Below are 57,671 nucleotides of genomic sequence, written 5' to 3'. Positions count from 1 at the left end.
ACCTATCTCAAGGTCGAGGTGCACGCCGACACCCAAGTGATCCTGTGGTGGCTGCTCGCCGCGCACGCCGTGCACTTCGTGACGATCCCCCTGGTGGGCAACCTGTCCGACCGCTTCGGCAGGCGACCGGTCTACCTGGTCGGCTCGCTGACCGCCGGCACCTGGGGCTTCTTCGCATTCCCGATGATGGACAGCGGCCACAACGCGGTCATCATGTCCGCCATCATCATCGGCCTGATCTTCCACGCCTTCATGTACGCCGGGCAGCCCGCGATCATGGCCGAGATGTTCCCCACCCGGATGCGCTATTCCGGCGTGTCCCTGGGCTATCAGGTGACCTCGATCGTGGCCGGTTCGCTCGCGCCGATCATCGCCGTGCGGCTGCTGAACACCTACCACTCCGCGGTGCCGATCGCCTGGTACCTGGCGGGCGCCGCGGCGGTGAGCGCGGTCGCCGTGCTCGCGGCACGAGAGACGAAGGGGCTGACCTTGGAAAGCATCGACCACGCCGACGCCGAGACCCTCGGCGCGCGGACCGAAGTGACCGTGCGATGAGCGATCTGGCGGGGCGCAGCGCCCTGGTCACCGGCGGCGCGAGCGGCATCGGCGCGGCCTGCGCCCGCGCGCTCGCAGCGCGCGGCGCGACGGTGACGGTGGCCGATGTCGACGACGTCGGCGCGAAGGCGGTGGCCGGGGAACTGGGCGGCAAGGCATGGGCGGTGGATCTGCTCGATGTCGCGGTGCTGGAGAAGTTGGCACTCGACGTCGACATCCTGGTGAACAACGCCGGGGTGCAGCACGTCAGCCCGATCGAGGACTTCGCGCCGCAGCGTTTCCGCGACTTGCTCACGCTGATGGTCGAGGCGCCGTTCCTGCTGGTGCGCGCGGTGCTGCCGCACATGTACCGGCAGGGCTGGGGACGGATCGTCAACATCTCCTCGGTGCACGGCCTGCGCGCCTCCGAATACAAGGTCGCCTATGTGACGGCCAAACACGGGCTGGAGGGGCTGTCGAAGGTCACCGCCCTGGAGGGCGGCCCGCACGGCGTGACCAGCAACTGCGTCAACCCGGGCTATGTGCGGACACCGCTGGTGGACAAGCAGATCGCCGACCAGGCCAGGGCGCACGGCGTGCCCGAGCAGGAGGTGGTGGAGAAGATCCTGCTCACCGAGAGCGCGATCAAACGCCTCGTCGAGCCGGAGGAGGTCGCGTCATTGGTGGGCTGGCTGGCCTCGCCGGAGGCGAGCATGGTCACCGGCGCGGCCTACACGATGGACGGCGGGTGGAGCGCGCGATGAGGGCGCGCTCAGCCCAGCGCGGTCAGCGCCATCCCGCGCAGCACCGGCCGGGCCCGGGCGGCGGTCGCCTCGCCCGCGCTGTGCGGGGTGGAGTTGATCAGGCCGAAGACGGCGTGGGCCTGCACCCGCGCCGTCTCCTCGGGTAGCTCCGGATGCAATTCGCGCAGCACGCCCACCCAGATCTCCACGTACTGGCGCTGGGTGCGGCGGATCTCCCTGCGGGCCGGGGCGGGCACGTTGTCCAGGTCTCGATCCTGGATGCGGATCAGCTCCGGTTCGCCGAGCGCGAAGTCCAGGTGGTGATCGACCAGTCCGGCGAGCGCCAGCTCGGCGGAGTTCGTGCCCGCCACCACCGCCTTGCCGCCGTCGAGCAGGCGCTGGCTCACCCCGACCAGCAGCTCCACCAGCAGCGCCTCCTTGTTCGGGAAGTGCCGGTAGACCGCGGGACCGCTGATGCCCACGGCGGCGCCCAGGTCGTCCAAGCGCATGCCGAGGAAGCCGCGATCGGCGATCAACCGCGCTCCGGCTTCCAGCAGTTGCGCCCTGCGTTGCGCTTTCAGTTGCTCGCGACGGGTGGGCGCGACGGGTTCGGCACTGGTCACACGCGTTCCTCTCCACCGACCTGGACATCTCGGTTAATCAACACTAACCTGAATTCCAGTTATCGTCGACTAACTGGACGACAGGATGGCGTGATGACCGTTACCGAAGAGGCCGTCGGAAACCGGGCCGCGCACGCGGCGCTGGTCGACGACCTGCGCGCCCGGCTGGACGCCGCGGCGCTGGGCGGGCCCGCGAAGGCGCGCGAGCGCCATATCGCGCGGGGCAAATTGCTGCCCCGGCAGCGGGTGGACCAACTGCTGGACCCGGGAAGCCCATTCCTCGAACTCTCCCCGCTGGCCGCGACCGGGATGTACGGCGACGACTCCCCCGGCGCCGGGATCATCACCGGGATCGGACGGGTGTCCGGCCGGGAATGCGTGATCGTGGCCAACGACGCGACGGTCAAGGGCGGCACCTACTACCCGATGACGGTGAAGAAGCATCTGCGCGCGCAAGAGATCGCGTTGCAGAACCACTTGCCGTGTGTGTACCTGGTCGATTCCGGCGGCGCGTACCTGCCGCACCAGGACGAAGTGTTCCCCGACCGGGAGCATTTCGGGCGCATCTTCTACAACCAGGCGACCATGAGCGCCAAGGGAATTCCGCAGATCGCCGCGGTGCTCGGCTCGTGCACCGCCGGTGGCGCCTATGTGCCCGCGATGAGCGACGAGGCCGTGATCGTGCGCAACCAGGGCACCATCTTCCTCGGCGGGCCGCCGCTGGTGAAGGCCGCGACCGGCGAGGTGGTCACGGCCGAGGAACTCGGCGGCGGTGAGCTGCACTCGCGCACCTCCGGCGTCACCGACCACTTGGCCGAGGACGACCAGGACGCGCTGCGCATCGTGCGCCGCATCGTGGCCACCCTCGGACCGCGCACGCCGGTCCCGTGGGACGTCCGTCCCGTCATCGCGCCCGCCGCGCCGGAATCCGAGCTCTACGACGTGGTGCCGGTCGATCTGCGCACCCCCTACGACGTGCGTGAGGTGATCCACCGACTGGTCGACGGGACTCCGGATGGCCAGAGCGGCTTCCACGAGTTCAAGGCGGGATACGGCAAGACCCTGGTCACCGGGTTCGCGCACATCCACGGGCATCCGGTGGGCATCGTCGCCAACAACGGCGTGCTGTTCAGCGAATCCGCCATGAAGGGCGCGCATTTCATCGAGCTGTGCGACAAGCGCAGCATCCCGCTGTTGTTCTTGCAGAACATCACCGGCTTCATGGTCGGCCGCGACTACGAGGCGGGCGGCATCGCCAAGCACGGCGCGAAGATGGTGACCGCGGTGGCCTGCGCGCGGGTGCCGAAGCTCACCGTCGTCATCGGCGGCTCCTACGGCGCGGGCAACTACTCGATGTGCGGGCGCGCGTATTCGCCACGGTTCCTGTGGATGTGGCCGAACGCCCGCATCTCCGTGATGGGCGGCGAGCAGGCGGCGTCGGTGCTGTCGACGGTGCGCGGTGACCAACTCGACAGCAGCGGGCAGCCTCGGTCACGCCCGGGCGGGAGTAGGGAGGGATCAGACGCAGCCGAGGAGGCGTTCAAGGCCTCGATCCGGGAGCAGTACGAAAGCCAGGGCAACCCCTACTACTCGACCGCCCGGTTGTGGGACGACGGCGTCATCGATCCCGCCGACACCAGAACCGTGCTCGGACTCGCTCTCTCGGTGTGCGCGCAAGCCCCGCTCGAACCCGTTTCCTACGGCGTATTCCGGATGTGATGGCGATGCTGAACAAATCCGTTCCCGTCGGATTCGACACCGTGCTCGTCGCCAATCGCGGCGAGATCGCGGTGCGGGTGATCCGCACGTTGCGCGCGCTGGGCATCCGCTCGGTGGCCGTCTACAGCGACGCCGACGCCGACGCCCGCCACGTCCGCGAAGCGGATACGGCGGTGCGCCTCGGCCCGGCCCCCGCCCGGGAGAGCTACCTCGCCATCGACCGGGTGGTCGCCGCCGCCGTGCGCGCCGGCGCGCAAGCGGTTCACCCCGGCTACGGGTTCCTCTCGGAGAACGCCGCTTTCGCCGCGGCGCTGGCCGAGGCAGGCATCGTCTTCCTCGGCCCGCCAGCCCGCGCCATCGAGGTGATGGGCGACAAGATCACCGCGAAGAACACCGTGGCCGCGTTCGGCGTCCCGGTGGTGCCCGGCATCGCCACGCCCGGCCTGACCGACGACGACCTGATCGCCGCGGCCGCCGAAGTCGGCTATCCGGTCCTGGTCAAGCCGTCGGCGGGCGGTGGAGGCAAGGGCATGCGCCGGGTGGACGATCCGGCCCGGCTGCCGGAGGCGCTGCGCAGCGCCCGGCGCGAGGCCGCCGCCGCGTTCGGTGACGACACGCTGTTCCTGGAGCGCTTCGTCACCCGGCCGCGGCACATCGAGGTGCAAATCCTCGCCGATCAGTTCGGCAACGTGCTGCACCTGGGCGAGCGCGAATGCAGCTTGCAGCGCCGCCACCAGAAGGTGATCGAGGAGGCGCCCTCGCCGCTGCTGGACGCGGCCACCAGGGCCAGGATCGGCGCCGCCGCCTGCAACACCGCGCGCAGCGTGGACTACGTGGGCGCGGGCACCGTGGAGTTCATCGTCTCCGCCGACCGCCCCGACGAGTTCTTCTTCATGGAGATGAACACCCGCCTCCAGGTGGAGCATCCGGTCACTGAACTGGTCACCGGCGTCGACCTGGTGGAATGCCAGGTCCGGGTGGCGGCCGGGCAGAAGCTGGCGGTGGCGCAGGACGACATCCGCATGGTCGGGCACGCGATCGAGGCCAGGGTGTACGCCGAGGATCCCGGACGCGGGTTTCTGCCGACCGGCGGCACGGTGCTCGACCTCGACGAACCGGAGGGCCCCGGTGTCCGGGTCGATTCGGGTCTGCGGATCGGCACGCGCGTCGGCAGCGACTACGACCCGATGCTGTCGAAGGTCATCGCACATGCCGGTGATCGCACCGCCGCGCTCGCGAAACTCGATCGGGCGCTGGCCGACACCGTGCTGCTCGGGGTGACCAGCAATATCGAGTTCCTGCGCTTCCTGCTGGCCGATCCGGGCGTGGCCGAGGGACGACTGGACACCGACCTGCTGGACCGGCGGGTCGCCGACTTCCGTCCCGCTTCCGTCGGCGACGACGAGTTCGCCGCCGCCGCTGCCCGGCATTGGCTGCGTCGCTGGCCCGCCACCCCGCGCGATCCCTGGGAGATCCCGTCCGGCTGGCGAATCGGAGCCGACGCGCCCACACCGATCCGGCTCGCGGGCGGGGAGCGGGTCGAGCACGTCTATCTCTCCGGTACGCCCGGCGACGGCGCGGTTCGAGTCGGTGACAATGGTGAGACACGGTCGCTGACAGCCGAATTCACCGGTGACCGATCCGCGGGCGTGCTCACCCTCACGCTGGACGGCCTGCGCCGCACCTACCGGGTCGCCGAGCAGGACGGCCTGCTGTGGGTGGCCGGACCATCCGGTATCGCGGCACTGCGCGAGGTGGCCGAGGTCAACGTGCGCGGCGGCGACGAACAGGTGGGTGACGCCGAGATCCGCTCCCCCATGCCGGGTTCGGTGATCGCGGTACCGGTCGCTTCGGGCGCCGCGGTCGCCGCGGGCGATCCGGTGGTCATCGTGGAGGCGATGAAGATGGAGCACTCGCTCACCGCGCCGGTTGCCGGAACCGTCGAACTACTGGTCGAGCCGGGCGCGCAGGTGCGCCTGGAGCAGGTGCTGGCGCGCGTCGTCGCGCAGGCCGAAACGAATCACGCCGAACGAGAAGGAATCCCCACATGACCGACTTCCTGTCCACCGGCACGCTGCCGGAGGAGTACCGGGATCTCGCGCTGACCGTGCGAGACTTCGCGCGGTCGGTGGTCGCTCCGGTGGCGGCCGAGCACGACGCGAACCACACCTTTCCGTACGAGGTGGTCGCGGGGATGGCCGAGATGGGCCTGTTCGGCCTGCCGTTCCCCGAGGAGTACGGCGGCATGGGCGGTGACTACTTCGCGCTGTGCCTGGCGCTCGAGGAGCTGGGCAAGGTCGACCAGAGCGTCGCGATCACGCTGGAGGCGGGGGTCTCGCTGGGCGCGATGCCGATCTACCGGTTCGGCAACGACAAGCAGAAGCTGGAATGGCTGCCGCAGCTGACCAGCGGCCGCAACCTCGCCGCGTTCGGACTCACCGAACCGGGCGCGGGCAGCGACGCGGGCGGCACCAGGACCACCGCGGTCGCCGACGGCGGCGAATGGATCATCAACGGCAGCAAGCAGTTCATCACCAACTCCGGCACCGACATCACCAAGCTCGTCACGGTGACCGCGGTGACCGGGCAGACCGGCGGCAAGAAGGAGATCTCCACCATCCTGGTGCCCACCGACACGCCTGGTTTCGTCGCCGAGCCGGCTTACAACAAGGTCGGCTGGAACGCCTCCGACACCCATCCACTGAGCTTCACCGACGTGCGCGTGCCCGAGGAGAACCTGCTCGGCGAGCGCGGGCGCGGCTACGCGAACTTCCTGCGCATCCTCGACGAGGGGCGCATCGCCATCGCCGCGCTCTCGGTCGGGGTCGCGCAGGGTTGTGTGGACGAGAGTGTGCGCTACGCCAAGGAGCGCGAGGCGTTCGGCCAAGTGATCGGGCGCAACCAGGCCATCGCGTTCAAGATCGCCAGGATGGAAGCGCGGGCGCACGCCGCCCGGGCCGCCTATTACGACGCGGCGGCGCTGATGCTGGCGAACAAGCCGTTCAAGAAGCAGGCGTCCATCGCGAAGCTGGTGGCCAGCGAGGCCGCCATGGACAACGCCCGCGACGCGACGCAGATCTTCGGCGGCTACGGGTTCATGAACGAATACGCGGTGGCCCGGCACTATCGCGACAGCAAGATCCTGGAAATCGGCGAAGGGACGACGGAGGTGCAGCTGATGCTGATCGGACGGGAGCTGGGCCTGTGACCCGGCGCGCGGTCGTGCAGCGCGGCCTGTGGTTCGAGGAGTTCGACACCGAGGTGGTCTACGAGCACCGCCCCGGCCGCACCATCACCGAGGCGGACAACGTCCTGTTCACCACGCTGACCATGAATACCCAGGCGTTGCACCTGGACGCGGCGTTCAGCGACCGGCTGCCGCCGTTCAACCAGCGGTTGGTGAACTCGATGTTCACGCTGTCCACCTTGATCGGGCTGTCGGTGGCGCAGCTGACCCAGGGCACCATCGTGGCCAATCTCGGCTTCTCCGAGGTCGCGTTCCCCAAGCCGGTGTTCCACGGCGACACCATGTACGCCGAGACCGTGGTCACCGACAAGCGCGAGTCCAAGAGCCGTCCGGGCGAGGGCATCGTGACCTTCGCGCACACCGGACGCAACCAGCACGGCGACGTCATCGCCACGGCCGTCCGCAAGACGCTGGTCCGCAAAGCCCCGGAGGGCTCGGCGTGAGCTGTCAGGGCCGGAGGCGGCAGCGCAGCGTGACCACGCGGGCCCCGCTCACGCCGACAGCAGACACAGCGTGAAAGGACACGGTATGAGCTGGCAGATGGCGGGCCCGGCCTGGTTGTTCTGCCCGGCCGATCGCCCGGAACGCTTCGCGAAGGCGGCGGATGTGGCGGATGTGGTGATCCTCGACCTCGAGGACGGCGTCGCCGCGCACGACAAGGTGGCGGCGCGCAAGGCGCTGCGGGACACCCCGCTGGATCCGGAAACCACGGTGGTGCGGGTGAACGCGGCGGGCACCGAGGACCACGCGCTCGATCTCGCGGCCCTCGCAGGCACCGCCTATCGGCGGCTGATGCTGCCGAAATGCGAGTCGGCCGAGCAGGTCGCGGCGCTGCCGGACCACGAGGTGCTCGCGCTGATCGAGTCGCCGCTCGGCGCCCTCGCGGTGGGTCAGGTGATGACCGCGCGCAACGCGATCGGCGTCATGTGGGGCGCGGAGGATCTGGTCGCCGGGCTCGGCGGCACCGCGAGCAGGCACGCCGACGGCAGCTACCGCGACGTGGCCCGCCACGTGCGCTCCAGCACGCTGCTGGCGGCCAAGGCGTACGGCAAGTTCGCGCTGGATTCGGTGTATCTGAATATTCGCGATCTGGACGGGCTGCGCGCGGAGGCCGAGGACGCGGTCGCGGTCGGCTTCGACGCCAAGGTCGCGATCCATCCGAGCCAGGTGGCGGTGCTGCGGGCCGCCTACGCGCCCTCCGAACAAGAGGTCGCCTGGGCCCGGCGGGTGCTGGAGGAAGCACCGAAGCACCGTGGGGTCTTCGCCCTCGAGGGCAGGATGGTCGATGGCCCCGTGTTCCGGCACGCCGAGCAGATCGTGCGGCGCGCCGCCCGCGACTGAACACCGAGTTCCACAGCAGGAGGAGAGCGATGCAACCCCAGTGGGTGCCGACCGAGCAGGATATCGCCGACGCCAGGATCACCGACTTCGCGCGATTCGTCGCCGAGCGCACCGGCGTGCGCACGGCCGACTATCACGCGCTGTGGCAGTGGTCGGTTCGGGATCTCGCCGGGTTCTGGCACGCGCTGTGGGACTACTTCCAACTCGGCGACATCGCGGGCGAGGTATTGGCGAACGCCGAGATGCCCGGGGCGCAATGGTTTCCCGGCACCCGGCTGAACTACGTGGACCAGGTGATCCGGCAGCTGCGCACCGACCGGCCCGCGATCAAGGCGGTCAGCGAGGACGCGCCGATCCGGGAGGTGTCCTGGGCCGAATTGATCGATCACACCGCCGCTTTCGCGCAAACGCTGCGTTCGCTGGGTGTGCGGCCCGGTGACCGGGTGGCGGGGTATCTGCCGAACATCCCGGAGGCGGTGATCGCGTTCCTGGCCACCGCGAGCATCGGCGCGGTCTGGAGCGCCTGCGGGCAGGACTACTCCCCGAAAGCCGCGCTGGACCGGCTCGGGCAGCTCGAACCCACCGTGCTGGTCACCGCCGACGGCTACCGTTTCGGCGGCAAGGCGCACGACAAGCGCGAGGACGTCGCCGCCTTGCGCGCGGGCCTGGACAGCCTGAAGGGCACGGTCGTGGTCCCCCGGCTCGGGCTAGAGGTACCGGACGCAACCTCGTGGGACGACGCGATCACCAGCACCGAGTCGCTGCCGCCGGTGATCACCACGGAATCGGTGGATTTCGACCATCCGCTGTGGATCGTGTTCTCTTCCGGCACCACCGGCCTGCCCAAGGGCATCGTGCACGGCCACGGCGGCGTGTTGCTCGAACATCTCAAAGCCGTTGCTCTGCAATCAGATATCGGTCCCGAGGACACTTTCTTCTGGTACACCAGCCCGAGCTGGATGATGTGGAACTTCCAGATCGCGGGCCTGCTGGCCGGGGCGACCATCGTCACCTACGACGGCAGCCCGACCGCTCCCGCCCCCGACGCGCTGTGGCGCATCGCCGCCGAGGTCGGGGCCACCGTGCTCGGCGCCAGCCCCGGCTATGTGCTGGCGTGCATCAAAGCGGGTTCGGTACCGCGTACCGATCACGACCTGTCGGCGCTGCGCGCCGTCGGCATCACGGGTTCCTCGCTGCCCACCTCCTCGGCGCTGTGGCTGGGCGAGAACGTCGGCGAGCACGTCCAGGTCTCCTCGATCAGCGGCGGCACCGACGTGGTGTCCGCGTTCATCGGCGGCGTGCGCACCGTGCCCGTGTGGCCGGGCGAGCTGTCGGCGCCCTATCTCGGCGTCGCGCTGGACGCCTTCGACCCGGCGGGGCAGCCGGTGCGCGGCGAGGTGGGCGAACTGGTCGTCACCGCGCCGATGCCGTCCATGCCGGTCGCCTTCTGGCGCGACGAGGACGGAAAGCGCTACCACGACGCGTATTTCGACATGTTCCCCGGGGTGTGGCGGCACGGCGACTGGATCACCATCACAGACCGCCACAGCGTGATCGTGCACGGGCGGTCGGACTCCACGCTCAACCGGCACGGCATCCGGATGGGCAGCGCCGACATCTACCAGTCCGTCGAACGGCTCCCGGAGATCGCCGAGGCACTGGTGATCGGCGCCGAGCAGCCCGACGGCGGCTACTGGATGCCCCTGTTCGTGACGCTGGCCCCCGGCGCCGAACTCACCGACGAGCTGAAAGCCCGCATCAACAGCACCATCCGCACGGAGGTCTCCCCCCGCCACGTCCCCGACGAGATCATCCTCGCCCCCGGCATCCCCCACACCCGCACCGGCAAGAAACTGGAAGTGCCGATCAAGAAACTGTTCCAAGGCGCCGACACGGCCCGCGTCGTCGAACGCAGCGCGGTGGACAACCCGGACCTGCTCGACTGGTACGGCGCCATCCGGCGCGGCTGAGGGTCCCGAGTTCGACCGGGGCGCGGCGGGTTCCTATCTGCGGTAGGCGCGGCCGCCGATCGACGCCGTGAAGACCGCCGGCCGTGCGCCGCGGGCGGCGGCCAGGTTGCGCTTCTCCTGCGGGGTGAGTCGATAGCGCGCCGCGATCCGCCGTGCCACGGCGATCACGGCGCCCAGCACCGGTACGGGGTCCACCGGGCGCAAAGCCAAGGCCATGCCGAACTCCTTACCAGAAAGACGCACCGGTACAGGCGAATTCGGCCGAACGTGGTCGCGACGCATGCGGTTCCTCGGAGGTCCGCGCTTCCGGGTGAACGCGGGCTCCGGGCAGCGACTCCGCCCGGACGGTGGCCATCGGGCATGGACCGGCGTCCGGGTTTCTCCTAGCGTGGAAGCGACAGCCAGTCCGATACCCGCGTGGAGGTGGCATCGTGGCCGCACAGGACGTCCGAGAGCGGACCGAGCACGAGGGGTTCCCGCCCGGGCCGCCGTTGCCGCCGCTCGTACAGAGCGTGTTGTTCCAGCGGGACCGGGCCCGCTTCCTCACCGCGATGGCGCGCCGCTACGGCGACGTCTTCGCCCTGCGGGTTCCGCCGTTCGCCGACCGCGTGGTGGTGTACTCCCGCCCCGAACACATCAAGGAGATCTTCGCGGGCGACCCGCACGATCTGCACGCGGGCGAGGGCAATCAGATCTTGGGCGCGATCATGGGTCCGCATTCGCTGCTGCTGACCGACGAGGCCGAGCACGCGCGAGCGCGCAGGTTGCTCATGCCCGCCTTCAACGGTTCGGCACTGCGCGGCTACCGGGCACTCATCACCGAGATCGCGGCGGCGGAAGCGGGGAGCTGGGCGGCCGGGTCCACGGTGCGCATGCTGGACCGGATGAACGCGCTCACCCTCGAGGTGATCACGCGGGTGGTCTTCGGCGTCACCGACGAGCGGACCGAAGCCGAACTGAGCCCGCGACTGAACCGGATCGTCCACCTGAACCCGCTGATCTTCCTGGGGTTCAGAAGCGACCGATTGCGCCGGATCGGGCCGTGGAGGAAGTTCGCCGAGAACCTGACGGCGGTGGACGCTCTGCTCTACGCGGAGATCGCCGAACGGCGGCGCGCGACCGATCTGGCCGAGCGCACCGATGTGCTGTCGCGCCTGCTCCAGGTCGGCGCGGGCGACGACGACGCGCCGCTCTCCGATGCCGAGCTGCGCGACCAGCTCATCACCCTGCTGCTGGCCGGGCACGAGACCACCGCCTCGGCGCTGTCCTGGGCGCTCTACGAACTCGCCGCCGACCCCGAGATCCAGCGGTCGGCGGCGCAGGCCGCGCGCACGGGCGACGACAAGTACCTCGACGCGGTGCTCAAAGAGGCCATGCGATTGCACACCATCATCTCCGGCACCAATCGAAAACTGACCAGGGACATGACGATCGGAGGACGGTGGCTCCCCGCGGGCACCGTGGTCGCCACCTCGATCGTCCTCGCACACCGGCGTGCCGATGCCTACCCCGACGCCGCACAGTTCCGTCCGGCCCGCTTCCTCGACGGCGAGGTGGCGCCGAACACCTGGCTGCCGTTCGGCGGGGGCGTGCGGCGGTGCATCGGCGCGGGATTCTCGCTACTGGAAGGCGTCACCGTGCTGCGGGAAATCCTCTTGCGCCACGCTCTTTCACTGCCGGCGGGCGGCAAGCCGGAGCGCGGCGAGGTCCGCAACATCACCACCGTGCCGGGCGGCCGGGCGCGGGTGGTGATCGGTCCGCGCCACTGATCGATATGTGAACACATATTCTTCATCAGATCTTCTGTTGTACTGGCCATACAATGGTGTAAGTTTATGGATGTTCGACAATCTCTTCAGCCTGGCGCGCATGGTGCCCCGGCGCTCGGCCGATTCCGGTTGTCGACTTCCGGACGCGCCGGCGCGCACACATCCCGCCTTGTCGCATGTCGGCGCGCACCGGAGAACAGGTACGGCTCCCGGGGGCCGCTCATCCCCGGGAGCCGTATCCCGTGACGCGGCGAGCCCGGCCATACGGCCAGGTCGTTACGATGTTCGTCATGAGTGTCGACAATCGCCGTACGGCGCGGAAGGCGAGCAGCGGCGACTCGGCACCTCGGGAGATCCGGCGCAGGCCGAAGAATCGCCGTGCCCAGATCGCCGCGGCGTCGGCGGCCGCGTTCGGCGCGCTCGGCTACCACGGCGTGAGCATGGACGACATCGCCTCCGGGCTCGGCATCAGCTCCGCGGCGCTGTACCGCCACTATCCGAGCAAGTATGCGCTGTTCCGGGAAGAACTGCTGCGCGTCGGCCGGGCGATGACCGAATCGGTCGAGCTGCCCGAGGAGGCGGCGCACTGGCCCGCCGAGCAGCGGCTCAGGCACGTGCTCGACGCGCTGATCGCGGTCACCATCGACAATCGCCCCACCGTCACCCTGGTGCGCTGGGAGGTCAGGTACCTCGAGCCCGATGACCAGACCACACTCAACGACCAGCAGGCCACGGTGCTCGGCGCGCTGGGCAGCCAACTTGCCGCGCTGCGCCCCGAACTCGCCGAGCAGGACGTGCGCGTGCTGCGCGCCGCCCTGCTCAGCACGATCACCAGCATCGCCGACCACCACGCCGCCCTCCCGGTGAAACCCCTTGCCCGCCTCTTACATTCGGCCTGCTGGTCGGTCGCGCACGCGAAGCTGCCCGCCACGCGGCCGGTCGAGCCGGTCGCGGTGGTGGAGATTCCGGACTCCTTCAAACACGAGCTGCTGCTGCGCAAGGCGGTCGAGCTGTTCCACGAGCGCGGCTACCCCAACGTCAGTGTCGAGGACATCGCCACGGCCGCAGGGCTCTCGGCCGCCTCGGCGGTATACCGGTTCTACCGCGGCAAGAGCGACATCCTGGCCGCGGCGTTCCGGCGGGCCGCCGAACGTGTTTCCGGCGCCGTCGGCCCCGCCGTGGCGGCGGCCACCGGCTCCGAGGACGCGCTCACGGCGCTGATCACGCAGTATGTGGCCGGATCGTTCGCCGAACGCGCGCTCACCTTCGTGTATTACACGGAGTTCCAGCACGTTCCGGCCGAGGAGCGCACCGTGCTGCGCAATATCCAGCGGCTCAGCGTCGAGGAGTGGGCCCGGTTGCTGCGCGAGGTGCGCCCGGAACTCGCTGCGGCGGAGGCGCGCATCCTGGTGCACGCCGCCTTCGCGGTGGTAGTCGATCTGGGCCGCGCCTTCGGCGACGAGCCGCTGGCCGCCCAGGACAGGGTGCGGCTGCTGATGCAGCTGGTGCTGTTCGGCCGGCCCGCCGGCTAGCCCTTTATGTTATCGGGAATTCTCGATCAATCGGCCTCATAGTGCGACATGAAAGTCGGATCACAGCTTCTTTGTGATCTATCATTCACTTGTTCCCCCGCCAGGGCAGCGTCGGTGTACCAAACGTTGGCTTGGGCTACCATCGCGGCATGGGTGCCCAGGACCGCCACACTGCGGACAAGGCGGCGGACGGGACACCGGCGCGGGTGATCCGGCGCCGCCCACGCGACCGCCGCGCGCAGATCGCGGCCGCGTCGGCCGAGGCGTTCGGCGCGCTGGGCTACCACGGCGTCAGCATGGACGACATCGCCTCCCGGCTCGACATCAGCTCCGCGGCGCTGTATCGCCACTATCCGAGCAAGTACGCGCTGTTCCGCGAGGAAGTGCTGCGGTTGGGCGCGGTCAGCCAGGAAGCGGCCCGGCTGCCGGATGCCACCGGCCTGCCCCCCGCGCGACGACTCGAACGCGTGCTCGACGCTCTGATCGAGGCGGCGATCGCCAACCGGCGCAGCGCCGCGCTGCTGCGCTGGCAGCGGCGCTACCTGGAGGACGCCGACGCGGCCACCCTGGCCGATCAACTCGCGGGGGTGAACGCGGCGCTCACCTCGCTGCTCGCGGAGACCAGGCCCGCACTGCCCAAAGCCGACCGCTCCGTGCTGGCCGCCGCGGAGCTGAGCGTGCTCAGCAGCATCGGCGACCACCACGTGTCGATCCCGGTGCGGGCGCTCACCGCGCGGCTGACGGCGGCCTGCCGCGGACTCGCCGCGTGCGAGCTGCCGCCTGCCGGTAGCGCCGAAGCCGAGAGCTTCGCCGCCACCGAGATCCCGCTGACCTTCAAACACGAATTGCTGCTGATGCGCGCGGTCGAGCTGTTCCACCAGCGCGGATACCCGAACGTCAGTGTGGAGGACATCGCGACCGCCGCCGGGCTGCCCGCCTCCTCGGCGGTGTACCGGTTCTACCGCGGCAAGGGCGACATCCTCACGGCGGCGTTCCGCCGGGCGGCGGATCGGGTGTCGGCCGCCATCGGACCCGCCGTCGCCGCCGCCGAGACGCCGGAGCAAGCGCTCGACGCCCTGATCGAGCTGTATGTGGCGGGCTCGTTCGCCGAGCGCGAGCTCACGTTCGTCTACTACGCCGAGATCAGCAACGTGCCGCCGGAGGAGCGCACCGTGCTGCGCAACATCCAGCGCCTCAATGTCGAGGAGTGGGCCAAACTGCTGGTCGGCGTGCGGCCCGAGCTGTCCGCCGCCGAGGCGCGCCTGCTGGTACACGCCGCGTTCGCACTGGTGGTCGATCTTGGTGAGCGTTTCGGCTCCGCCGACCCGGCGTGCTCGCCGCGACGCGTGATCCACCTGATGCAGGCGATCCTCTTCGACCGGCCGGCGGGCCCCACGGCGTAGCCCGCCGATTCGCGGACGAAACAAGCCGCGTCGCCGATCGTGTCCCGGTTATCCCGCCCACGAGTGGCGCATGGCCGCGCTATGTCGCATGTAGGTCCCTCGGTGGTGTGCCACTCGCTGCGTGTGAGCCGAGTACGGTGGGCTCGTGCCATCCACCGTGGCCATGCCGATGCGCAGGACGTCGAACGCAGGTGTCGATATCGGCCCGGCCGGGCACCCTGGTGGGGTGTTTACGCCACCGGCGAACACCGCGGTGGGAATCGACCTCGCGACAGCGCTGTTGCGGCAGGAGAGCGTGCGCCCGGCCCGGCGCGACGCCCGTAGAGCATTCGCGCAGTTTCCGACTTCGGAAGGAACATCCACATGAGCACAGATCTCGACGCGCAAACCGCGGCGGCGTCCGGCACCTTCGCCATCGGCGGCGATCTTCCCGTGCATCGGCTCGGGTACGGCGCGATGCAGTTGACCGGCCCCGGGGTGTGGGGCGATCCCAAAGACCCGGACGAGGCGGTACGCGTTCTGCGCCGCGCGGTCGAGCTCGGGGTCAACTTCATCGACACCGCCGACTCCTATGGCCCCTTCGTCAGCGAGAAGCTGATCCGTGAGGCCCTGCGGCCGTATCCGGAGGACTTGGTGATCGCCACCAAGGCCGGTCTCACGCGCCAGGGGCCCAACGAATGGCGTCCGGTCGCCCGGCCCGAATACCTTCGCCAGCAAGCCGAACTCAGCCTGCGCCACTTGGGCGTCGACCGCATCGACCTGTACCAACTGCATCGCATCGACCCCCAGGTGCCGCTGGCAGACCAGCTGGGTGAACTCGTGGCGCTCCAGCAGGAGGGCAAGATCCGGCACATCGGCCTCTCCCAGGTGACCGTCGAACAGCTGCGCCAGGCACGCGAACTCGCCACCATCGTCTCGGTGCAGAACCTGTACAACTTGGCCAACCGCGCCGACGAGGACGTGCTGAACTACGCCGAGCAGGAGAACATCGGCTTCATCCCGTGGTTCCCGATCGCCACGGGCCAACTCGCCGCCCCCGGCGGTCCGCTCGCGGCCATCTCCGCCGACCACGGCTCGTCCCCCGCCCAGCTCGCCCTGGCCTGGCTGCTGCGCCGCTCCCCCGTGATACTGCCGATCCCCGGCACCTCCAGCGTCGCGCACGTCGAGGAGAACATCGCCGCCGCGCGAATCACGCTGACGGACGACGAGTTCGAGGCACTGTCGGCCGCCGCCTGATCGAGTGGCCGATCGCCGGCCCGGCTACCGGACGCGACGAATCCGGTCAGCCGGGCGGCGACGAATCACCGTCCTGGACGTTCGGATTCCCGCGCAACCGCGCGAGCGTACTGGGACCGATCCCTTTCACCGCCAGGATGTCGGCGTCCGATGCCCGGAGCACCTTGTCCCATGATCCGAACTTCGCGGTCAGAATATCTCGCTGCCGCTGCGGTAACCCGGTATGAACAGGGCCGGCGTCGCTCCTGGCGAGCGCTCGAATGCGTTTCACCACCGACGGACTGATATCCGGCACCGCACGCAACTCTCGCACGCCGGCATTCCGTATCGCCTGTAGATCGCCGATGTAGATGAACAGGTCCCGCGCCAGGGCCGGGTCTCGATGATTCGTCACTTCCTCGACGAAATCGATCAGTGGTTCCGGCGCGGCACTCACGACCATCGAGCGAATCGCTATCCTGTTGTCGGCGATCTCCAGCTGGAGATCGTTCAGGCAGTCGACCACCTTCGTCTGATAATCGGGGCAATTCTCCGCCAGCCAACGCGCCGCCGCCTCGTCGTCTCCCGAACCGTATTCCGCCGTATTGATCAGCGCTTCGAACTCCTCGAGTTGCGCGTCCGTCAAGCCGGCGGAGAGCACGCTTCCCACACGGTACTCGAGTTGCTCGTACATCGTTTCCAGGATGGTCCGGCGGATTTCCGACGGCAGATCCGCCAGCCCAAGCTTCTCCAACGTGGCGTCACTCAGCTCGATCATCACCGGTCCCACTCTCGCTATGAGCCCTGTTCAGTTTGGCCCGCAGCGCGTCGATGAACGATCCGGCCGCGGGATGCGTCCATGTGGTTCCTATCGCCTCCGCGGCGACCGCGGGCTCGGATTCGGTGATGCTCTCGGCCGCGGGTGCCGGATTCGCGTCCACCTCGGGCTTCGGTGACTTGATCGCGGTCCGCAGCGAGCTCTTGAAGAAGGACTGACTCGACCTCTTGATCGATGCGACCTGCCGTTCCATGGATTTCGCCGACCGACCTCGCAGCCGCGAGATGTGGTCGCCCTCCAGACTGAAGGCGGGCTGCACCATACCGTTGAGCAACAGCGAGCACGCGGCGTAGTGGTTGGGGAGGCGGCGCAGGGCCTCGGTGGCGAATTCCGGTCCGAAACGTCCGGCGAACTGCTCCGCGTCGCGGTCCCCCATCCGGAAACCCAGCACCGTGCCGACATTCCCGAGCAGCGCGTGTTGAATAGGCTCGGAGAGTTGCTCCAGGTACTGGTTGGCTATGACTGCGTACAGCCCGAACTTCCGTCCCTCCGCCAGGATGTCCGGGAGCGCTCCTTTCGAAAAGGACTGTGCTTCGTCGACGAAGAGGGCAAACGGTTTTCCGGTACTTCGCCGCAGTGCCGCCGTCCAATACCGGGTGAGATACAGGTAGCCGAGCAGCTGCGCGATCGGAGCACCGATCTCGCCTTTCTGCAGAGAAACGACGATGATCTTGCCGCTGTCCATAACCTCGGTCGGGTCGAGCATGTCGTGCCCACTGCCGAGCACCGCTCTCAGCACCGCATTCGTCCGAAAAGCGGTGAACTTGCTGGTGAACCAGCCCAGCACCTCGGACAGCGTGTTGGCGTTCGTCTGGGCCATTTCCTGATCCCAGAAATCCATCAAGAACTGTTCTTTCACCGACGCGCGCTGAGCTGTCCGGTACTTCTTGTCCAGAAAGAGGCGAGGGACATCCAGCAGCGATGCTCTGCGCCCCTTCGCCGCGATCAGGGTGAGCATCCCCATCCGGAACCAGGACTCCCAGCGCGGACCCACAATGCCCTGCTGAGTGGGATCGAAGAGGTCCTCGAACATCGCCGTAACGTTGGCCAGAGCTGTATCTCGCTGCAACAGATCCGACACGGCGAACGGATTGATGGGCGCTGGCGCGTCGAGATCGGAAGCATCGATGAAATGGACGTCGCGCGTGCGGCTCGCAGGCAGGTCGCCGAGGAGCCGGACGGCGGCGTCACCGTGCGGGTCGATGAACAGGATGCCGTGACCTGCGGCGGCCACCTCACACGCCATGGCGCGCAGCAGCGTCGACTTACCTGATCCGGTCTGCCCGGGGATGTAGACATGGCGCGAGAAATCTGCCACGGGCAGCAGCACATCGAGGGTCTCCCCTTTGGCATCCCGAGCCAGCCCGAGCCGAATGCCCTCGCCCGCGGCCGCGCTGACGACCTGTTCCGGAGCACGGACGAAATGCGCCGGAACGACGGGGAAACCGGGAAAGGATGCCTCATGCGCGACCGGAATACGCATCAGCGCCGCCAGGGTGCGGACGCCCAGAGTTTCCGGGGTCGGCCGGGAATCATCGAGACGCTGGGTCTCGAGCGGCGCTCCGATCGTGCGAATTGCGGAGAGCAGCCGGGGTGATGGTTCATCGCTACACGCCAGCGTCACCGTCGCGCGGACGAACGGTCCACCTGACCGGAGAGTGCTGGTCAGCAGTTCGGGGGTCATTCCCTCCGGTCCGTTGGCGTCGCGCGCCAGGTCTTCGAGGCTGCGGCCGTTCGGATCGATCGGCTTGACGACGACCTCGAGTCGCACGAATGGCTGGTCCAGCATCGCCGCGCACAAACCACGCAAACTCGTCAGCGGCTCGTATGTGGGCTGCAACGGCCGCCTCCGCGACGGCGTGTCCGCGCGGAACATGGAACGGCGGATCGAATAGCGATGCGGCAGCGGCGGAGTCGGTCGCGCAACCTCCGATTCGACAGTGCCCACGATCGGGCTGTCGGGCTCGCCGAGGAGACCGACGAGTCCGTCGAAGTGGCCGGAGGGATCACCGTTCTCGGTGCGCAGCACCATACACACTCGTAGCGAACCCGGTTTGTCGCGAGTCTCGAGCCGAACTGTCAACGTCTCCCCGGCGGGTAGGTGCGCCGCGAACGCGTATATTCGCTCCGAGAACCGTGAACGCCGTTCTCTCTCTTCGTCCGTCCATGCCGCGACCAGGGAGTCGCTGGCGAGGATCACGCCGGCGTTCTCAGCAGTTCGTGTGTCATCAGGCATCGGCAAACCCCCGCTACTGCGAATTGATGGAACGCACAACCGATTCCGCCCACACTGCGGGCGCGCCCCGTTCCCGCAGCGCCTCGACCACTGCCTCCGGGCTACTTCCCTGCGCCAGCATGTTCTGGGCGAGCGTTTCGAGTTCGTCCGCGGTACCCAGCCCGAGTTCGGGCCGATATCCGGGCGTCGGCTCCGCCGCCGCGAGTTGACGGCGCAGTGAATCCACGGCGGCCTGAAGCATCAGCAACTGCGCCGACTCCGGCGATTTGCCTGCCTCGGCGACCGCCACCGATCGCTCGGGGAACACGACCGACAGTTCTGGGCGCTGCATGGTCTCGACGACGGCCCGGACGATCTCGTCCTCGAGCACTTCGGCCCAGCGCGGGCGTTTCGTACGGTACTCGAGATGACGCTGATTTCGCAGGTCGAAAGGAATGCTCGAGGTATCGCGCGTGATCAGTACACATGGTTTGCCCAGTGCATGCGCGAGCCCGAGTTCGTAGTACACGTTCGCGTTCGGCTCCGAGACGTCCGCCAGGACCACCGCGCTCTCGTCGATGAGGTCCCAGATCTGCCGGATCACGTTGCCGGCTCTGAACATCGAATCACCTCGCTTGCCGACCATGCCTGCCTTCTCGAGCGCGGGGCAGAAGATCTCGTCGAAGTACGAGTCGTAGGGATCACCGAAAGGTGAGATGACGAATGCCACGCGAGAGGCGACCGTGTGCTCATCCGGAGTCTTCATCAGGGCAGCAGCCCCGGCGTGGTTTTGAACTCGACTCCCTGGGTCAGGTCGGAAAGGTAGCCCATCAGAGCCCGATCCCGGAGAAAGTCCGTCACCGGGTGATCGAAACGGCGCAAGAAGTCGGAGAAATCAGGTTCTATGCGCCTGCCCTCTTTGTCGTCCCTGGTCTCCGCAAGATAGTGGAAATCGGCCCAAATCGTGCCGTAGTCGAGATTCCCGGGCGCTTCCACACTGTAGATCTCTCGGATCGTCCCGCCCGGCGCCCTGATCCAGCGACTGACCGCGAGATCGATTCTGCCCAGGCTGCCCAGCTGATTCTCGTCCAGCTCGATGAGCCTGCCGTCGGGGCCGGGCACCTTCGACATCGACGCCCCGATGAGCGCCGAGTTCTTCACCTCTTGCGGGCCCCGGCCCACTGTGCGGAAGTCATGCAGGATGTATTTGAAGGAGAAACCGGCCCGGGCGGGGACGATGTCGCGGCGTGTCCCGTTCTTGGGCTCCGAGGACAACTCCATGAATTCACGGACCTTCTCGTACAGCCGGTGAACCTCCGGCATGATGAGGCGGTACCACTCGTAGAATCGCTTCATCGAAGAACCCGGACGCGTCAGCGACAACTCGTTCGAGGTAGTCAGTTGCAGCCGGAAGTCCGCATCGGCGTCCTTGTAGTGCACGCCCACCGAGTCGTCTGCCGAGGTGCGATTCAATTGGTCGAAGCTGTACAGCCCCGATCGAGCGAGCAGTTCGTACGCCTCCTCGTACACACAATCCGCCAGCATGCCCATTTTCGACGAGTCGTCCCATGATTTGAACCTCGGAAAATTGATGGTCAGCCGGAAGAAATTGATTGCCGTGAGGTTCTCGAAGATCGGCGCTTGGCGGTACTGATCCCAATCCACGAGGAAAGCCCCGCCACTTCCCTCATCCTCCCCGAACGAGGACATGACACTCCTAAAACAAGAGGCACGATGAGATTTGTCTACGCTTCAGCGGCGAGGCCGACATGATTACTTCAACAACACAGTCGGCGACAGCTCCGCCAGCCTATCCAACGGTCCCCGAATACCAATGGATAGTCACTCATCTCGCGAAGAGTAGATCTGTACTCGTACCAAAACCTACGATTGCTCGACCATAGCATCGATCTTCGAGTCCACGTGGGGAATCCACGCCGAGCAGTTTGCTCCGCGCACGGCAATTCGTGCCCGAATTCCGTTCGGCCGAGCAGGTTTCGACCACCCCATCGAGCGCGGCCGCAGGATCTGGCCGGGGGGCGGCTCCGAGGCACAGTTCCTTGCCTGGGACCGGCGCGGTGGCAAAATGGTGTCGCGCAGAGGATTGTCGGGAGCCATCGGCATCCGCCGTTGCGCCGGGTGGGTTCGACCGCTGACGGGGGCGTTCGACACGAACGTCCGGCAGATCCACAGGAGCGGCAGCATGGCAACGAGTTCGGTGCGCCGACGGTCGGTCAGCGCGAGTATCCATCGGCCCTGCTGTCGGGGACGACGCGGCCGGACGCGACCAGGGTGCGGAAGGCTGCCTGCTTGCGGGGGCAGGCGTCGGCGCGGCAGGGGCGGTGGCCCTGCATCACCCGATGCGCCTGTTCGACGGTGAACGGCTGCTCGGGCGGCCGGTGCGCGTCCTCGGCGCCGCCGTGCGGCAGACACGATCCGACGCCGATGATGGCGGCCACCAGAAGCGTGCACGCGCCGAGCATGCTCAGCAGCGGTTCCACGGCCGATTACTGGCCGGCGTCCTGCCGGGAACAGAACGCCGACGCGGTTAGGTACTGACGGCAGCTCGCGCCGTGACCGGCGTGGACGGCGCAGAGGAACCGCGCCCGGTCATAGGTCAGACCGAGCGGTTCCTGCGTGCAGTCGCGGCTTTGCACCAGCCACAATTCTCTGACGTCCGAGTGCAACACGTCCATCTTTCACCTCCACTTGGGCAGTGCACCCGGCACCGAGAAGGCGCCGCCGGATCGCGCTCGACACGGATGGATCGGGCCGCGTCGGGACCGTGCGCCGGGTTCCGGACAACGAGCGCCCTCGACAGGGTTTGGGCGGACCCCCGATGCCGGGTGCGGTTCTACAGTGCGCGTTGCGATTCGGTAGATAACAGACCCGAATGCGGTAATTGCGAGTACTTTCCGTTTGTAGCGGCCTGGAGCGAGGAAGAGAGACCTATGGTGGAGGTCGACTGGACGGGCGAAGCTGTACATGCGCTTCGCACGGCGATGAAGCGAAGCCGTTACGAATTCGCCCGTCTGGTGGGCGTCACACCGCGCACCGTGGTCCTGTGGGAGAACGGCCGGACAACCCGGATGCACGCCGCTAGCCAGCGTCTCCTCGACAGAGTCCTGTCGCAGGTCGATTCCGTCGTCGTCGAACGATTCGAGCGTGCGATCGTCACGGGCCGGGCGACCGCCCCCGACTACGAAAGCGCCGATTCGGCGCCCGAAAGGCACACCAAGCTCGGTAGGGAAATCGGGCTCGACAAGGAAGTCGAGGAAGACGACGTGAGAAGGCGAGAACTGCTGGCCTGCATCGGCGCGGGCCTGGCAGGCCAGGCGGCGGACCTGGTGGCGAGCGAACCGGAACGGATGCTGGCAACCCTCGACGCGGGGTCGATCAGCGAACGGCGACTGGCGTTCCTGGAGCAGTCGGCCGAGGTCCTCGGCACGCGGGTGGTGCAGGTGCCGCCGCACGAACTGCTGCAGACCGGGCTCGAGCAATTCCGGATGGTCCGAAGCTGTCTCGGCGAACGGCAGCCAACCCATCATCAGGTCCGGCTGGTGCGGACGGCGGGCAGACTGGCGAACGTAGTCGGCGAGATCCTGTTCAACGAGGGGCATTTCGGCCAGGCGCGGATGTGGTATGCCACCGCGATCCATGCCGCGCAGGACATCGGCGACCGCTATTCGGAGGACATCGCCCTGGCCGGGCTCGCGTATTTGCCCACCTATAGCGATAAGCCGAAGGAAGTTTTGCAGTTACTCGACGGCCGATTGCAAGAAAATCCGTCCTATGGCGCGGCCGCCGCGTGGTTGTGGGGAATGGCGGCGCGCGCGCACGCCAGTCTCGGGCACGCCGACGAATTCGCGCGCTGTATCGCGCGTTCGGCATCGGCTTTGGAAGACGTCGGGCCGGAAGACCTTTCGGTCGGTATTTTTTCTTTCCGCCCCGAGAAACTCGCTTTTTATCAGGCGATCGGATATTCCCGCCTCGGCCGCGCCGACGAGACCGCCGTGGCGGCCGCCCGCGCGATGGCGCTGTACGACCCGTCGGAGACCATGGAGCCCGCCCTGGTCCGCTTCGAGCACGCCACGGCGCTGCTTGCCTCCGGCGAGATCGAGGAAGCCTGCGCGGTGGCGACCAGCGCCATCACGAACGCGCACACCTATGTGGGGCTCACCGTCACCCAGCGCGCCATGCAGTTCGACTCGGCGCTCGGCGGCCTGCGCACCAGAGCCGTCGGTGAATGGCGCCGGCATGCGCACGCGGTGATCGACTCGGCGCAGGTCAAGGCCTGAGGCGGAGCGCGCCGGTCGGCAGGGGGATGGGGACCGGCGCGCCCCGCGTATTCAGGTGGTCAGTTCGCCTCGGTGGACATGGCCTCGATGAGCGACTTGGGGCGCATGTCCACCCAGTGCGTCTCCACGTACTCCAGGCAGGACTTGCGATTGGCCGCGCCGTAGGCGATGGTCCAGCCACCGGGGACGGCGGCGAAGACCGGCCACAAGGAGTGTTCGCCCTCTTTGTTGATCAGGACGTAGAACTTGGCGTCGTCGTTGTCGAACGGATTGGTCATTTCGGTTTTTCCTTCTTCCTGGTCGGGTCAGGGGGATCTAGGGGCGCTCGGTGTCTGCCAGTGCCGCGGTGAGGACGTGGCCGATCCGCGCCAGCGCTGACTCCGAGGTCATCCGCCAGTGCGAGGCGTGCACCGCGTGGTTGTGCACGGTGCCGTCCACGGCGTCGGCCCAGCTCGCGGCGCCCGCGGCGCCGGTGGGATCGTCCAGCGCGGCGGTGAAGTACAGCAGGTTGCCCTTGTACGGGCGGGGGCGGTAGCGGCGGATCAACTCCAGCGATCCGGCCCCGGCCCTCAGCACTCGGTCGAGGCGGTCGGCGCCGAACGAGGCGAACGGCTCGGGCAGTCGCGCGAGCCGGCGCGCGAGCCGGGGCAGGTCCAGTTCGGCGTCCCCGTCATCGGCCGCTTCGCCGAGCAAACCGCCGAGCAGATCGGCGACCGGCAGGGCGGTGGCCTCCTCCGCCTCGACCCGCAGCGGGCTGTCCATCATGGCCAGGACCGCGACCCGCTGGCCTTGCTCCTGCAACTGCGTCGCCACCGCGTGCGCCAGGACGCCGCCGAGCGACCAGCCGAGCAGGTGGTAGGGCCCCTCGGGCTGCACGGCGCGGATCTCCCGCACGTACCGGCGCGCCCAGTCGTCGATGGACTCCGGCAGGGTCTCACCCGGGTTCAGCACCGGCGACTGGATGCCGTACACGTCCCGCTCTGGGTCCAGGTGCGCCGCGAGACCCGCGAAGGACCACGCCACACCGCCGGCGGGATGGATGCAGAACAGTGGCTGCCGAGCGCCGCCGGTGCGCAGCGCGAGCACGACGTCGAACGCGGCGGACGCGTCGACCCGGCCGCGACCGCAGCGGTGCTGCTCCAGCTGGGCGATCAGGCGCGCCGGCGTCGGCGCGGCGAAGAGCCAGAGCACCGGGATCTGCTCGCCCAGCGCCGCGCTCAGGCGGGCGGCCAAGCGGGTGGCCAGCAGCGAGTTGCCTCCGCGTTCGAAGAAGTTGTCGTCCAGGCCGACCCGCTCGGCGGCGAGCACGTCGGCGAAGTCCGCGCACACGGCATGTTCCAAGTCGGTGCCGGGTGCGCGGAATTCCCGCGCGTGCGGCTCCGGGCGCGGCAAGGCCGCGCGATCGACCTTGCCGTTCGCGCTGAGCGGCAAGGTCTCCAGTTGCCGCAGCTGCGTGGGCACCATGTAGCTCGGCAGGACGTCGGCCAGCGCGGCGCGCAACGCGCTCGGGTCGAGCCGCTCGACGGCGGTGAAGTAGCCGACCAGCACGGCGTTCGCGCCGTCGGTGTCGTAGGCGACGACGATCGCCTCGCCGATCTCGGGCCGCGAGCGCAGGGCATGCTCGATCTCGGCGAGTTCGATGCGATAGCCGCGGATCTTCACCTGGAAATCGCGGCGCTCGACGTACTCGAGGTTGCCGTCGGCGGCCCAGCGCACCATGTCGCCGGTGCGGTACAGCCGCGCGCCCGCGGGCCCGAACGGGTCGGCCACGAACCGTTCCGCGGTGAGTTCGGCTCGGCCGTGGTAGCCGCGGGCCAGCTGCGCGCCGCCGAGGTACAGCTCACCGGTCACCCCGGCGGGCACCGGGTGCAGCCGGTCGTCGAGCACGTAGACCCGGTTGCCGGATTGAGGCGTGCCGATGGGCACCAGCGCCTGCCGGATATCGGTTCCCGCCCGGAACCGGGTGACCGACACCGCGGCTTCGGTGGGTCCGTAGAGGTTGTCGATCCTGGCCGTGGTGAGCGCCTCGACCCGCCGCATCGTCGCGGCGGGCAACGCCTCGCCGATGACGAGCAACCGGCGCAGCGAACGCGGTAGCCCGCGCTCGCCGGAGGCTTCGGCCAGCATCGCCAGCAGCGAGGGCACCAGTGTCAGCGTCGTCACCGAAGCGCGGCGAACCAGGTCGAGCAGGCCCGCCGGTTCGCGCTGCGCGTCCTGCGGTGCGAGCACCAGCCGGGCTCCGGTTCGCAACGCCCACCAGTACTCCCACACCGACAGGTCGAAGGCGGCCGAGGTCAGCACCAGCGCCGCGTCGTCCGAGCCGAGCGCGTATTCCGACTGCATCCAGTCCAGCTGATGCGCGACCGCCGCGTGCGGCACCGCCACACCCTTCGGCACGCCGGTGGAACCGGAGGTGAAGATGACGTAGGCGGTGTTCGCGGGCGAGAGCGCGGCGATCCGTTCGTCGTCGCGCACCGGGTGGTCGGCCACGGTGTCGGCGACGGTCGAGATATCGAGCACCACACCGTGTTCCGATGCCGTCACGGGCAGCATCGGCTTGCCCGCCGAGGTGAGCACCAGGTGCGGTCCGGCGGCGGCGAGCACGCTCGCGGTGCGTTCCAGCGGATGCGCCGGGTCCAGCGGCACGTACGCGCCACCGGCCGTCACCACCGCGTACATCGCCACGAGCAGGTCGACGCTGCGCGGAATGGCCAGCGCCACCGGCCTCTCCGGGCCGATCCCGCGTGCGATGAGCACCCGGGCCAGGCGGTTGACCCGCGCGGCGAACTCCTCGTAGGTGAGGGTCGTGGCGTCGTCGACGATGGCGATCGCCTGTGGCGTCCTGGCCGCCTGCGCCTCGAACGCGGCGATCAGCGTGGCCGGGGCGAAGGCCTGCCCGGCTCGGTTCCAGGTCACCAGCACGCGCTCGGTCTCGGCCGGGTCCAGCAGCGCGAGATCACCGACGGGCAGCCGCGGGTCCGCGCACACCGCGTTCAGCAGCCGTTGCAGGCGGGTGGCGAACCCGGCCACCGTGGACTCGTCGAACAGGGCGGTGGCGTAGGTGAGCGAGGCCGCCATACCCGCCGGGGTTCCGCCGGGGCCGTAGCGGTCGGTGACGACCAGGTGCAGATCGAACTGGGCGACCTCGGAGTCGAAATCGGCGGCGGTGGCGGTCAATCCGTCCAGCGAGAAATCGGCTCCCGCCTGGTTGTGGAAGGAGAAGCCGACCTGGAACAGCGGATGACGGGCGGTGGACCGCTCCGGGTTGAGCACCTCGACCAGACGCTCGAACGGCACGTCCGCGTGCGCGAAGGCCGCGACATCGGTGGCGCGGACGCGAGCGAGCAGGCCCGCGAAATCCTCGCCCGGGTCGACCTGGGCCCGCAGGACCAGCGTGTTGACGAACATGCCGACCACGTCGTCGAGTTCGGCCGCGCCGCGCCCGGCCACCGGCGTGCCCACCGCGATGTCCGCGGTGCCCGAGAGGCGGGCGAGCAGCACCGCGAACGCCGCGTGCAGCACCATGAACAGCGTCGCGCCGGATTCGCGGCCGAGTTCGGTCAGCCGGGCGTGCACGTCCGGGGCGATCGCGAAATCGACGTGCCTGCCGCGCGTAGCGACGACGGCTGGGCGCGGGCGATCGGCGGGCAGGCTCAGCTGCGCGGGCAGATCGGCCAGCGTCTCGGTCCAGAACCGGATCTGACGCGCCAGCAGCGAAGCGGGATCGTCTTCCGCGCCGAGCAGTTCGCGCTGCCACACGCTGAAATCGGTGTATTGCACCGGAAGCGGCGGCCAGTCCGGCGCGGCGGCGCGTCTGCGTGCCGCGTAGGCGAGCATGACGTCGCGGGCCAGCGGCGCCAGCGACGAGCCGTCGGCGGCGATGTGGTGCACCACAACGACGAGCACGTGCTCGGTCACCGGATCCGCCGCGGCGCCGTCGACCGGGGCGAACAGCCGGGCGCGGACCGGGACGGTCTCGGTGACATCGAACCCCCCGCCGACGAAGTCGGCCACCGCCGCGCCGAGATCGTCGGCCGCCACGGCGATGGGCGCCAGCACCGGGGTGCTGTCGGCGACCGGCGAGACGACCTGCACCGGCCCGGACGGGTGCAGCGGATAGACCGTGCGCAGCACGTCGTGGCGGGCGACGACGTCACCGATCGCGGCGTTCAGGGCCGCCACGTCCAGCTCGCCGGTCAGGCGCACCGCCAGTGGGATGTTGTAGGCGGTGGACTGCCGATCGAGGCGGTTGAGGAACCACATGCGCTGCTGCGCGAGCGAAAGGGGCACGGGGCCGGTCAGCGCACGCCGGGTGAGCGCGGGGCGGGGGGCCGCACCGGAGGCGATCTCGAGCGCGCGGGCCAGCGCGGCGACCGTCGGGTGCTCGAACACCGCGCGGACGCCGACGGCGACCGCCAGCCGATCCCCGAGCCGCGCGGCCAGCTGGGTCGCGGTCAGCGAATTGCCGCCGCGGGCGAAGAAGTCGTCGTCCGCGCCGACGCGCTCGAGTCCGAGGACCTCCGCGACCGTTCGCGCCACCGCTCGCTCGACCTCGGTGCCGGGCGCGCGGAACGGCGCGGCGCGAAGTTCGGGCCGCGGCAACGCGGTGCGGTCCAGCTTGCCGACCGGAGTCAAGGGCAGTTCGTCGAGCACCAGCACGCTGCTCGGCACCATGTACCCGGCGAGCGAGCGAGCCGCGTGCGCCAGCAGGTCGGCGACGTCGATCGTGTGGCCGGGCGCGGCGACGACGTAGGCGACCAGCGACACCGCGCCCGAGGCGCTGGTGTGGCCCACGGTGACGGCCGTGCGCACCGTCTCGTGGGCCGCGAGCACGGCGTCGATCTCGCCGAGTTCGATGCGCAGGCCGCGCACCTTCACCTGGTGGTCCGAACGCCCGATATAGCGTAGTGCGCCCGATCGGGTCCAGCGCACCAGGTCACCGGTCCGGTACAGCCGTCCGCCCGCGGGGCCGTAGGGGTCGGCGACGAACCGGGATGCCGAAAGACCGGGCCGCGCATGATATCCCCGGGCCAGGCCGGGACCGCGCAGGTACAGCTCGCCGGTGACGCCGACCGGCACGGGCCGCAGCCTGCCGTCCAGCACCAGCGCGGACATGCCGTGGATCGGCGTGCCCAGATCGAGGGGATCGCCGGGCCGCAACGGCGCACTGATCGTCGCGATGACGGTGGTCTCGGTCGGGCCGTAGGTGTTGTGGAACGACCGGCCGGGCGCCCAGTGCCGCACCGTGTCCGGGCCGTAGGACTCGCCTCCGACGGTGAGTTGCCGCAGGCAGCTCAGCTCGGCCGGGTCGAGCGTCGGCAGGACGGCCGGGGTGAGGAACGCGTGCGTCACCCGCTGATCGCGCAGGAGCGCGGTGAGTTCCGCGCCGCCGTAGACGCCCGGGGGCGCGATCACCAGCGCCGCCCCGGCGGACAACGCCAGCAGCAGTTCGAGCATCGACGCGTCGAAGCTGGGCGAGGCCACGTGCAGGACGCGCGCATCGGCGGTGACCGCGTACCGGTCCCGCTGCGCGAGCGCGACTCCGGCGAGACCGCCGTGCGTGGCGACCACGCCCTTGGGCGTGCCGGTGGAGCCGGAGGTGTAGATCATCCAGGCCGGGTTCTCCACCCGCACGGGGCGGATCAGCTCGGCGGCCTCGATCGGTGCTCCGCTGTTGCGGCGCATCCGCGCCGCGGTGGACGGCGCGTCCAGCACCAGCCAATCGACATCACCGGGCAGTGCCGCGCGGCAGGTGGCGATCGTCAGGCCCAGCGCCGCACCGGAATCGGTGAGCATGTGCGCGATGCGCTCGGCCGGATAGGTGGGGTCGACCGGAACGAACACCGCGCCGGTCTTGGCCACCGCCCACACCGCGAGCACGGAGCTGATCGAGCGCGGCACCGCCACGGCCACCACGTCCTCGGCGCCGATTCCGTGTCCGATGAGCATGCGCGCCAACCGCGACGACTGCTCCTCCAGCGTCCGGTAGGTCAGCTGCCGGTCGCTCGCGACCAGCGCGACCGCGTCCGGGTCGGACGCGACCGCGACGGCCATGAGTTCGGCCAGCGTGTGCGGCGGCACCGGCGCGTCGCCCCGGCGGCCGAGCAGGTCGGCGCGCTCGGCGGGTGCCAGCAGATCGACCGTACCGATCGGCGCGTCCGGTCGCGCCGTGAGCGCGCCGAGCAGCCTGCCGAAGCGGCGCAGCACGGCGCGGGCGGTGGCGCCGTCGAACAGGTCGGTGGCGTAGTCCAGTTCGACCGCGAGATGACCGTCGGCGTCCGGCTCGGCGGACACGGTGAACTGCCAGTCGAATCGGGCCACCGGCTCGTCGAACTCGACGGCGGTCAGCTCGAGGCCCGGCACGGTGAAGGGGCCGGTTCCGGCGTTCAGGTAGCTCAGCGCCACGGTGAACAGCGGATGCCGTGCCCGGGAGCGCTCGACGCCGAGTTCGTCGACCACCCGGTCGAACGGCACGCCCGCGTGCTCGAAGGCGGCGAGGTCGACGGCCCTGGTCTGGGCGAGCAGATCGGTGAAGGAGCGGTCCTGGTCCGGGCGGGTGCGCAGCACCACGGTGTTGACGAACATGCCGACCAGGTCGTCGAGGGCCGCCGCGCCGCGGCCGGCCACCGGAGTGCCGATCGGGATGTCACCGGAGCCCGACAGGCGCGCAAGCAGGACGGCGAGGGCGGCGTGTACCACCATGAACGGCGTCGCGTCGTGTCGCGCGGCCAGTTCGGCGACGCGCGCGGCGACACCGCCGCCGATTCTGGCCCGCACGTTCGCGCCGCGCCCGGTCGCGATGGCCGGACGTGGACGGTCGGCGGGCAACTCGAGTTCGGCGGGCAGGTCGCGCAGCGTCTCGGCCCAATACGGAAGCTGCCGCGCGGCGGCGTTTTCCAGCTCGGCGTCCTGCCAGAGGGCGTAATCGGCGTATTGGGCGGCGAGAGCGGGCCAGACGGGGCGCGTGCCGAGGACGCGGGAGAGATAGGCCGTCAGCAGGTCGCGCAGCAGCGGGCCCATCGAGTAGCCGTCGGCCGCGATGTGGTGCACCACCGCGACCAGGACGTGACTTGTGGCGTGCTCGCTCAGCAGTGTGGCACGCACCGGGACCTCGGCGGTGACGTCGAAACCGGCGGTGCGGATGTCGGCGATCCGGTCGTCGACGGTGCGGCCGTCCGGCGCTTCGACCGTCAACCGCACGGCGGCGCTGTCCGCCGGCAGGATCACCTGGTGACCCGCGCCGGTCGCGTCGGCCGGGTACAGCGTGCGCAAGCTCTCGTGCCGCGCCACGACATCGGCGAACGCGGCCGCCAGGGCATCGACGTTCAGTTCGCCCTCGATGCGCAGCGCGACCGGGATGTTGTGGGCGGGCGAAGCCGGGTCGAGCCGGTTGAGGAACCACATGCCGCGCTGGACCGGCGCGAGCGGAATCCGTTCCGGCCGTGGCCCGGCCACCAGCGGCACCACCCGCTCGGTCTCGGCGGCGTCGGCGGTGAGCAGTTCGGCCAGCGCCCGTACGGTAGGCGCCTCGAACAGCAGCCGCACCGGGACGCGGCGACCGAGCCGGTCGCCGATCCGGGCCAGTACCCGGGTGGCGCTGAGCGAGTTGCCGCCCAACGCGAAGAAGTGGTCGTCGAGGCCGATCGGCCCGGAGCCGAGCACCGATTCGACGGCCTCGGCCACCACGCGTTCGGCGGGCGTCACCGGGGCGCGGTAGGCGACGCGGTCGAACACCGGTTCCGGCAGCGCCTTCCGGTCCAGCTTGCCGGAGGCGTTGAGCGGGAAGGCGTCCAGGGTGACCAGCGCCGAGGGGAGCATGTACGACGGCAGCGCGGCCGCGGCGGCGCGCAGCACGCCGGCGTCCGACAGCGCCGTGCCCGGCTCGGCGGTGAGGTAGCCGACCAGGTGGTCGTCGCCGGTGACGGTGGTGACCACCCGGGCCGCCGCCTGCGCCACTCCGGGCGCGGCCGCGAGGGCGGCCTCGATCTCGCCGAGCTCGACGCGCTGGCCGCGGAACTTCACCTGGAAGTCGGTGCGGCCCAGATACACCAGTTCGGCGGTGTCGCCGCCGGTGTCCCAGCGCACCAGATCGCCGGTGCGGTACATCCGCTGCCCAGGCGCGCCGAACGGGTTGGCCACGAAGCGGTCCGCGGTGAGATCCGGCCTGCCGTGGTAGCCGCGCGCGAGCTGGACGCCCGCGAGATACAGCTCGCCCGCGACGCCGGGCAGCGTGGGGCGCAGCCGCGAATCCAGCACGTAGACCCGGCTGTTCCATTCCGGGTTGCCGATCGGCAGGACGGTGCGGTCGCTCTCGCCCGTCACGTCGCGGTGGGTGATGCTCACCGCCGCTTCGGTCGGCCCGTACAGATTGTGCACCCGTGCGGCGCTCACCGCGCCGAACGCCCGCACTGTTTCGGCGGGCAGCGCCTCCCCGATCACGAACACCGTGTGCAGCGACTCGAGCGCGGCGCCGTGTCCGGCGGCCGCGACGTGCCCGGCGAAGACGCTGAGCATCGACGGCACGAAATCGGTGATGGTGACTCGTCGTTCGGCGATCACCTGGGTGAGGTAGCCCGGGTCGCGGTGGCCGTCCGGTGCGGCCAGCACCAGCGTGGCGCCGACGCGCAGCGGCAGGAAGTAGCCCCACAGCGACACGTCGAACGTGGTCGCGGTCTTCTGCAGGTACACGTCCTCGGCGGTGAGGCCGTATCGCGATTGCATCCAGGTCATCTGGTTGACGATCGCCGCGTGTGACACGGTGACGCCCTTGGGTTTTCCGGTGGAGCCGCTGGTGAAGATCACGTAGGCCGGGCTGCCGGGGTGGATCGGCGCGGAACGTTCGACCGCCGCGATGGGGTCGTCGGAGTAGCCGTCCAGGGCGATGGCGTCGACGAGGACGGTGGCGGCGGACTCGCCCGCGTCGATCCGATCGGCCGTCGTGGTGAGCACTGCCACGGGCCGCGCGGTCTCGAGGATGTGGGCGATGCGCTGCGCGGGATGGTCGGGGTCGATCGGCACGTACGCTCCGCCCGCCTTGAGCACGGCGTACATCGCGATCACCAGCTCCGGTGAGCGCCGGATCGCCAGCGCCACCAGCGTTTCGGGGCCGACGCCCGCCGCGATCAGGTGGCGGGCCAGCCGGTTCGCGCGCCGGTCCAGGTCGCCGTAGGTCACGGTGGCCGGAGGCGTCGCGCTGTCGGGCACGAACACCAGCGCCGGGTCATCGGGCGTCGCGGCGGCCTGCGCCTCGAATTCGTCGAGCAGCAGTTCGTCGGGCAGGGCGGTGTGCGCGGAGTCGTTCCACTCGGTGACCACGCGATGCAGTTCGCCCGCGCCGAACAGATCGATGTCGCCGATTACCTGTTCCGGGTCGGCGGTGACCGCGGCGAGCAGGCGGGCGAAGCGCGCGCCGAAGGTCTCGACGGTGGCGGCGTCGAACAGATCCGTGGCGTAGGTGAACCGCAGCGCGTCGTCGGTGACGGTGAGCTGGAGGTCGAACGGCGTTGTCTCGTAGTCGAATTCGTGTTCGGCCACAGCGACGCCCGCCATGTCCAGGGTGACCGGGGCGAGGTTCTGGAAAAACAGCGCGATCTGGAACAGCGGGTGGCGGGCCTGCGAGCGGGGCGGGTCGAGCGCCTCGACCAGGCGCTCGAACGGCACGTCGGCGTGGGCGAAGGCGTCCAGGTCGTGCTCGCGCACCCGGCGCAGCACGGCGGCGAAGGTGTCCGAGCCGGGGACCTGCGCGCGCAGCACCAAAGTGTTGACGAACATGCCGACCAGATCGTCCAGCGCCGCGTCACCGCGGCCCGCGACGGGCGCGCCGATCGCGATGTCGTCCGTGCCGGACAGCCTGGCCAGCAAGGTGGCCAGCGCGGCGTGCACGACCATGAACGGTGTGGCCTCGTAGCGCGCGGCCACGGCGGCGATGCCGTCGCCCACCTCGTCCGGCAGCGTCGTGGTCGTGCTCGCCGCGGCGTGCGAGGCGATCGCGGGGCGCGGGCGGTCGGCGGGCAGGTCGAGCTGAGCGGGCAGCGCGCGCAGCGTCTCGCGCCAGTACGCCAGCTGACGCGCGGCCACCGAGCGCGGGTCGTCCTCGGCGCCGAGCACCTCCCGCTGCCAGAGCGCGTAATCGGCGTATTGCAGGTCGAGTTCGGTCCAGGCCGGGGCGGTGCGTGTCGCGCGGGCCGCGTAGGCGGCGGCCAGATCGCGGGCCAGCGGGCCCATCGAGAAGCCGTCGGCCGCGATGTGGTGCACCACAAGGGCCAGCAGGTGATCGCGGTCGGACCGGGTCACCAAGCCGATGCGCAGCGGCACCTCGGCGGTCAGGTCGAACGGGGCGGCGACGAACTCGCGCAGCGCGCCCGCCGCGTCCAGCATCTGGATCGACGGAACGTGGGTGGCGTCGAGAATGCGCTGGTAGCCGACGCCTTCGTGGTCGGGGTACACGGTGCGCAGCGTTTCGTGCCTGCCGACCACATCGCCGGCGGCGGCGGCGAGGGTATCCGGGTCCAGGTAGCCGGTGAGGCGGACCACCACCGCGATGTTGTGCACGGTCTCGGCGGGATCGAAGCGGTTGAGGAACCACATGCGCTGCTGCGCGGGCGAGAGCGGAATGCGCTCCGGACGCGGCCGTGGCGCGAGCGCGGGCTTGGCGCCCGTACCCGCGAGCCGTTCGACCCGCGCGGCCAGCGCGGTCACGGTCGGCGCCTCGAACAGCAGGCGCACCGGGATCTCGGCGTCCAGTTCGGCGCCGAGCCGGGCGGCGACCTGGGTCGCGATCAGCGAGTTGCCGCCGAGGGCGAAGAAGTCGTCGTCCGCTCCGACGCGCTCGACGCCGAGCAGCGCCGCGACGATCCGCGCGACGGTCGCCTCGACGCGGGTAGCCGGAGCCCGGTAGCCCGCGGTCGCGAACTCCGGGGCGGGCAGTGCGGCCCGGTCCAGCTTGCCCGAGGCGTTGAGCGGGAACCGCTCGAGGACGACGAACGCCGTCGGCACCGAGTACGCGGGCAGTCCGGCGCTCAGCGCGGCGCGCAGGTGCTCGGTGTCGAGCTCGTGGCGGCCCGAGGCGACCAGGTAGGCGACCAGCTGATCGCCCAACCGCTCGTCCGAACGGACCAGCACCACGGCCTGCGCCACCGCGTCCAGCGCCAGCAGCGCCGATTCGATCTCCCCCGGCTCGATGCGCAGACCGCGCAGCTTCACCTGGAAGTCCGTCCGACCCAGGTACTCCAGCTCACCGTCCGGCCGCCAGGCCACGAGGTCGCCCGTGCGATACATCCGCGCACCGGCGGGCCCGAACGGACCGGCCACGAACCGATCGGCGGTCAGCCCGGGGCGCGCCACGTAACCCTGTGCCAGCTGCGCACCCGCCAGGTACAGTTCCCCCGGCACGCCGACGGGCACCGGCCGCAGCCGGGCGTCCAGCACCAACAATCGGGTGTTGGCCACTGGCCTGCCGATCGGCACGGTCACCAGGTCCTCATCGGTCACCTCGTGATAGGTGACGTCGACAGCGGCCTCGGTAGGGCCGTACAGGTTGTGCACCCGCGCTCCGATCACCTCTCGCGCCCGCTGCGCGGTAACCGCGGGCAATGCCTCGCCCGATGCGAAGACGCTGCGCAGCGTAATGCACTCACCCGTGCGTGGCTCCGCCAGGAAAACCCCCAGCATGGAGGGTACGAAGTGCACCGTCGTGACGCGCTGCTCGACAATCACGCGAGCCAGATGGCCCGGGTCGCGATGACCATCTGGACGAGCGACCACCAGCCGCGCGCCGAAAGCCAAGGGCCAGAAAAACTCCCAGACGGAAACATCGAAGGTGGCGGGGGTCTTCTGCAGCACCACGTCGTCGGCGGCCAGCGGATAGGCCGACTGCATCCATGTGAGGCGATTCACGATCGCCGCGTGGGTGACCGCGACGCCCTTCGGGCGTCCGGTCGATCCCGAGGTGAAGATCACATAAGCGGTGTGTCCCGGCGCGGGCGACCCGAGCCGGTCCGGAGCGGTCAGCGGGGCGGTGGAGTAGCCGGTCAGGTCGAGCCTGTCGATCCGGACCTGTCTTGCCGCGCCCGCGTCCAGGTCGAGCCCAGAGGTGAGCACGCACACCGGCCGCGCGGTCGACAGCACGTATTCCAGCCGCTCGGCCGGGTGGTCGGGATCGAGCGGGACGTACGCGCCGCCCGCGAGGGTGACCGCGTAGATGCCGAGCACCAGGTCCAGCGAACGGCGCATGCCGAGCGCGACCGGCGTGCCGGGGCCGACGCCCTGCGCGGCCAGCCAGCGCGCCAGCTGTCGGGCCCGTCCGGCGAACTCGGAATACGTGAGCGTCGCGTAGCGACTCATGTCGGGGTGGTGGTCGGGCGACGAGTGGGCCATGGCGTGCCCCTCGACCGTGACCGCGGGCGCGTCCGGGGTCCTGGCCACCTGCGCCTCGAACAGCGAGATCAGCGTTGCCGCCGGGTCGACGGCGACGGCGGTGTCGTTCCATCGGTCGAGCACCAGCCCCCGCTCGGCGTCGTCCAGGAGTTCGAGGTCGCCGACCCGCACCGACGCGTCGGCCACCGCGGCCCGCAGCACCCGCACGAAGCGAGCCCCGAACGTCTCGACGGTGGCCCGGTCGAACAGATCCGTGGCGTACCGCAGCACGCCGCGCAGCGCGTAACCGGTCTCCGCGCGGTGCTCGGTCAATTCCACGGCCAAGTCGAACTGGGCGACGCGATTGTCCAGCGGATAGGCCGACACCGTGAGACCGGGCAGGCGCAACACGGTGTCGTCGTGCTGCTCGAAGGTGAGCAGCGTCTGCACGATCGGCGAATGCGCCTGTGAACGGACCGGATTCAGCTCCTCGACCAGGCGCTCGAAGGGCAGGTCGGCGTGGGCGAAGGCCCGCACGTCGACCTCGCGCACGCGAGCGAGCAGTTCGGCGAACGACGCGTCCGCCGGGATCGGCGTGCGCAGCACGAGGGTGTTGACGAACATGCCGACCAGGTCGTCCAGCGCTTGTTCACCGCGTCCGGCGACCGGAGTGCCGATGGCGACGTCGTCCACTCCGGCGAGCCGCGCGAGCAGCGCGGCGTACGCGGCGTGCAGCACCATGAACGTCGAGACCCCGCGCCGCCGAGCGAGTTCGGCGATCGAGCCGGTGAGGTCGGCGGGGATCGCGAAGTCGACGGTGGCGCCGCGCCCGGAGGCCACCGCCGGGCGGGGACGGTCGGCGGGCAGCTCCAGCACCGGGGCGAGTCCGTCGAGTTCGGCCCGCCAGTAGGCGATCTGGTTCGACAGCGCCGAGTCCGGATCGTCGGCGGAGCCCAGCGCAGCGCGCTGCCAGAGGGTGAAGTCGACGTATTGCACGGGCAGCGGATGCCACGACGGCGGCTCCCCGGCGGCGCGCGCGGTGTAGGCCGTCATGAGGTCGCGGGCCAGCGGGGCGGTGGAGACGCCGTCGGCGGCGATGTGGTGGACCACCACGGCGAGCAGGTGATCGTCCGGCGCGACGCGCAACAGGCTCGCCCGCAAAGGGATACGCCCGCGCAGCTCGAAGCTCTCCGTAGCCGCCGCCGAAACCGCGGCGCGCAGGGCCGGTTCGGTCACCTCGATCGGGTGCAGCGGCAGCTCGGGCACCTCCGCCCCGTTGAGCACCACCTGGGTGGGGCCGTCGGCATCCGCCGGGAAGATGGTGCGCAGCGATTCGTGCCGATCGATCACGTCGCGCACGGCAGCCCGCAACGCCGCCTCGTCCAGCGCGCCGGTGAGCCGGATGGTGATCGGGATGTGGTAAACCGCCGAATCCGGATCGAGCCGGTGCAGCAGCCACATGCGGGTTTGTGCCAGCGACAACGGGATTCGAGCGGGACGCTCGGCCGGGGCGAGCGCGGGCCGGGCGGTCTCCGGACGCTGCGACGCGACCCGCGCCGCCAGCCCCGCCACGCTCGGCGTCTCGAACACCTCGCGCACGGTCAGCGCGCACCCGAAGGCGGCGTTGACCCTGGCGACCAGCCGCATGGCAAGCAGCGAATTGCCGCCGCGAGCGAAGAAGTCGTCGTCCGCGCCGATCCGCGCGGCACCGGTCAGGTCGGCGACCAGCGTGGCGAGCACCGCTTCGGTCCCCTCCCGCGGCGCGCGGAACTCCGTGGCGACGCCGGCGAGTTCGACAGCGGGCAGCGCCGACCGGTCGAGCTTGCCCACGGTGGTCAACGGCATCTCGTGCAGCACGACGACGCGGGTGGGCACCATGTAGGCGGGCAGCTGGGCGCGCGCCTCGTCGAGCACCGCCTCCGGCGCCACGTCCGCCCCGGTGACGTAACCGACCAGGCATTCCTGTCCCGCGCTGTCGCGGGCCACGCGCACCGCCGCGTTCGTCACGCCGGTCGCGGCGGCGAGAACCGACTCGATCTCGCCCAGCTCGATCCGCTGGCCGCGCAGCTTGACCTGGAAGTCGTTGCGGCCCAGATACACCAGATCACCGTCGCGGTTCCAGCGCACCAGATCACCGGTCCGGTACATCATGCGGCCGGGCACCCCGAACGGGTCGGCGACGAATCGCTCGGCGGTCAGCCCCGGGCGGGCGTGATACCCGCGCGCCAGTTGGTCACCCGCGAGATACAGCTCTCCGGTGACGCCGATCGGCACCGGGCGCAACCGGGCGTCCAGCACGTAGGCCCTGGTGTTCCAGCACGGGCGGCCGATGGCCACGTCCCGGCCTGCTCCCGCGTCTGCGTCGGTGAACTCGTGGTAGATCGCCGAGATCGCCGCCTCGGTGGGGCCGTAGGCGTTGTGCACCGCGCCGTCGAGGCTGCCGCGCAGCGCGGCGAGCAGGTCCGGGGTGAGCGCTTCACCGCCGCAGTGCAGGTGCCGGAACGACCGCAGCGCGTCGCCCATGCCCTCGCCGAGCAGCGCCGCCAGCACCGAGGGCACGTACTCGGCGATGGTGATGCGGTGTTCGCGCAGCAGGTCCGCGAAGTAGCTCAGATCCAGGTGCCCGCCGGGGCGGGCGATCACCAGCGGCGCGCCGACGGCGATCGGCAGGAAGCATTCCCACACCGACACGTCGAAGGTCAGCGGCGCGCGTTGCAGGATGCGATCGGACGCGGTGACCTGGTAGCGGAATTCCAGCCACCGCAGCTGGTTCATGATCGCGCGGTGCGTGACGGCCACGCCCTTCGGCCGCCCGGTGGAGCCGGAGGTGAACAGCACGTAGGCGGTGTTGTCCGGTCGCAACGCGGCGGCACGCTCGGCATCGGCGATCGGGCCGTCGGCGACGCCGTCGAGATCGAGGTCGGCGAGGTCGAGGACGACCACACCGTCCAAGGCGGGCAGCGTCGCGCCGCCCGCGGTCAGCACCAGCCGCGGCGCGGCGCTCCCGGCGATCTGCGCCAGGCGTTCGGCCGGGTGCGCCGGATCGATCGGCAGGTAGGCCGCGCCCGCGCGCACGATCGCATACATCGCCACGAGCATCTCGATCGAGCGTGCGGCGGCCAGGCCGACGATGTCCTCCGGGCCCACACCCGTCTCGATCAGTCTGCGGGCCAGCCGGTTCACCCGGGAGGCGAACTCGGCGTAGGTCACCGCCGCGCCCTCGAAGCGCACGCCGACGCGCTCGGGTGTGGCGGCGACGCGGGCGGTGAGCAGGTCGTCCAATGTCTCGGCGGGCAGCGCGTGCGCGGTGGCGTTGCGGTCCGACAGCAGCATCCCGCGTTCGGCCGGCGACATCAGCTCGACCGCGCCGACCGGGGTGCGGGCGTCGCGCACCATGGCGCGCAGCACGCGCTCGAAGGCGACGAGGAATCCGGCGACGGTCGGTTCGTCGAACAGGTCGAGCGCGTAGTGCAGGTGCACGTCGATGCCGTCCGGCGCGCCGTCGGCGGTGTAGCGGTCGGTGAGCGTCCAGTCCAGATCGAGCTGGATCGGCGCCGCGCCCACCTCGAGCGCGGCGATGGCCAGCCGGTGCAGCCGGAACTGCGGCGCGGCCTGGTTCTGCAAGGTCAGCGCGACCTGGTACAGCGGGGCGTGCGCCTGTGAGCGGACCGGGTTCAGCGCCTCGACCAACTGCTCGAACGGCACCGCCGCGTGGTCGAAGGCGGCCAGGTCGGCCGCGCGCACGGACGCCAGCAGCTCGGCCAGAGTCACGTCCGGGCGGACCTCGGTGCGCAGCACCAGCGTGTTGACGAACATGCCGACCAGCTCGTCCAGCGCTTCCTCGCCGCGCCCGGCGACCGGCGCGCCGATCACGACATCCGCGCCTGCGCCGTAGCGGCTCAGCAGCACGGCCAGCGCGGTGTGCAGCACCATGAACGGCGTCGCCCGGTGCGCGGCGGCCAGGTCGTGGATCCGCTCGTGCAGGGCGGCCTCCAGCCGGCCGGTCAGCGCGCCGCCCCGGTTGGTGGCCACCGCGGGACGCGGCCGGTCGGACGGGAGCGTCAGCACCTCGGGCAGCCCGGCCAGCCGATCGGTCCAGTAGGCCAGCTGGCGCGACAGCACCGAGGCCGGGTCGTCGGCCGAGCCGAGCGCGCCGCGCTGCCAGAGCGCGAAGTCGGCGTACTGCACCGGCAGGGGACCCGGCGCGGGCGCCATGCCCGCGCACCGTGCGACGTATGCGTTGGCCAGATCCCTGGTCAGTGGCGCGAAAGACCAGCCGTCCGCGGCGATGTGATGCACGACGAACAGCAGGATGTGGACCTGCTGCGCGCCCGGCCGGTCGTCCTCGACGTGCAGCAGGCGGACGCGCAGCGGCACCTCGGCGGTCACGTCGAAGCCCATTCGCGCGGCCGCGGCGACGAGTTCGGGCACCTGCTGCGCGGGAACCGGCCGTGTGACCAATTCGACCAGTTTCGTCCCTGCGGGAAGCACCAATTGGGTCGCGCTGCCGTCGTGTTCGGGATAGATCGTGCGCAGCGTCTCGTGCCGGGCGATCACATCGGCGATCGCCGCCTCCAACGCGGGCACGTTCAGCGCCCCGGTGAGGCGCAGCGCGAACGGGATGTTGTACGCGCCGCTGGTGGTGTCGAACCGATTCAGGAACCACATGCGCTGCTGGGCGATCGACAACGGGATCGGACCGCCGCGCTCCTGCGGGGTGAGCGGCGGCAGCGCGACCGCAGCGGTCTCGACCGCGCCGTCCACGGTGATCCGCCGCGCCAGCGACCGCACCGTGGGCGCGTCGAAGATCGTGCGCACCGCCACCTCGGCGCCGGTGGCCTTGCCCAGCCGCGCGGCCAGCTGGGTGGCGCTGAGGGAGTTGCCGCCGAGGGTGAAGAAGTCGTCCTCCGCGCCCACCTCGGCCACGCCGAGCAAGGCTTCGAAAGTCTGGGCGACAAGCGTTTCCGCCGCGCCGCTCGGCGGCAGGAAGGCCGTGGACGTGAGCGCGGGCGCGGGCAGCGCGGATCGGTCCAGCTTCCCGGAGGAGTTCACCGGCAACCGGTCCAGCACCACGAACGCCTGCGGCACCATATACCCGGGAAGTCGCTGGGCCACCGCGTCGCGCACCGCCGCGACCTCGACCGGTGCGTCCGCCACCAGGTAGGCGACCAGTCGCTCGCCGGTGCCGCGATCGTCACGTACCGCAACGGCGGCCTGGGTCACGGCGGGCGTCGCGAGCAGCGCCGACTCGATCTCGCCGAGTTCGACGCGCAGGCCGCGGAGCTTGACCTGGGAATCGGTGCGGCCGAGGAACTCCAGCTCGCCCGTGCGGGTCCACCGCACCAGATCGCCGGTGCGGTACATCCGTTCGCCGGGCGGGCCGAACGGGTCGGCGACGAACCGGTCACCGGTGCGGCCGGGACGGCCCAGATAGCCGCGCGCCAGCTGGACACCCGCGAGATACAGTTCGCCGGGCACACCCTCCGGCACCGGCCGCAGCCGCGCGTCGAGTACATACGTCCGGGTGTTCCAGATCGGCTTGCCCATCGGCACGGACTCGAAGTCGGTGTCGCACACCGCGTGGAAGGTCACCTCCACCGCGGCCTCGGTGGGCCCGTAGCCGTTGTGCACCCGCGCACCGGTGAGGTCGCGCATCCGGTGGGCGACGCCGACCGGCAGCGCCTCACCGGAGCAGAACACCTCGCGCAGGGAAGGCGCGTCGAACTCGCCCGCGACGAAGACGGCCAGCATGGACGGCACGAAGTGCGCAACGGTGACGCCCTCGGCACGGATGAGGCGCGCCAGGTACCCCGGGTCGCGATGCCCGTCCGGCCGCGCCAGCACCATGCGCGCGCCGACCTGCAACGGCCAGAAGAACTCCGGCACCGACACGTCGAAGGTGGCGGGCGTCTTCTGCAACACGACATCCCCCGGCCCGAGCGCGACGTACGCCGACTGCATCCAGCGCAGCCGGTTGACGATGCCGCGATGGCTCATGACCACGCCCTTCGGCGTGCCCGTGGAGCCGGAGGTGAACAGCACGTAGGCGGTGTTTTCCGGGCGCAGCGCAGCACGCCGGTCGGCGTCGGTGAGCGGGGTGTCGGGGTAGCCTGACAAGTCCAGCCGATCGATCCGCGTCTCGGGTAGGCCGCAATTCAGGCCCGCGCCCGCGGTCAGCACGCACACCGGCGCTGCCGTGGCGAGGATGCGCGCGGTGCGCTCGGCCGGATGGTCGGGATCGATCGGCAGGTAGCCGCCGCCCGCCGCGACCACCGCGTACATGCCGACCACCAGGTCGACGGAGCGGCGCATGCCCAGCGCCACCAGCGTTTCCGGGCCGACGCCTCGGCTGACCAGCCACCGCGCCAAGCGATTGACCCGCCCGGCGAACTCCGCATATGTCAGCGTCGCGGAGCGACTCATCGAGGGGTGGTGGTCGGGCGACGGATGGGCCGGTGTCGTCACGTCGAAGGTGATCGCCGCAGCGTCCGGTGTGCGTTCGACTTGCGCGGCGAACAGCGAGGCGAGCGTGTCGGATTCGGGCAGCGGATGCGCGGTGGCGTTCCATTCCCGCAGCACCCGCGCGCGTTCGGCGTCCGACAACAGTTCGATGTCACCGATGCGCGCCCCGGGTTCGGCCGTGGCGGCGGCGAGCATGCGCCGGAACCGATCGGCATAGGACTCGGCCGTCGCGGCGTCGAACAGGTCGGTCGCGTAGCGCAGGGTCGCCGACAGGCCAGCCGATTCCGCCCGCTCCGCCACCACCAGGTGCAGATCGAACTTCGCACCGTTGTCGGGTATCTCGACCGGACGCACCGACAGCCACGGCACCTGCATGGCCTGTCCGTCGAAGGCGGGCGTCGCGGCCTCGAAGCTGAACATCACCTGGAACAGCGGGTGCGCACCGGCGGAGCGATCCACCGCCATGGCGTCCACCAGCCGCTCGAAGGGCAGGTCGGCGTTGGCGAACGCGGCCAGGTCGGCGTCGCGGACCTCGGTGAGCAGCCCGGCGAACGAGGCGTCGGCGGCGACCCGCGTGCGCAGTGCGAGGGTGTTGACGAACATGCCGACGAGGGCGTCCAGAGCTCGCTCGCCGCGCCCGCCGACGGGCGAGCCGATCACGATGTCGGCGCTGCCGCTCATCCTGGCCAAGGTGGCGGCGAAGGCCGCGTGCAGTGTCATGAACAGTGTCGCGCCGCTGCGCCGGGCGAGCGCGCGCAGGCCCGCGGCCACCTCGGGCTCGATCGCGAAATCGACGGCCGCTCCCTCGTGCGACGCGACCGCGGGGCGTGGCCGATCGGCCGGGAGCGGCAGTTGCGCCGGGGCGCCGTCCAGCACGTCGCGCCAGAAGCGTAACTGCTGGTAGGCCAAGTCGCCGGGGAAGTCCTCGGCGCCGAGGACTTCCCGGTGCCAGAGGCTGTAGTCGGCGTACTGCACCGTCAGCTCGTCCCAGTCCGGCCGCAGGCCGGTCAGGCGCGCGAGATAGGCCCGGACCAGATCGGTGACCAGCGGCGCCATCGACAGGGCGTCGGCGGCGATGTGATGCACGACGAACACCAGCACGTATTCGTCGCCGGTGACGCCGCGCGCCTCGTCCACCCGGTCGACGGCCAGCAGCGCGACCCGGCACGGCAGCTCGGCGGTGACGTCGAACCCGGCGCGGACGATGCCGATCACCGCGTCCCGCACCGCGGAGCGGTCGATCGGCACCGGATGCAGGCTCAAGCCGATGTCGGCCGCGTCGAGTACGGATTGGTAGGGGCCGCCGTCGGTTTCGGGGTAGGTGGTGCGCAGCGTCTCGTGCCGGGTGAGCACGTCGAGCACGGCGCCCTCCAGCGCGGTCACGTCCAGGCGACCGGTCAGCCGCAACACGATCGGCAGGTTGTAGACGCTGTCGGCGCCGTCCTGATTCTCGACGCGATTGAGGAACCATAGTCGCTGCTGCGCGGGCGAGAGCGGCACCCGTTCGGGCCGCTCCCGGCGGACCAGCGCAAGCCGGGCGGCCCCCTCCGCGCCGAGGCGTTCGACGGCGGCGGCGAACCCCTCCACCGTGGGCGCGTCGAACAGCGCACGCACCGGCACGCGAACGCCCGCGGCCTCGCCCGTGCGGGCGGTGACCTGGGTAGCGTCCAGGGAGCTGCCGCCGAGGGCGAAGAAATCGTCGTCCAGCCCGACTCGCTCGGCTCCCAGCACCTCCGTGAAGACCGCGGCGACCAGCCGTTGCGCGGCGTCAACGGGCCGGCGGAAGCGCTCGGCGGCGAGCACCGGGGTCGGCAGTGCCGCACGGTCGAGCTTGCCGCTGGTGTTCACGGGGAATTCGTCCAGTTCGACCAGCGCGGACGGCACCATGTAAGCGGGAAGCCGCTGAGCGACAAAGGCTTTCACCGCCTCGAGTGCGATTGTCGCGCCGGGCACGGTGATCACGTAACCCGCCAGGAAGTCACCCGCCGGTCCGGTGACCAGCCGTGCCGCGGCCTGTCCGACCTCGGGTACCGCCAGCAGCGCCGTCTCGATCTCGGCGAGCTCGATGCGCTGGCCGCGAAATTTCACCTGGAAGTCGGTGCGGCCAAGATAGATCAGCTCGCCGTCGCCGCTCCAGCGCACCAGGTCACCGGTGCGGTACATGCGCGCGCCCGGCACGCCGAACGGGTTCGCGACGAAACGGTCGGCGGTGAGGTCGACGCGGCCGTGGTAACCGCGCGCCAACTGCGCACCCGCCAGGTACAGCTCGCCCGGCACGCCGATCGGCGCGGGCCGCAAGCGTCCGTCCAGCACGTAGACCTGCGCGTTCCACTCCGGCTCGCCGATCGGCACATACGGTGTGTCCACGTCGGTGACCTCGCGGTTGGTGATGGACACCGCCGCCTCGGTCGGGCCGTAGAGGTTGTGCAGGCCCGCGTCGCACACCTGCCGGAACGCGGCGACGGTGTGCGGAGGCAGCGCCTCGCCGATGACGAACACCTCGCGCAGCGAGTCGAGTTCGCCCGGCTGCGCGTGGGCGGCGAACACCGCGAGCATCGACGGAACGAAATCGGTGAGCGTGACGTGATGGCGGGCAACTGTTTCGGCGAGGTAGCGCGGATCGCGGTGCCCGTCCGCCGCCGCGAGCAACAACGTGGCGCCCGCGCGCAGCGGCAGGAAGTAGCCCCACAGCGAGACGTCGAAGGTGCTCGCGGTCTTCTGCAGGTAGACATCACCGACACGCGGACGGTACTCCGCGTGCATCCAGGCCAGCTGGTTGGCGATGGCCTGATGGCTGACCGCCACGCCCTTCGGCTTGCCGGTGGACCCGGAGGTGAAGATCACGTAGGCCGGGTGCTGTGGGTGCAGCACGCCGCGGCGTTCGCGGTCGCCGATCTTGCCGGAGGGGTAGGCGGAGAGATCGAGTTCATCCAGGTGATACACCGGCGCGCAATCGGTCCCCGCGTCGAATCCGGCCGTCCGGCTGGTCAGGATCGCGTGCGGGCGCGCGGTGTCGAGGATGTGACCGATGCGTTCGGCCGGATGCGCCGGATCCACCGGAACGTACGCGCCGCCCGCCCGCGCCACCGCGTACATGGCCACGACCAGCTCGATCGAGCGGGGCAGGGCCAGCACGACCAGCGCTTCCGGGCCGACGCCGATCTCGATGAGCATCCTGGCCAGCCGGTCGGCCCGGTCCGACAGCTCGGTGTAGCTCAACCGCTCGGCGCCGGTGACCAGCGCGACGGCATCCGGCGTGCGGCGTACCTGCGCGTCGAAGCCTTCGTGCAGGAAACGGTCCGGCACTTTGTGCCCGCTGGCATTCCAGCTCGCGGTGACGTAGTCCAGTTCGCCCGCGTCGAGCAGCGGGAGATCCCCGACCGGGGCGTCCGGGTCGTCCACCGCCGCACGCAGCAGCCGGACGAATTTCACCGCGAACTCCCGCACGGTCGTCGCGTCGAACAGGTCGGTGGCATAGGTGAATTCCGCGCGATATCCGTCGCCGGCGTCGGAGACGGTGAGCTGCAGATCGAACTTCGCGAAACCGGGATCGAAGTCGACCGGCTCGACGTCCAGACCGGGCATGGCCAGCGCGATCGGCCCGACGTTCTGCATGAACAACGCGACCTGGAACAGCGGGTGGCGCGCGGCGGACCGCGCCGGGTTCAGCGCGTCCACCAATTGCTCGAAGGGGATGTCGGCGTGTGCGAAAGCGCGCAGGTCGCGATCAGCGGCATACGCGAGGAACTCGGCGAAGCTGCGCGCGCCATCCACTTCGGTGCGCAGCACGAGCGTGTTGGCGAACATGCCGACCAGATCGTCCAGCGCGGCCTCGCCCCGGCCCGCGACCGGCGTACCGATCGCGATGTCGGCGGTGCCCGACAGCCGGGACAGCAGGGCCGCCAGCGTGGCGTGCAGCACCATGAACGGGGTGGCGCGAACGCGCGCCGCGATCGCCTCGACCTCGGCGCGCAGGGCGGCGTCGAGGGCGAACTCGTAGGTCGCGCCCTGATAGGAGGCCGCGGACGGACGCGGCCGATCCGCGGGCAGTTCCAATTGCGCGGGGAGTCCGGCCAATTCGGCGCGCCAAAAAGCGAGCTGGCGCGCGGCCACGGAATCCGCGTCGGTCTCCGCCCCGAGCCCCCGCTGCTGCCAGAGCGCGTAATCGGCGTACTGCACCGGCAGCGGAGCCCACTCCGGCGCCCGGCCCTCGCGCCGCGCGGCATAGGCGGTGGTCAGGTCGCGCATCAGCGGACCGAGCGAGAACCCGTCGGCCGCGATGTGGTGGACGACGAGCACCAGCGTGTGGTCCTCGGGCGCGCAGCGCAGCAGGCGCACCCGCACCGGGATCTCCTCGGCGACGTCGAAGCCTTGCCCCGCCGCTCGGCGGATCGCCGCGGCCAACCGGTCCTCCGGTACGTCGGCGGGCGTCAGGTCGAACACCGCGTGCACCCGCCGCACCGATTGCGCCGGCCCGTCGGCGGTCTGCGGATACACGGTGCGCAGCACTTCGTGCCGGGCCACCAGATCGGTGATCGCCGCTGACAGCGCGGACACCTCCAGCGGGCCGCGCAGGCGCAACGCGACCGGGATGTTGTCCACGGCGGCGGCGCCCAGGTCGCGGGCCCGCTCGATGTCGGCGTCGAACCGGTTGAGGAACCACATGCGCCGCTGCGCGGGCGAGAGCGGAACGTGCTCCGGGCGCGGTCCCGCCACCAGCGGCGGGCGCGCCGGGCCGGGACGCGACAGCGCGGCCACCGCGGCCACGGTCGGGCGGTCGAAGAAGTCGCGCACGTCCACGGTGGCGCCGAGGGCCGCGGCGATCCGGGCGATGGCGCGGGTGGCGAGCAGCGAATTGCCGCCGAGCGCGAAGAAATCGTCGTCGACGCCCACCCGTGGCACGCCGAGCAGCTCGGCGAAGACCGCGGCGACCGACACCTGCGCCTCGGTCTCCGGTGCCCGATAAGCCGGTGCGCCGGAACCGAATTCCGGTTCCGGCAACGCCCGGCGGTCCAGCTTACCGTTGGCGTTCAGCGGCATCGCGTCCAGCGGGACGAGCAGCGTGGGCACCATGTACTCGGGCAGCTCGCGCCGGACGTGTTCGAGCACCTCGGCGGCGTCGATCGAGTCTCCGACGACGTAGCCGACCAGATGATCACCGCTCACCTGCCGGTGCAGCGCCACCGCCGCCTGGGCCACCCTCGGATGACGCGACAGCGCCGCCTCGACCTCGCCGAGCTCGATCCGCAGGCCGCGCAGCTTCACCTGGAAGTCGCTGCGGCCCAGGTATTCCAGTTCGTCCGGGCCGCCCTCCACGCCGGGCGCCCAGCGCACCAGGTCGCCGGTGCGGTACATCCGCTCCCCCGCCGGGCCCTCCGGGTTGGCGACGAATCGCTCGGCGGTCAGGCCGGGGCGGGCCACATAGCCGCGGGCCAGTTGCACTCCCGCCAGGTACAGCTCGCCGACGACGCCGCGTGCCACCGGGCGCAGGCTGTCGTCGAGCACCAGCAACTCGGTGTCGTCGGCCGCGACGCCGATCGGCACCCCGGCCGTGTCCGCGCCGGTCACCTCGTGCGCGGTCACGTCGACGGCGGCCTCGGTGGGCCCGTACAGGTTGTGCAGGGTCGCGCCGCAGATATCGCGGAACGCCGCGGCGGTGGCGGCCGGGAGCGCCTCGCCCGAGGCGAAGACCAGCCGCAGCGAGTCCACCGCAGCCGCGCGCGGCTCGGCGACGAAGACCGCGAGCATGGACGGCACGAAATGCGCCACCGTGACCGCGCGCTCGCCGATCACGCGCGCCAAGTAGGCCGGGTCGCGATGGCCGTCCGGCTCCGCGACGACCAGCCGGGCGCCGACCTGCAACGGCCAGAAGAACTCCCACACCGACACGTCGAAGGTGAACGGCGTCTTCTGCAACACCACGTCGTCGGCGCGCAGCCGGTACATCCGCTGCCGCCAGCGCAGATTCGCCACGATCGAGCGATGCGACACGGCGACGCCCTTCGGCCTGCCGGTCGAGCCGGAGGTGAAGATCACGTACGCGGTGTCGTCGGCCGACCGGGCGACCGCAGGGGCGGCCGGTGCGGGCGGGCCCGTGAATTCGTCGATCCGCAGCGTCTGGACCGGACGCCCGAACTCGGGTTCGTCGTGCGTAGTGGTCAGCACGAGCACCGGATCGGCGACCGCGAGCACGTAGGCGATGCGGTCGGCCGGATGATCCGGGTCGATCGGCAGGTACGCACCGCCCGCCTTCAGGATCGCGTACATGCCGACCATCAAGTCGATCGAGCGCCGGACCGCCAAGCCCACCAGCGTGTCCGGCCGGACGCCGCGTCCGATCAAGTGCTGGGCCAGCGCGTTGACCCGGCCATCGAATTCGGCGTAGGTCAGGGTGAGGCCCGCGAAGTCGAGCGCGATCGCGTCCGGGGTGCGGCGTGCCTGCTCCTCGAACAGGCTCACCAGCGTCTCGACCGGTGCGGCGGTGGCGGTCGGAACATCGGGCACGGCGGCGAGCGCGTCCTCGAGCAGCGCGTCCAGCACCGCGCCGAGCGCACCGTCACCGGACTCCAGCAGCGCGGGCAGCCGACCGGAGACCACCACGGGGACCAGCGAGTCCGCGCTCATGATCTCCGACAGCGCCGCGAGTTCCGCGGCCAGCTCCGCGTAGGTGACGGTGACCTCGCCGTGGCGCAGCGCCACCCGTCGTGGCTCCCGTCCGGCGACGGTCGCGATGAGGCCGGGCAGGTCGTCGATGCCGTAGGCGCGGCGGACGGCGTCTGCGTGGGTCATCAGCGGTTTCCTTCCGAATCGAGAGCCGGCGCCGAGTCGGCGAGCAGCGCCTCGGCGGTGGCGGCCAGGGTCTGCAGCAAGGCCGTCAGGCCACTGCCACCGAGGTCGGCGAGCAGGCCGGGCACCAGCCCGGCGAGCGAGACATGGATGAGGGCTTCGGGTTTGGCCGCCGCGCCCATGGCCCTGGCGACGGTCGCGAGCTTCGCGTCCAGTTCGCCGAAGCCGACCCGCCGATCGCCGTGCTCGAACGCTGGCGCGCCGGGCGCGGCCTGGGCTGCCCGAGCGATCAGAGCGGGCAGATCGGTCGCGGTCGGCCGGGGCCGCCTTTCGTGCGGGGACCGGATGTCTATCGCGCGAACGGTCACCGCCGGATCAGCGGCCACCGTCTCCAGCACGCGCAGCAACCGGTCGCCGAACGCCCGCGCGGTCGGCTCGTCGAAGATGTCCGTCGCGTATCCGACGCGCAGCTCCAGACCGCCGCCGGACCGCTCCAGCACGGTGACCTGCAGGTCGAATTTCGCCTCCGTCGAGGCGAGATCGACCGCCTCGACCGCGAGTCCGGGCAGCTCCACGGCGGCTTGCGGCATGTTGTGGAAGGCGAGCAGCACTTGGCACAGCGGAGCATGCGAGCCGGAACGGGTGACGCCCAGCGCCTCGACCACCTGATCGAACGGGACGTCGGCGTGCGAGAGCGCCGCCAGATCGCGCCGGGTGGCCTGCCGCAGCAGGTCGCCGAAGCTCGTGCGCGGGTCGACCTCGGTGCGCAACGCCACGGTGTTGACGAACATGCCGACCAGCTCGTCCAGTTCGCGGACACCGCGCCCGGCGACCGGGACGCCGACCGTGACGTCACCCGCGCCGGACAGCTTCGCCAGCAGCACCGCGAGCGCGCTGTGCACCAGGGTGAACAACGTGCCGCCGTATTCGCGGGCCAGTCGCTCCAGCCGGACGGTGCGCTCGGCGTCGATCTCGCGCACGACGGTCGCGCCCCGCGTGTCCCGGCGTGCCGGGCGCGGACGATCGGTGGGCAGGGACAGCAATTCCGGCGCCGCGGCCAGTTCGGTTCGCCAGAAGGCGAGTTGGCGGGCCAGCAGGCTGTCCGGATCCGCGGGATCGCCGAGCAACTCGTGCTGCCAGGCGCTGTAGTCGCGGTACCGGATGGCCGGTGGGGCCCACTCCGGCGCGTGACCGGCGGATCTGGCCAGGTAGGCGCGCACCAGGTCGCCGGTCAGCGGCGCGATCGAGTACCCGTCCGCGCCGATGTGGTGCAGCACGACGACCAGGAGGTGTTCGTCGGCGGCGGTGGCGAACAGGGCGGCGCGCACGGGCGGCGCGGCGGCGAGATCGAAACCGAGGGAGACGAATTCCGCGATGCGCGTTGTCAGTTCCGCTGACGGCACCGGGATCGGCGTCAGGTCGACCGGGGACGCGGCCACGACCTCTTGGACCGGTCCCGCTTCGGTATCCGGGTACCTGGTGCGCAGCGTCTCGTGCCGGTCGAGCACATCGCCGACGGCCGCCGCCAGCGCCGCCACGTCCAGCTCGCCGCGCAACCGCAGCGCCGCGGGGATGTGATAGGCCGACGAGTCCGGCGTGAGCCGGTCGAGCACCCACATGCGTTGCTGCGCGGGCGCGAGCGGCACCGACCCGGTATGCGCGCGGCGGACCAGCGCGGGCCGGACCGCGCCGCGCTCGGTGTGCGCGAGGCGCTCGGCGAGCGCGGCCGGCGTCGGCGCTTCGAACACCGCGGCCACCGGGACGTGGCCGCCCAGTGCCGCGCCGAGCCGGGCCGCGAGCCGGGTGGCCATCAGGGAGTTGCCGCCCCTGGCGAAGAAGTCATCGTCCACGCTCACCGTGTGCACGCCGATGACCTCGGCGAACGCGTCCGCGACCAGCCGCTCCAGCGCACCGGCCGGTGCGCGGGAAGCCGCCTCGGCGAATACCGGCTCGGGCAGCGCGGCGCGATCGATCTTGCCGTTGGCGGTGAGCGGCAGCGCCGCCAGCACGACGACGGCGGCGGGCGCCATGTACCTGGGCAGCTGCGCCGCCACGGCCGTGCGCAGCGATACCGCCGAGTCGGCGTACGCCTTCGAATCCGCTTCGGGCACAGCCGCATAAGCGATGAGCCGCGTTCCGGCGCGTTCGTCGGCCCGCGCCACCGCGACCGCCGCGCTCACCCCGGGCTGCCGCCGCAGAGCGGCCTCCACCTCGCCGAGTTCGATGCGGAAGCCGCCGATCTGCACTTGGAAGTCGGCGCGCTCCAGGTATTCCAGAGTGCCGTCGGGACGCCTGCGCACGATGTCGCCGGTGCGGTACATCCGCTCGCCCGCCGCGGCGCCGAGTTCCACCGCGAACGGATCGGCCACGAAGCGGTCCGCGGTCAGCGCCGGACGCCGCTGGTAGCCCCGCGCCAGCTGCGCACCCGCGAGATACAACTCGCCCGGCACGCCGATCGGCGCGGGCCGCAATCGCGCGTCGAGCACGTAGACCCGGCTGTTCCAGACCGGCGACCCGATCGGGACGGTGTGCTCCGGCGATGTTCGCACCGCGAACGCGGTGATCGACACCGCCGCCTCGGTGGGACCGTAGAGGTTGTCCAGCGCGGTCGCGGCGTTGTGCCGGCGCAGGAAGTCCGCGGCCGTGGCGGGCGGCAGCGCCTCGCCGATGGCGAGCACGCGGCGCAGGGTTTCCGGCAGGGCGACTCCCGGCTCCGCTGCCAGCAGCATGCCGATCAAGGCGGGAACGGCGTGCAGCACGGTCACGCCGTGGCGGCGCAGCAGCGCGCGCAGCTGGTCCGGGTCGCGTTCCGCGCCGGGAGCGGTGATGATCAGGCGTCCTCCGGTGACCAGTGGAGACCAGAACTCCCACACCGACAGATCGAAGGTCGCGGGCGTCTTCAGCAGCACGCGATCGGTCGCGCCGAGTCCGAACTCCCCGGCCAGCCAAGACAGCTGATTCACGATCGCGGCGTGCGCGATCGTCACACCTTTGGGCAGGCCCGTCGAACCGGAGGTGAAGATGACATAGGCCGGATGCTCCGGACGCAGCGCCCGCACCCGCTCCGCGTCCGTGATCGGGGTCGCGGCGAACTCGGCGAGGTCGAGCCGGTCGACTTCCATCGCGGTGCGGTTCGTTCCGGTCGGTGAGCCGTCGCGCGAGGTGGTCAGGACGACAGCTGGCGCGGCGGTGGACATGATGTGGGCGATCCGCTCGGCAGGATGATCCGGATCGATGGGCACATACGCGCCCCCGGCGCACGCCACGGCGTACATCGAGACGACCAGTTCCGGCGAACGGCGCATCGCCAGCACGACCGTCGACTCCGGGCCGACACCGTTCGCGATGAGCTTGCGCGCCAATCGGTTCACCCGTTCGCCGAACTCGGCGTAGCGCAGTTCGTCTCCGGTCGTCGCGTCCACCAGCGCGACCGCCGCGGGGCTGTGCGCGATCTGCGCGGCGATCAGATCCGCCAGCGTGGCGCGCGGGACCGGCTGCCGGGTCCGGTTCCATTCGGCCAGCACCAGCGACCGGTCGGTCCCGAGCAGATCGATATCGCCGACGGGTAGGTCCGGGCGAGCCACGACCGCTTCCAGCACCCGGCGCAGCTGTGCGGCGAACCGGAAAGCAGTGGGCCGCTCGAACAGATCGGTGGCATAACCGAGGGCCAGCTCGATGCCGTCGGGCGCGCCGTCGGCGTCGTAGGCGTCCACCGCGAACAGGTGCAGGTCGAATTGCGCCACGCCGTTGTCGAAGTCGAGTTCGTCGACCTCGAGGCCCGGCAGCCGCAGCTGCCCACGCTCGTGGTTCTGGAATGAATAGCCCACCTGGAACAGCGGGTGCCGGGCGGTCGAGCGCACCGGGTTGAGCACTTCCACCAGGCGCTCGAACGGCACGGTGGCGTGTTCGAGCGCCGCGAGGTCGGCGGCGCGCGCCCGCGCCAGGAGTCCGGTGAACGGCTCGCCGCCGTCGACGCCGACGCGCAGCACGAGGGTGTTGACGAACATCCCGATGACGTCGTCGAGTTCGGCCGCGCCGCGCCCGGCCACCGGCGTGCCGATGGCGATGTCACCGGCGCCGGACCAGCGCGCGAGCAGCACCGCGAACGCGGTGTGCACCACCATGAACAACGTCGCGCCGTGCCGCCTGCCGAGCGCGACGAGATCCGCGTGCAGCCGCGCGCCGATCGTCAGCGGCGCCTTGTCCCCGCGCAGGCTCTGTTTCGCCGGACGGGGGCGGTCGGTGGGCAGCGTCAGCTGGTCGGGCAGCCCGGCGAGGGTCTCGCTCCAGAACGCGATCTCGCGGGCCGCCACCGAATCGGGGTCGCCCTCGGCGCCGAGCAGAGCGCGTTGCCACAGGGCGTAATCGGCGTACTGCACGGCGAGCGGCGTCCACTCCGGCGCCGTGCCGTCGCGGCGCGCGGTATAGGCGAGCATCAGGTCCCGCACGAACGGCGCGATGGACGAGCCGTCGGCGGCGATGTGGTGCAGCACCCCGGCCAGCACGAATTCGCCGTGCCCGTCCGCGCGACGCGCACCCGCCCTGGCCACCCGCAGCAGCCGCATCCGCAGCGGGACCTCGGCGGTGACGTCGAAGGCCGTCTCGGCCAGCTCCCGAATGCGCTGCGGTACCGCCTCTTCCGCGATGTCGATCGGCCGCAGCACCGGGGTGGCGTCGGCGGCGTCGGCGATGAGCTGCACCGGTTCGCCATCGACCTGCGGATAACGGGTGCGCAGCGCCTCGTGCCGGGCGACCACGTCACCGAGCGCGGCCTGCAACGCGGGCACGTCCAGCCGCCCGGACAGCCGCAGGGCCACCGGGATGTTGTAGGCGGTGGAGGACGGGTCGAACCGGTTCAGGAACCACATCCGCTGCTGTGCGGGCGACAACGGCATCCGCTCCGGACGCGGCGCCGCCAGCAGCGCGGGCCGGGTTCCGCCCATGGCCACCGTGCTCGTCACGGCGGCCAGATCCGCGACCCGGGGAGCTTCGAACAGCGCCCGTACCCCTACCGTCCGGCCCAGCGCCGCGCCGATTCGGGTGACCGCCTTGGCGGCCAGCAAGGAGCTGCCGCCGAGCGCGAAGAAGTCGTCGTCGGCGCCAACGGGGCGCTGCGAGCCGAGCACTTCGGCGAACACCTCGGCCACGACGCGTTCGCTCGGTGTGGACGGCGGCCGGTAGACGGTCGATTCGAACCGTGGCGCGGGCAGCGCCGCGCGGTCGAGCTTGCCGTTGACGGTCAGCGGGATTCGCCCCACCACCACGATCGCGGCGGGCACCATGTGCTCGGGCAGGCGGTAGGCCACGGCTTGCCGCAGCGCGGCGGCATCGATCGAGTCGTCTGGGTCGTCCGGGTCGTCCACAGCCACCACGTACGCCACGATGCGCGGTTCGTCCACCAGGTCGGCGCGCACCATCACGGCCACCTCCCGCACCGCGTCGCACGCGTCGAGCAGCGCGGACTCGATCTCTCCCAGCTCGATACGGAAGCCGCGCAGGTTCACTTGCTGGTCGGCGCGCCCGAGGTACTCCAGCTCACCGTCGGGGGTCCAGCGGGCCAGATCGCCGGAGCGGTAGGTGAGCGAGCCGTCGCCCGCGTACGGGTCCGCGACGAAACGGGCGGCGGTCAGGGCGGGACGGTGCAGGTAGCCGCGCGCCAGCTGGCCGCCGGACACGTAGATCTCCCCGGGCACCCCCACCGGGACGGGCCGCAACCGGTCGTCGAGCAGGCGAACGGTCAGTCCGGGCAGCGCCGTACCGATCACGCTCGATGACCCGGTGCGCCGGCCGATCTCGCGATAGGACACGTGCACCGTGGTCTCGGTGATGCCGTACATGTTCACCAGGCGGGGTGCGTCCGGATAGCGGGCGAACCAACCGGCCAGGCGCTGCGGCTCCAGCGCTTCGCCGCCGAAGATGACGGTGCGCAAGGCGAATCCGGCGGCTTCCGGTCCGGCCGCATCGGCGGCGACGAGCTGGTAGAACGCCGACGGCGTCTGGTTGAGTACGGTGACCCGCTCGGCGATCAGCAGATCGCGGAACTGCTGCGGCGAGCGCGAGGTGTAGTAGTCGACCACCACCACCGTGGCGCCGGTCGACAGCGGCCCCCACAGTTCCCATACGGAGAAGTCGAAGGCGTAGGAGTGGAACAGGGTCCACACGTCCGCCGGTCCGAAACCGAAGCGACGCCGCGTGTTGTCCAGCAGCCGCAGCACGTTGCGGTGCGGCACCACAACACCTTTGGGCCTGCCGGTGGAGCCGGAGGTGTAGATGACGTAGGCCACGTGTGCCGAGCGCAGCGGGGCGCGCCGGTCGGCGTCGGTGACCGGCGCGCCGCTGAACTCCGTGAGGTTCGGCGCGTCGACGTCGATCACCGGTCCGCCGAACCAGCCGCGCGGCAACTCGGTGGCGGCTCCGGCGATCGCGCAGATCGGGCGGGCGTCGTCGAGGACGTATTCGATCCGGTCGTCCGGGTAGGCCGGGTCGATCGGCAGGTACCCGCCGCCCGCCTTGAGCACGGCGAGCAGGGCGACCACCAGTTCCGCCGAGCGGGGCAGCGCGACGGCCACCAGCGTTTCCGGCCCGACACCCGCGGCCGTCAGCCGCCGCGCCAACCGATTGGACCACTCGTCGAGTTCGGCGTAGGACAGCGACCGCGCACCGTCCCGCACCGCGACGGCGTCCGGGGCCGGCGCGGCGGCCCGCGCGAAACGCTCGGCCAGGCTGCCGGCGACATCGGCGACATCGTCCCCGCCGACGGGCCACTCGTACAGCGCGCGGTGCTGTTCCTCGGCGCTGAGCAACTGGATGTCACCGACGACCACCGTGGGATCGGCGGCGATGGCGGCAAGCACCTGGGTGAACCTCCTGCCGAGCACGGCGATCGCCGAGGCGTCGAAAAGGTCCGTGGCGTAGCGGATCTCGACCTGCATGCCGTCGGCGCGGCCGTCCCGGTCGTTCGACTCCAGCACGGTGAACTGGAGGTCGAATTCGGCCACCGGCGCGTCGAACTCCTGCGCGCTCATCCGCAGGCCCGGCAGCTCGAATTCGGGCAGGGTGAAGTTCTGGAAGGTCAGCGCCACCTGGAACAGCGGATGACGGTTGCGCGAGCGGGTGGGCGCGAGCACTTCGACGAGACGTTCGAACGGTACGTCGGCGTGCGAGAGCGCATCGATGTCCTGGTCGCGCACCGCGTCCAGGACGGTCTCGAAGCGGGCTCTGGAGTCGACGGCGGTCCGCAGCACCAGTGTGTTGACGAACATGCCGACGAGCCGGTCCAGCGCCGCGTCGCCGCGTCCGGCGACCGGGGTGCCGATCGCGATGTCCGAGCCGCCGGACAGGCGGGCCAGCAGCACCGCCAGCGCCGCGTGCACCGTGCTGAACAGCGTGGTCTCCCGCTTACGCGCCAGCTCGCCCAGTTCGCTGTGCAGATCGGAGTCGATGCGCAGGCGGTGTGTCGCGCCGCGATGCGAGGAGACCGGCGGGCGCGGACGATCGGTGGGCAACTCGAGCTGTTCCGGCAGGCCGTCCAAGGCGCTGCGCCAGTAGTCGAGCTGCCGGTCGATGTCGGCGGAATCGGCCTGCCAGAGCGTGTAGTCGGCGTACTGCACCGGCAGGTCGTCCCATGCGGGCGCGGCGGCGGCGCGGCGCGCCAGGTAGGCGGTCATCAGATCCTCGGCCAGCGGTCCGAGGGAGAATCCGTCCGCGGCGATGTGGTGCAGCACCAAGGCGAGCACATACTCCCGCGCCGCGTCGTCGATCACGAACAGCACTGCGCGCAGGGGTAGCTCGGTCACCAGATCGAAGGGCGCGGCAGCCAGCTTCCGAAGCCGTTCCGGCAGTGCCGTTTCGGTCACCCGCACTAGCGGGACGTCAGGCGCGACCGAGGGCAGGACCCGTTGCTCGGGCCCATCGGGGCCGTCCGGGTAGACGGTGCGCAAGGTTTCGTGCCGGGCCACCAGGTCGGCCAAGGCCGTGGTCATCGCCGCGAGGTCGAGATCACCCGAGAGCCGCAGCGCGACCGGGATGTTGTCGATCGCGCCCGCGGGTCCCGCTTGCTCACCGGCGTGGAAACGGTTGACGAACCAGATGCGCTGCTGGGCCGGGGACAGCGGAATCCGGTCCGGCCGCGGGAGCGGGCGCAGCGGTGCGCGACCGCCATCGCCGCGATGCGATTCGGCCCGCTCGGCCAACGCGGCGACCGTCGGCGCGTCGAACAACGCCCGCACCGGCAATCGGGTGTCGAGCGCAGCGCCGAGCCGGGCCACCAGCCGGGCGGCGGTGAGCGAGTTGCCGCCGAGGGCGAAGAAGTCGTCGTCCAGCCCTACCCGGTCGACACCGAGCAGCTCACCGACCGTGGCGGCGACGAGTCTCTGTACCGGTGTCGCGGGCGCGCGGAACCGCGCGGACTCGACCGCCGGTGCGGGCAGCGCTCGGCGGTCCAGCTTGCCGGAGGCGTTGACCGGGAACTCGGTCAGCACGACGTATGCCGAGGGCATCATGTACGCAGGTAGCCGCCGGATGAGCGTCGCTTCGACCGCGCCCAGGTCGACTCGCGCGCCGGGCGCGTCGATCAGGTAGGCGACGAGGCGCTCACCGGTTCCGGCGTCATCGCGCACGACC

24 protein-coding genes (1 of these 24 running past the window's edge) are annotated in these 57,671 nt (G+C 70.6%); 13 read left to right on the top strand and 11 right to left on the bottom strand.

The features are described 5' to 3' along the window. Together NA8_RS23225 and NA8_RS23220 are read left to right on the top strand one after the other, a co-directional pair. Nucleotides 1–555, top strand: the 3' portion of a protein-coding gene (locus NA8_RS23225) for an MFS transporter (RefSeq protein ID WP_063052467.1). It extends 831 nt beyond the left edge of the window; the window shows 555 of its 1,386 coding nt (coding positions 832–1,386); its start codon lies off the left edge, out of view; it ends in the stop codon at nucleotides 553–555. After that, nucleotides 552–1,298 carry a 3-hydroxybutyrate dehydrogenase gene (locus tag NA8_RS23220; protein ID WP_063052466.1) on the top strand — a complete coding sequence of 249 codons (747 nt, stop codon included), beginning with the start codon at nucleotides 552–554 and terminating at the stop codon, nucleotides 1,296–1,298. The genes NA8_RS23225 and NA8_RS23220 overlap by 4 nt, the downstream gene beginning before the upstream one ends. Before the next feature lie 8 nt (nucleotides 1,299–1,306). Here the strand turns inward: NA8_RS23220 and NA8_RS23215 are convergent, their stop codons facing one another. Continuing rightward, on the bottom strand, nucleotides 1,307–1,900 hold the full coding sequence (locus tag NA8_RS23215) for an SACE_7040 family transcriptional regulator (RefSeq protein WP_040870070.1): 594 nt from the start codon (nucleotides 1,898–1,900) through the stop codon (nucleotides 1,307–1,309). Between the two features lie 93 nt (nucleotides 1,901–1,993). Here NA8_RS23215 and NA8_RS23210 point away from each other — a divergent pair, with 93 nt between their 5' ends. The 6 genes from NA8_RS23210 (at nucleotide 1,994) to NA8_RS23185 (ending at nucleotide 10,177) form a co-directional block, all read left to right on the top strand. After that, the gene (locus NA8_RS23210; RefSeq protein WP_063052465.1) at nucleotides 1,994–3,619 is read left to right on the top strand and encodes a carboxyl transferase domain-containing protein; all 1,626 of its coding nucleotides are present in this window, start codon (nucleotides 1,994–1,996) and stop codon (nucleotides 3,617–3,619) included. 5 nt (nucleotides 3,620–3,624) lie between these two features. After that, nucleotides 3,625–5,670, top strand: a complete 2,046-nt coding sequence (locus tag NA8_RS23205) for an acetyl/propionyl/methylcrotonyl-CoA carboxylase subunit alpha (protein ID WP_063052483.1) — start codon at nucleotides 3,625–3,627, stop codon at nucleotides 5,668–5,670. Beyond that, complete coding sequence (locus tag NA8_RS23200) at nucleotides 5,667–6,827, top strand: acyl-CoA dehydrogenase family protein (protein ID WP_063052464.1); 1,161 nt, start codon at nucleotides 5,667–5,669, stop codon at nucleotides 6,825–6,827. Before NA8_RS23205 ends, NA8_RS23200 begins: the two co-directional genes overlap by 4 nt. Beyond that, nucleotides 6,824–7,309 (top strand): MaoC family dehydratase, encoded by a 486-nt coding sequence (locus NA8_RS23195; protein ID WP_063052463.1) that lies wholly within the window; start codon nucleotides 6,824–6,826, stop codon nucleotides 7,307–7,309. The genes NA8_RS23200 and NA8_RS23195 overlap by 4 nt, the downstream gene beginning before the upstream one ends. Before the next feature lie 85 nt (nucleotides 7,310–7,394). Continuing rightward, entirely contained in the window at nucleotides 7,395–8,207 is an 813-nt protein-coding gene (locus tag NA8_RS23190) for an HpcH/HpaI aldolase/citrate lyase family protein (protein ID WP_063052462.1), read from the top strand. 29 nt (nucleotides 8,208–8,236) lie between these two features. Next, complete coding sequence (locus NA8_RS23185; RefSeq protein ID WP_063052461.1) at nucleotides 8,237–10,177, top strand: acetoacetate--CoA ligase; 1,941 nt, start codon at nucleotides 8,237–8,239, stop codon at nucleotides 10,175–10,177. A gap of 33 nt (nucleotides 10,178–10,210) precedes the next feature. Here NA8_RS23185 and NA8_RS23180 read toward each other — a convergent pair whose 3' ends face one another. After that, on the bottom strand, nucleotides 10,211–10,393 hold the full coding sequence (locus NA8_RS23180; protein ID WP_063052460.1) for a hypothetical protein: 183 nt from the start codon (nucleotides 10,391–10,393) through the stop codon (nucleotides 10,211–10,213). A gap of 215 nt (nucleotides 10,394–10,608) precedes the next feature. On the opposite strand from NA8_RS23180, the gene NA8_RS23175 reads away from it, so the two are divergent. The 4 genes from NA8_RS23175 to NA8_RS23160 all read left to right on the top strand — a co-directional run bounded on the left by NA8_RS23175 (nucleotide 10,609) and on the right by NA8_RS23160 (nucleotide 16,117). Next, the gene (locus tag NA8_RS23175) at nucleotides 10,609–11,946 is read left to right on the top strand and encodes a cytochrome P450 (protein WP_063052459.1); all 1,338 of its coding nucleotides are present in this window, start codon (nucleotides 10,609–10,611) and stop codon (nucleotides 11,944–11,946) included. Between the two features lie 290 nt (nucleotides 11,947–12,236). Continuing rightward, nucleotides 12,237–13,478, top strand: coding sequence for a TetR/AcrR family transcriptional regulator (locus tag NA8_RS23170; RefSeq protein WP_063052482.1), 1,242 nt, complete (start codon nucleotides 12,237–12,239; stop codon nucleotides 13,476–13,478). Between the two features lie 149 nt (nucleotides 13,479–13,627). Next, nucleotides 13,628–14,881 (top strand): TetR/AcrR family transcriptional regulator, encoded by a 1,254-nt coding sequence (locus NA8_RS23165; protein WP_063052458.1) that lies wholly within the window; start codon nucleotides 13,628–13,630, stop codon nucleotides 14,879–14,881. 363 nt (nucleotides 14,882–15,244) lie between these two features. Beyond that, nucleotides 15,245–16,117: an aldo/keto reductase gene (locus NA8_RS23160; RefSeq protein WP_063052457.1), complete on the top strand. Its 873-nt coding sequence runs from the start codon at nucleotides 15,245–15,247 to the stop codon at nucleotides 16,115–16,117. A 46-nt stretch (nucleotides 16,118–16,163) separates the two neighbouring features. On the opposite strand, the gene NA8_RS23155 is transcribed toward NA8_RS23160, so the two are convergent. The 6 genes from NA8_RS23155 to NA8_RS34450 all read right to left on the bottom strand — a co-directional run bounded on the left by NA8_RS23155 (nucleotide 16,164) and on the right by NA8_RS34450 (nucleotide 21,845). After that, nucleotides 16,164–16,874, bottom strand: coding sequence for a DUF5663 domain-containing protein (locus NA8_RS23155; RefSeq protein ID WP_063052456.1), 711 nt, complete (start codon nucleotides 16,872–16,874; stop codon nucleotides 16,164–16,166). Further along, the gene (locus NA8_RS23150; RefSeq protein WP_218019497.1) at nucleotides 16,858–18,417 is read right to left on the bottom strand and encodes a type IV secretory system conjugative DNA transfer family protein; all 1,560 of its coding nucleotides are present in this window, start codon (nucleotides 18,415–18,417) and stop codon (nucleotides 16,858–16,860) included. Before NA8_RS23150 ends, NA8_RS23155 begins: the two co-directional genes overlap by 17 nt. Nucleotides 18,418–19,183: 766 nt before the next feature. Further along, nucleotides 19,184–19,915, bottom strand: a complete 732-nt coding sequence (locus tag NA8_RS23145) for a TIR domain-containing protein (RefSeq protein ID WP_063052454.1) — start codon at nucleotides 19,913–19,915, stop codon at nucleotides 19,184–19,186. Continuing rightward, a complete protein-coding gene (locus NA8_RS23140) occupies nucleotides 19,915–20,859 on the bottom strand; it encodes a hypothetical protein (RefSeq protein WP_157106864.1) in 945 nt (314 codons plus the stop codon). The genes NA8_RS23145 and NA8_RS23140 overlap by 1 nt, the downstream gene beginning before the upstream one ends. Before the next feature lie 524 nt (nucleotides 20,860–21,383). Next, a complete protein-coding gene (locus NA8_RS23135; RefSeq protein WP_063052452.1) occupies nucleotides 21,384–21,650 on the bottom strand; it encodes a hypothetical protein in 267 nt (88 codons plus the stop codon). Nucleotides 21,651–21,656: 6 nt separating this feature from the next. Beyond that, nucleotides 21,657–21,845, bottom strand: coding sequence for a hypothetical protein (locus tag NA8_RS34450; RefSeq protein ID WP_063052451.1), 189 nt, complete (start codon nucleotides 21,843–21,845; stop codon nucleotides 21,657–21,659). A 255-nt stretch (nucleotides 21,846–22,100) separates the two neighbouring features. Here NA8_RS34450 and NA8_RS23125 point away from each other — a divergent pair, with 255 nt between their 5' ends. After that, nucleotides 22,101–23,447, top strand: coding sequence for a helix-turn-helix domain-containing protein (locus NA8_RS23125; protein ID WP_063052450.1), 1,347 nt, complete (start codon nucleotides 22,101–22,103; stop codon nucleotides 23,445–23,447). A gap of 59 nt (nucleotides 23,448–23,506) precedes the next feature. On the opposite strand, the gene NA8_RS23120 is transcribed toward NA8_RS23125, so the two are convergent. The 3 genes from NA8_RS23120 to NA8_RS23110 all read right to left on the bottom strand — a co-directional run. After that, entirely contained in the window at nucleotides 23,507–23,725 is a 219-nt protein-coding gene (locus NA8_RS23120; protein WP_063052449.1) for an MbtH family protein, read from the bottom strand. A 37-nt stretch (nucleotides 23,726–23,762) separates the two neighbouring features. Further along, on the bottom strand, nucleotides 23,763–49,052 hold the full coding sequence (locus NA8_RS23115; protein WP_063052448.1) for a non-ribosomal peptide synthetase: 25,290 nt from the start codon (nucleotides 49,050–49,052) through the stop codon (nucleotides 23,763–23,765). After that, nucleotides 49,052–57,671: non-ribosomal peptide synthetase (locus NA8_RS23110; RefSeq protein ID WP_157106863.1), on the bottom strand; the 8,620-nt coding region annotated here is incomplete at its 5' end. The genes NA8_RS23115 and NA8_RS23110, both read right to left, overlap by 1 nt.

The organism is Nocardia arthritidis NBRC 100137 (assembly GCF_001612765.1).
In the GTDB taxonomy this organism is placed as follows: Bacteria; Actinomycetota; Actinomycetes; order Mycobacteriales; family Mycobacteriaceae; genus Nocardia; species Nocardia arthritidis.
The sequence above is the reverse complement of the archived record's forward strand: the minus strand, read 5'-3'. Positions and strand labels throughout refer to the sequence as shown.

What these genes read in the sequence shown, in the direction of transcription:
- NA8_RS23220 (WP_063052466.1), top strand. Translation starts at nt 552, where the DNA reads ATGAGCGATCTGGCGGGGCGCAGCGCCCTGGTCACCGGCGGCGCGAGC.
- NA8_RS23210 (WP_063052465.1), top strand. Translation starts at nt 1,994, where the DNA reads ATGACCGTTACCGAAGAGGCCGTCGGAAACCGGGCCGCGCACGCGGCG.
- NA8_RS23205 (WP_063052483.1), top strand. Translation starts at nt 3,625, where the DNA reads ATGCTGAACAAATCCGTTCCCGTCGGATTCGACACCGTGCTCGTCGCC.
- NA8_RS23200 (WP_063052464.1), top strand. Translation starts at nt 5,667, where the DNA reads ATGACCGACTTCCTGTCCACCGGCACGCTGCCGGAGGAGTACCGGGAT.
- NA8_RS23190 (WP_063052462.1), top strand. Translation starts at nt 7,395, where the DNA reads ATGAGCTGGCAGATGGCGGGCCCGGCCTGGTTGTTCTGCCCGGCCGAT.
- NA8_RS23185 (WP_063052461.1), top strand. Translation starts at nt 8,237, where the DNA reads ATGCAACCCCAGTGGGTGCCGACCGAGCAGGATATCGCCGACGCCAGG.
- NA8_RS23180 (WP_063052460.1), bottom strand. Translation starts at nt 10,393, where the DNA reads ATGGCCTTGGCTTTGCGCCCGGTGGACCCCGTACCGGTGCTGGGCGCC.
- NA8_RS23170 (WP_063052482.1), top strand. Translation starts at nt 12,237, where the DNA reads ATGAGTGTCGACAATCGCCGTACGGCGCGGAAGGCGAGCAGCGGCGAC.
- NA8_RS23165 (WP_063052458.1), top strand. Translation starts at nt 13,628, where the DNA reads ATGGGTGCCCAGGACCGCCACACTGCGGACAAGGCGGCGGACGGGACA.
- NA8_RS23160 (WP_063052457.1), top strand. Translation starts at nt 15,245, where the DNA reads ATGAGCACAGATCTCGACGCGCAAACCGCGGCGGCGTCCGGCACCTTC.
- NA8_RS23155 (WP_063052456.1), bottom strand. Translation starts at nt 16,874, where the DNA reads ATGATCGAGCTGAGTGACGCCACGTTGGAGAAGCTTGGGCTGGCGGAT.
- NA8_RS23150 (WP_218019497.1), bottom strand. Translation starts at nt 18,417, where the DNA reads ATGCGTATTCCGGTCGCGCATGAGGCATCCTTTCCCGGTTTCCCCGTC.
- NA8_RS23145 (WP_063052454.1), bottom strand. Translation starts at nt 19,915, where the DNA reads ATGAAGACTCCGGATGAGCACACGGTCGCCTCTCGCGTGGCATTCGTC.
- NA8_RS23140 (WP_157106864.1), bottom strand. Translation starts at nt 20,859, where the DNA reads ATGTCCTCGTTCGGGGAGGATGAGGGAAGTGGCGGGGCTTTCCTCGTG.
- NA8_RS34450 (WP_063052451.1), bottom strand. Translation starts at nt 21,845, where the DNA reads ATGGACGTGTTGCACTCGGACGTCAGAGAATTGTGGCTGGTGCAAAGC.
- NA8_RS23125 (WP_063052450.1), top strand. Translation starts at nt 22,101, where the DNA reads ATGGTGGAGGTCGACTGGACGGGCGAAGCTGTACATGCGCTTCGCACG.
- NA8_RS23120 (WP_063052449.1), bottom strand. Translation starts at nt 23,725, where the DNA reads ATGACCAATCCGTTCGACAACGACGACGCCAAGTTCTACGTCCTGATC.
- NA8_RS23115 (WP_063052448.1), bottom strand. Translation starts at nt 49,052, where the DNA reads ATGACCCACGCAGACGCCGTCCGCCGCGCCTACGGCATCGACGACCTG.